This is a genomic window from Duganella violaceipulchra (genome assembly GCF_019166075.1).
GTDB lineage: Bacteria > Pseudomonadota > Gammaproteobacteria > Burkholderiales > Burkholderiaceae_D > Rugamonas > Rugamonas violaceipulchra.
Genome location: NZ_JAHTGR010000001.1, coordinates 287,278 through 344,948 on the forward strand (window position 1 = coordinate 287,278; position 57,671 = coordinate 344,948).

Annotated in this window: 48 protein-coding genes (2 of these 48 only partly in view); 30 read left to right on the forward strand and 18 right to left on the reverse strand. The window is 64.3% G+C overall.

Features of this window, described 5'->3' with window-relative positions; translation table 11 throughout:
- A protein-coding gene (locus KVP70_RS01145) for an efflux transporter outer membrane subunit (protein ID WP_217940187.1) crosses the window boundary here: on the forward strand, positions 1 to 1,354 show its 3' portion. 41 nt of this gene lie to the left of the window's left edge; only the last 1,354 of its 1,395 coding nucleotides appear in the window; the start codon falls outside the window, past its left edge; its stop codon occupies positions 1,352 to 1,354.
- A gap of 61 nt (positions 1,355 to 1,415) precedes the next feature.
- On the opposite strand, the gene KVP70_RS01150 is transcribed toward KVP70_RS01145, so the two are convergent.
- The gene (locus KVP70_RS01150; RefSeq protein ID WP_229224504.1) at positions 1,416 to 3,797 is read right to left on the reverse strand and encodes a S53 family peptidase; all 2,382 of its coding nucleotides are present in this window, start codon (positions 3,795 to 3,797) and stop codon (positions 1,416 to 1,418) included.
- A 338-nt stretch (positions 3,798 to 4,135) separates the two neighbouring features.
- On the opposite strand from KVP70_RS01150, the gene KVP70_RS01155 reads away from it, so the two are divergent.
- The 4 genes from KVP70_RS01155 to KVP70_RS01170 all read left to right on the forward strand — a co-directional run bounded on the left by KVP70_RS01155 (position 4,136) and on the right by KVP70_RS01170 (position 10,372).
- Positions 4,136 to 4,900 carry a hypothetical protein gene (locus tag KVP70_RS01155; protein ID WP_217940188.1) on the forward strand — a complete coding sequence of 255 codons (765 nt, stop codon included), beginning with the start codon at positions 4,136 to 4,138 and terminating at the stop codon, positions 4,898 to 4,900.
- Between the two features lies 1 nt (position 4,901).
- Entirely contained in the window at positions 4,902 to 6,413 is a 1,512-nt protein-coding gene (locus tag KVP70_RS01160; RefSeq protein ID WP_217940189.1) for a hypothetical protein, read from the forward strand.
- Positions 6,414 to 6,636: 223 nt separating this feature from the next.
- Entirely contained in the window at positions 6,637 to 7,974 is a 1,338-nt protein-coding gene (locus KVP70_RS01165; protein WP_217940190.1) for an MFS transporter, read from the forward strand.
- A 13-nt stretch (positions 7,975 to 7,987) separates the two neighbouring features.
- The gene (locus KVP70_RS01170) at positions 7,988 to 10,372 is read left to right on the forward strand and encodes a GH36-type glycosyl hydrolase domain-containing protein (RefSeq protein ID WP_217940191.1); all 2,385 of its coding nucleotides are present in this window, start codon (positions 7,988 to 7,990) and stop codon (positions 10,370 to 10,372) included.
- A gap of 30 nt (positions 10,373 to 10,402) precedes the next feature.
- On the opposite strand, the gene KVP70_RS01175 is transcribed toward KVP70_RS01170, so the two are convergent.
- From KVP70_RS01175 to KVP70_RS01190, 4 genes are all read right to left on the reverse strand, one after another.
- The gene (locus KVP70_RS01175; RefSeq protein WP_229224505.1) at positions 10,403 to 11,038 is read right to left on the reverse strand and encodes an alpha/beta hydrolase; all 636 of its coding nucleotides are present in this window, start codon (positions 11,036 to 11,038) and stop codon (positions 10,403 to 10,405) included.
- A complete protein-coding gene (locus KVP70_RS01180; RefSeq protein ID WP_217940192.1) occupies positions 11,028 to 14,057 on the reverse strand; it encodes a glycosyl hydrolase family 28-related protein in 3,030 nt (1,009 codons plus the stop codon). Before KVP70_RS01180 ends, KVP70_RS01175 begins: the two co-directional genes overlap by 11 nt.
- Before the next feature lie 34 nt (positions 14,058 to 14,091).
- On the reverse strand, positions 14,092 to 17,067 hold the full coding sequence (locus tag KVP70_RS01185; RefSeq protein ID WP_229224506.1) for a TonB-dependent receptor domain-containing protein: 2,976 nt from the start codon (positions 17,065 to 17,067) through the stop codon (positions 14,092 to 14,094).
- A gap of 116 nt (positions 17,068 to 17,183) precedes the next feature.
- On the reverse strand, positions 17,184 to 17,693 hold the full coding sequence (locus KVP70_RS01190) for a gluconokinase (RefSeq protein WP_229224507.1): 510 nt from the start codon (positions 17,691 to 17,693) through the stop codon (positions 17,184 to 17,186).
- Positions 17,694 to 18,004: 311 nt separating this feature from the next.
- On the opposite strand from KVP70_RS01190, the gene KVP70_RS01195 reads away from it, so the two are divergent.
- Positions 18,005 to 18,913 carry an alpha/beta hydrolase gene (locus KVP70_RS01195; RefSeq protein ID WP_229224508.1) on the forward strand — a complete coding sequence of 303 codons (909 nt, stop codon included), beginning with the start codon at positions 18,005 to 18,007 and terminating at the stop codon, positions 18,911 to 18,913.
- Between the two features lie 27 nt (positions 18,914 to 18,940).
- The gene (locus KVP70_RS01200; protein ID WP_229224509.1) at positions 18,941 to 21,301 is read left to right on the forward strand and encodes a glycoside hydrolase family 31 protein; all 2,361 of its coding nucleotides are present in this window, start codon (positions 18,941 to 18,943) and stop codon (positions 21,299 to 21,301) included.
- Positions 21,302 to 21,461: 160 nt separating this feature from the next.
- Here the strand turns inward: KVP70_RS01200 and KVP70_RS01205 are convergent, their stop codons facing one another.
- Complete coding sequence (locus KVP70_RS01205) at positions 21,462 to 23,042, reverse strand: GH39 family glycosyl hydrolase (RefSeq protein WP_217940194.1); 1,581 nt, start codon at positions 23,040 to 23,042, stop codon at positions 21,462 to 21,464.
- A gap of 436 nt (positions 23,043 to 23,478) precedes the next feature.
- Between KVP70_RS01205 and KVP70_RS01210 the strand changes: the two genes are divergently transcribed.
- The 4 genes from KVP70_RS01210 (at position 23,479) to KVP70_RS35355 (ending at position 27,408) form a co-directional block, all read left to right on the forward strand.
- Positions 23,479 to 24,699: an FAD-dependent oxidoreductase gene (locus KVP70_RS01210; protein WP_217940195.1), complete on the forward strand. Its 1,221-nt coding sequence runs from the start codon at positions 23,479 to 23,481 to the stop codon at positions 24,697 to 24,699.
- 31 nt (positions 24,700 to 24,730) lie between these two features.
- Complete coding sequence (locus tag KVP70_RS01215) at positions 24,731 to 26,452, forward strand: flavin monoamine oxidase family protein (RefSeq protein WP_217940196.1); 1,722 nt, start codon at positions 24,731 to 24,733, stop codon at positions 26,450 to 26,452.
- 313 nt (positions 26,453 to 26,765) lie between these two features.
- Positions 26,766 to 26,981 (forward strand): glycine zipper 2TM domain-containing protein, encoded by a 216-nt coding sequence (locus KVP70_RS01220; protein ID WP_217940197.1) that lies wholly within the window; start codon positions 26,766 to 26,768, stop codon positions 26,979 to 26,981.
- 58 nt (positions 26,982 to 27,039) lie between these two features.
- A complete protein-coding gene (locus tag KVP70_RS35355) occupies positions 27,040 to 27,408 on the forward strand; it encodes a YXWGXW repeat-containing protein (protein WP_217940198.1) in 369 nt (122 codons plus the stop codon).
- Positions 27,409 to 27,618: 210 nt separating this feature from the next.
- On the opposite strand, the gene KVP70_RS01230 is transcribed toward KVP70_RS35355, so the two are convergent.
- On the reverse strand, positions 27,619 to 27,924 hold the full coding sequence (locus tag KVP70_RS01230) for a HigA family addiction module antitoxin (RefSeq protein ID WP_217940199.1): 306 nt from the start codon (positions 27,922 to 27,924) through the stop codon (positions 27,619 to 27,621).
- Between the two features lie 10 nt (positions 27,925 to 27,934).
- Positions 27,935 to 28,204: a type II toxin-antitoxin system RelE/ParE family toxin gene (locus tag KVP70_RS01235; protein ID WP_217940200.1), complete on the reverse strand. Its 270-nt coding sequence runs from the start codon at positions 28,202 to 28,204 to the stop codon at positions 27,935 to 27,937.
- A 228-nt stretch (positions 28,205 to 28,432) separates the two neighbouring features.
- Here KVP70_RS01235 and KVP70_RS01240 point away from each other — a divergent pair, with 228 nt between their 5' ends.
- The 3 genes from KVP70_RS01240 (at position 28,433) to KVP70_RS01250 (ending at position 30,397) form a co-directional block, all read left to right on the forward strand.
- The gene (locus tag KVP70_RS01240) at positions 28,433 to 29,377 is read left to right on the forward strand and encodes a UPF0149 family protein (RefSeq protein WP_217940504.1); all 945 of its coding nucleotides are present in this window, start codon (positions 28,433 to 28,435) and stop codon (positions 29,375 to 29,377) included.
- A gap of 165 nt (positions 29,378 to 29,542) precedes the next feature.
- Positions 29,543 to 29,971: a DUF7713 domain-containing protein gene (locus KVP70_RS01245; RefSeq protein ID WP_217940201.1), complete on the forward strand. Its 429-nt coding sequence runs from the start codon at positions 29,543 to 29,545 to the stop codon at positions 29,969 to 29,971.
- A gap of 54 nt (positions 29,972 to 30,025) precedes the next feature.
- The gene (locus KVP70_RS01250; RefSeq protein ID WP_217940202.1) at positions 30,026 to 30,397 is read left to right on the forward strand and encodes an IS1096 element passenger TnpR family protein; all 372 of its coding nucleotides are present in this window, start codon (positions 30,026 to 30,028) and stop codon (positions 30,395 to 30,397) included.
- Between the two features lie 190 nt (positions 30,398 to 30,587).
- Here KVP70_RS01250 and guaA read toward each other — a convergent pair whose 3' ends face one another.
- Together guaA and guaB are read right to left on the reverse strand one after the other, a co-directional pair.
- Positions 30,588 to 32,198, reverse strand: a complete 1,611-nt coding sequence (guaA, locus tag KVP70_RS01255; protein ID WP_217940203.1) for a glutamine-hydrolyzing GMP synthase — start codon at positions 32,196 to 32,198, stop codon at positions 30,588 to 30,590.
- A 69-nt stretch (positions 32,199 to 32,267) separates the two neighbouring features.
- Positions 32,268 to 33,740 carry an IMP dehydrogenase gene (gene guaB / locus KVP70_RS01260; protein ID WP_217940204.1) on the reverse strand — a complete coding sequence of 491 codons (1,473 nt, stop codon included), beginning with the start codon at positions 33,738 to 33,740 and terminating at the stop codon, positions 32,268 to 32,270.
- A gap of 401 nt (positions 33,741 to 34,141) precedes the next feature.
- Here guaB and KVP70_RS01265 point away from each other — a divergent pair, with 401 nt between their 5' ends.
- From KVP70_RS01265 to KVP70_RS01285, 5 genes are all read left to right on the forward strand, one after another.
- Entirely contained in the window at positions 34,142 to 35,293 is a 1,152-nt protein-coding gene (locus tag KVP70_RS01265) for a choice-of-anchor J family PEP-CTERM protein (RefSeq protein ID WP_229224510.1), read from the forward strand.
- A complete protein-coding gene (locus KVP70_RS01270; protein ID WP_217940206.1) occupies positions 35,290 to 36,705 on the forward strand; it encodes a PA domain-containing protein in 1,416 nt (471 codons plus the stop codon). The genes KVP70_RS01265 and KVP70_RS01270 overlap by 4 nt, the downstream gene beginning before the upstream one ends.
- Before the next feature lie 140 nt (positions 36,706 to 36,845).
- A complete protein-coding gene (locus KVP70_RS01275) occupies positions 36,846 to 37,349 on the forward strand; it encodes a DUF4124 domain-containing protein (RefSeq protein ID WP_217940207.1) in 504 nt (167 codons plus the stop codon).
- 65 nt (positions 37,350 to 37,414) lie between these two features.
- The gene (gene gntR, locus KVP70_RS01280) at positions 37,415 to 38,443 is read left to right on the forward strand and encodes an HTH-type transcriptional regulator GntR (RefSeq protein WP_217940208.1); all 1,029 of its coding nucleotides are present in this window, start codon (positions 37,415 to 37,417) and stop codon (positions 38,441 to 38,443) included.
- An 86-nt stretch (positions 38,444 to 38,529) separates the two neighbouring features.
- Positions 38,530 to 39,774, forward strand: a complete 1,245-nt coding sequence (locus KVP70_RS01285; protein ID WP_217940209.1) for an esterase/lipase family protein — start codon at positions 38,530 to 38,532, stop codon at positions 39,772 to 39,774.
- Here the strand turns inward: KVP70_RS01285 and KVP70_RS01290 are convergent.
- Together KVP70_RS01290 and KVP70_RS01295 are read right to left on the reverse strand one after the other, a co-directional pair.
- Positions 39,763 to 40,047: an RnfH family protein gene (locus tag KVP70_RS01290; protein ID WP_217940210.1), complete on the reverse strand. Its 285-nt coding sequence runs from the start codon at positions 40,045 to 40,047 to the stop codon at positions 39,763 to 39,765. The two genes, KVP70_RS01285 and KVP70_RS01290, sit on opposite strands and share 12 nt — an antisense overlap.
- Positions 40,037 to 40,471: a type II toxin-antitoxin system RatA family toxin gene (locus KVP70_RS01295; RefSeq protein ID WP_217940211.1), complete on the reverse strand. Its 435-nt coding sequence runs from the start codon at positions 40,469 to 40,471 to the stop codon at positions 40,037 to 40,039. Before KVP70_RS01295 ends, KVP70_RS01290 begins: the two co-directional genes overlap by 11 nt.
- Positions 40,472 to 40,546: 75 nt before the next feature.
- On the opposite strand from KVP70_RS01295, the gene smpB reads away from it, so the two are divergent.
- The 3 genes from smpB to KVP70_RS01310 all read left to right on the forward strand — a co-directional run bounded on the left by smpB (position 40,547) and on the right by KVP70_RS01310 (position 42,439).
- Positions 40,547 to 40,996: an SsrA-binding protein SmpB gene (smpB, locus tag KVP70_RS01300; protein ID WP_020702788.1), complete on the forward strand. Its 450-nt coding sequence runs from the start codon at positions 40,547 to 40,549 to the stop codon at positions 40,994 to 40,996.
- A 187-nt stretch (positions 40,997 to 41,183) separates the two neighbouring features.
- The gene (locus KVP70_RS01305; RefSeq protein WP_229224511.1) at positions 41,184 to 41,879 is read left to right on the forward strand and encodes a YajG family lipoprotein; all 696 of its coding nucleotides are present in this window, start codon (positions 41,184 to 41,186) and stop codon (positions 41,877 to 41,879) included.
- Positions 41,879 to 42,439: a FlgO family outer membrane protein gene (locus tag KVP70_RS01310; RefSeq protein ID WP_116988674.1), complete on the forward strand. Its 561-nt coding sequence runs from the start codon at positions 41,879 to 41,881 to the stop codon at positions 42,437 to 42,439. Before KVP70_RS01305 ends, KVP70_RS01310 begins: the two co-directional genes overlap by 1 nt.
- A gap of 1 nt (position 42,440) precedes the next feature.
- Here KVP70_RS01310 and KVP70_RS01315 read toward each other — a convergent pair whose 3' ends face one another.
- On the reverse strand, positions 42,441 to 43,283 hold the full coding sequence (locus KVP70_RS01315; RefSeq protein WP_217940212.1) for an NAD-dependent protein deacetylase: 843 nt from the start codon (positions 43,281 to 43,283) through the stop codon (positions 42,441 to 42,443).
- A gap of 110 nt (positions 43,284 to 43,393) precedes the next feature.
- On the opposite strand from KVP70_RS01315, the gene KVP70_RS01320 reads away from it, so the two are divergent.
- The 6 genes from KVP70_RS01320 to KVP70_RS01345 all read left to right on the forward strand — a co-directional run bounded on the left by KVP70_RS01320 (position 43,394) and on the right by KVP70_RS01345 (position 48,585).
- Complete coding sequence (locus tag KVP70_RS01320) at positions 43,394 to 43,978, forward strand: RNA polymerase sigma factor (RefSeq protein WP_217940213.1); 585 nt, start codon at positions 43,394 to 43,396, stop codon at positions 43,976 to 43,978.
- Positions 43,975 to 44,667, forward strand: coding sequence for a zf-HC2 domain-containing protein (locus tag KVP70_RS01325; RefSeq protein WP_217940214.1), 693 nt, complete (start codon positions 43,975 to 43,977; stop codon positions 44,665 to 44,667). The genes KVP70_RS01320 and KVP70_RS01325 overlap by 4 nt, the downstream gene beginning before the upstream one ends.
- Positions 44,664 to 46,007 carry a S8 family peptidase gene (locus tag KVP70_RS01330; RefSeq protein ID WP_229224512.1) on the forward strand — a complete coding sequence of 448 codons (1,344 nt, stop codon included), beginning with the start codon at positions 44,664 to 44,666 and terminating at the stop codon, positions 46,005 to 46,007. The genes KVP70_RS01325 and KVP70_RS01330 overlap by 4 nt, the downstream gene beginning before the upstream one ends.
- The gene (locus tag KVP70_RS01335) at positions 46,004 to 46,705 is read left to right on the forward strand and encodes a TorF family putative porin (RefSeq protein WP_217940215.1); all 702 of its coding nucleotides are present in this window, start codon (positions 46,004 to 46,006) and stop codon (positions 46,703 to 46,705) included. Before KVP70_RS01330 ends, KVP70_RS01335 begins: the two co-directional genes overlap by 4 nt.
- An 83-nt stretch (positions 46,706 to 46,788) precedes the next feature.
- On the forward strand, positions 46,789 to 47,835 hold the full coding sequence (locus KVP70_RS01340) for a TIGR03118 family protein (RefSeq protein WP_229224513.1): 1,047 nt from the start codon (positions 46,789 to 46,791) through the stop codon (positions 47,833 to 47,835).
- A gap of 132 nt (positions 47,836 to 47,967) precedes the next feature.
- A complete protein-coding gene (locus KVP70_RS01345) occupies positions 47,968 to 48,585 on the forward strand; it encodes an FxDxF family PEP-CTERM protein (protein ID WP_217940216.1) in 618 nt (205 codons plus the stop codon).
- Positions 48,586 to 48,630: 45 nt separating this feature from the next.
- Here KVP70_RS01345 and KVP70_RS01350 read toward each other — a convergent pair whose 3' ends face one another.
- The 4 genes from KVP70_RS01350 to ppsA form a co-directional block, all read right to left on the reverse strand.
- The gene (locus KVP70_RS01350) at positions 48,631 to 49,047 is read right to left on the reverse strand and encodes a DUF4259 domain-containing protein (protein WP_217940217.1); all 417 of its coding nucleotides are present in this window, start codon (positions 49,045 to 49,047) and stop codon (positions 48,631 to 48,633) included.
- Positions 49,048 to 49,059: 12 nt separating this feature from the next.
- Positions 49,060 to 50,010 (reverse strand): SPFH domain-containing protein, encoded by a 951-nt coding sequence (locus tag KVP70_RS01355; protein WP_217940218.1) that lies wholly within the window; start codon positions 50,008 to 50,010, stop codon positions 49,060 to 49,062.
- Positions 50,011 to 50,032: 22 nt separating this feature from the next.
- Positions 50,033 to 50,455: an NfeD family protein gene (locus KVP70_RS01360; protein ID WP_217940219.1), complete on the reverse strand. Its 423-nt coding sequence runs from the start codon at positions 50,453 to 50,455 to the stop codon at positions 50,033 to 50,035.
- A gap of 168 nt (positions 50,456 to 50,623) precedes the next feature.
- Positions 50,624 to 53,053, reverse strand: coding sequence for a phosphoenolpyruvate synthase (gene ppsA, locus KVP70_RS01365; RefSeq protein ID WP_217940220.1), 2,430 nt, complete (start codon positions 53,051 to 53,053; stop codon positions 50,624 to 50,626).
- 154 nt (positions 53,054 to 53,207) lie between these two features.
- Here ppsA and ppsR point away from each other — a divergent pair, with 154 nt between their 5' ends.
- Positions 53,208 to 54,056: a posphoenolpyruvate synthetase regulatory kinase/phosphorylase PpsR gene (gene ppsR / locus KVP70_RS01370; RefSeq protein ID WP_217940221.1), complete on the forward strand. Its 849-nt coding sequence runs from the start codon at positions 53,208 to 53,210 to the stop codon at positions 54,054 to 54,056.
- Between the two features lies 1 nt (position 54,057).
- Positions 54,058 to 55,383, forward strand: coding sequence for an amidohydrolase family protein (locus tag KVP70_RS01375; protein WP_217940222.1), 1,326 nt, complete (start codon positions 54,058 to 54,060; stop codon positions 55,381 to 55,383).
- Positions 55,384 to 55,418: 35 nt separating this feature from the next.
- On the opposite strand, the gene KVP70_RS01380 is transcribed toward KVP70_RS01375, so the two are convergent.
- Positions 55,419 to 57,671, reverse strand: partial view of a catalase gene (locus KVP70_RS01380; protein ID WP_217940223.1) — the 3' portion only. 201 nt of this gene lie beyond the right edge of the window; only the last 2,253 of its 2,454 coding nucleotides appear in the window; its start codon lies beyond the right edge, outside the window; it ends in the stop codon at positions 55,419 to 55,421.

Consider the following 57,671-nt stretch of genomic DNA (forward strand, 5'->3'; position numbering starts at 1 on the left):
GGCCGGCGCGCTGCTGGCAGGCTGTGCGCACACGATCCCCGTGGCGGAGGCGCCGCCGGTGCTCGACTTGCCGGCCGGCTGGTCGCAGGGCGGGAAAACGGGCGCCCAGGAATGGCCCGACGCCCATTGGTGGCAAGGCTTTGGCAGCGCCGAACTGAGCCAGTTGGTGGGCGAGGGGCAAAAGGACAACCTGGAGCTGGCCGCCGCGCTGTCGCGTGTGCGCCAGGCGGAGGCCCAGGCGCGGATTGCCGGGGTCGCCCTGCTGCCTTCAGTCGATGTGTCGGCGGGCGCCGCACGGGATCTGCCGCTCGGAGACCATCACGGCGCCAACGTGTCGTCCAGCGGACTGTTGCAGGTGTCTTACGAAATCGACTTCTGGGGCAAGAACAAGGCCAGCGTCGCGGCGGCCGAGGCATCGCTACGGGCCAATTTCTATGACCGGCAAACCGTCGCCTTGACGGTGACGAGCGGAATCGTGTCGACCTACCTGCAAGTGCTGTCCCTCCACGACCGCCTCGGCGTCGCACGCGAAAACATGAGCAATGCCGAACATGTGCTGTCGCTGGTCGAGGCGCAGCGCAGCGTGGGCGCGGCCACGTCGGTCGACCTGGCACGCCAGCGTTCCGCTGTCGCCAGCCAACATGCCGCGATCCCCGATTTATTGCAGCAAGAGCGCGAGGCGCAATCGGCATTGGCCATCTTGCTCGGCCGCTCGGCGCAGACCTTCCGGATCGGCAATTACGGACTCGATACCATCCGCTTGCCCGAGGTGACGCCGGGCCTGCCGTCCGAGCTGCTGTCGCGGCGGCCCGATATTCGCCGTTCGGAAGCGCGGTTGGCCGCGGCCAGCGCCAATGTCGAAGTGGCGCGCGCGGCGCTGTTTCCCAGCATACGCTTGACCGGATCGACTGGCACCCAAAGCAGCGCCCTGCTTTCGCTGCTCAGCGGCCAGAATTTGTTCGCCAATGTCGGCGCCTCGCTGGTGGCGCCCATTTTCGATGGCGGACGTCTGCGGACCGAACGTGATCTGGCCATCGAACAAAAACAGGAGCTGGTCAAGGCGTATCGCTCGACCGTGCTCGCGGCGCTGGCGGAAGTCGACACCGTACTGGGCCAGATCAGGAGTCTCGATGAGCGGCGCCAGTTAAAGCAGGACGAACTGGAACAGACGCGTCTTGCCTACAATCTGTCGGAGATCCGCTACAAGGCAGGGGCGGAAGATTTGATGACCGTGCTCGATACCCAGCGCAGCCTGTCGGACGTGCAAAATGAGTTGGGCATACTAAAATTAAAGCGCCTGCAGGCCACCGTCTCCCTGTACAAGGCCCTGGGCGGCGGCTGGAACGCAGGCTGACGAAGAAAAAAAACCGCTGGTCCTTTCGGAGCAGCGGTTTTTTTGTTGTCTGTAATTTCAATCAGCGCGCCGTCACCGTCACCGGGATCGTCAGCTGGGCGCTGCCTCCGGCATTATCGGTCACCGCCACCTTCAATTGATAGCTGCCAGCCACCGGCGCGCTCCAGTACGGCATGACGCTCAGGCCGCTGGACTGGAACATCATGCCCAGCGGGACCCCGGAGATCGTGATCGACACCGAACTGGCGCCACTGTCCACAATGGTGATCAAGCCCATCATCGGCTTGCCCGCCACGCCCGTCATGGCCGCAGCCGTGATCACCGGACCGCCGGCGGTGATTTGCACCGTGTATTTAGCCTGGCCGCTCAAGCCAGTCTTGCTGTCCTTGGCGGTAACGGTCACGGCGTAGGTGCCGGCCACCGGCTTGGCCCAGCTGACCAGGCCCGCAGTGCTGATCGCCATGCCGGACGGCGCGCCGCTCAGCGCGTAGGTGACCGGATTGGCATTGCTGGCCGCCGCCGAGAACGACAGCGCCACGCCCACCTTGCCGCTGATGGTGCCCGAGGTCAGCACCGGCGCCGACAACGGCGCGATGACGACGGTGGTCACGCCCTGCCCGCTAAGGCCGGTCTTGCTGTCCTTGGCGGTCACGGTGACGGCGTAGGTCCCGGCCACCGGCGCCGCCCAGCTGACCACGCCGGCGCTGCTGATGCTCATGCCGGATGGCGCCCCGCTCAATGCGTAGCTGACCGTATTGGCCGCAACGGTGGAAACCGTGAACGTCAACGTGGTTCCAACCGTACCCTTGATGCTGGCCGAGCCCACCTGCGGCGCGGCGGCGATGGTCAGGCCCGACAGCGTCGACAACAGGCTGGACACGTTCGGCGTGCCCAGGCCGGTCAACTGATCGTAGCCGCTCTTGGCGGTGCACGCGGCGCAGCTGCCGTCGCTGCCGGCGGTGATATCGGCAAAGGTGGAAGCGTAGCTGCCCGGCACGGCGGCGATGCCGCCGTACAGCGCCGCGTGCGGCGCGCCCAAGGCCGCCTTGCCGTTCAGCGCGCGGGTGGCATTGGCCACCGCGATCAGGCCGGCCCACTGCGGCGTCGACAGGCTGGTGCCGCCCACGCTGCCCCAGCGCACCGTGCTGCTGCCAGGCGCGATCATCGCCACGTACTGGCCGGACGATGGATCGGCATTGAAGGCGACATCGGCCACCGTGCGGCGCGCGGGCGTGCCCATGCCGGGCACGGCGTTGGTCTGGTAGCTCGGCGTGGCCGTGTACTGGCTGACGCCGCCGCCGGTGCCGGACCAGGCCACTTCGGAACGCAGTCCGCTGCCACTGTAGCTGAGCGTGGTGCCGCCGACCGCCAGCACATGCGGCGCGACCGCCGGCCACGACACGCCCGCACCGGAGTCGCCGGTGGCGGCCAGATAGGTCATGCCGGCGGCGGCGAAGACGCTGTCGGAGGAGACGGTGCCGCTGCTTTCAGCGCCGCCAAAACTCATCGAGACGATCCCCGGCCCCATCGCGTTGGCCAGCCTGGCGCCGCCCAGCAGGTTGTTGTAGCTTGCATCGGCGGTTTCGATCAGCACGATGCGGGCCAGTGGCGCGGTGGCATGCGCCCATTGCACGTCAAGGGTGATCTCGCTGGCCCAGCCGGCGTCGTACGCGGGCTGGGTCGCGGTCATGGCGCCGCTGGCGGTGCTGTACACCACGGCCAGTTCGCAGCCGCCGGTGGAGGCGGCGGCCAGCGGCAGGCTGGCCGTGGCAGCGATGGTCTTGGTGGCGCAGGCCGGCAGGCTGAATTTGGTGTTGAACGCGGCCAGTTCGGCCGCCACGCTCGGGTCATGCTGGGCGTCGAGGATGTAGATGGTCTGGCCGGCGCCCAGCTGGGCCGCCTGGGCCGCCGTCAATGCGCCGCCGGCCGCCGGCAGCGCCGGCAAGCCATAGGCGGCGCGGATCTGGGCCGGCGTGTAGGTCGCCACCACGCCGCCGGAAGCTGCCGGCGCGGCGGCCGCTTCCGGGCTCAGGCTGCGCATGGCTTCCAGGTGGCGTCCATGCAGCGCCTGCATGGTCAGGCGGCGAGTCGAAAGATGCTGGAATTCGGTCGGGACAGCCTGCGCGTGCACCGGCGCGTTGGCGCTGTCGGCATGGTCGTCCGGCGCCGCCAGTTCAACCGGCGCCATGTGGAACGACGGCAGCGCCATGCGCTGGGCATCTGCGGCCGGCAGCGTGCCAGCATCCAGCACCAGCGTGGTCGAGCCGGTGGCGAGCGGCGCTGCGCCCTGTAGCAGACGTGGTTCAGTGGAGCTGTCGTTGCCGCCCGCGCCGCATGCGCTCAGCAAGGCGGCCGTACACAGCGCGAGCGCCGGCAGCGCCACCGCAGATGGGTTGAATTTTGTTATATGTTGATCTTTCATCATCTGCCTTGGCGTCGCCATTTTGTATCCACGTGGAAATTATCGCATATTATTTATGCATTGCAAGTTTGGGAACGTATCCACGGGAGGGCGAGCGACCGCTCCAGAAAGGCGTTGCATTCCTCGCCCGCTGCCGTATAGTATGAGCAACTCCGCTGGTCTGCCGCGAGCGGTCCGGACATTTTTACGGAAAGAAGCATGCGCGACAAATCCACTGCGATGAACTGCTGCGCCAGCCAGCGCGCGGCGCGCAACGCTCCCGTGTGCCAACCGCCCCGCCCCTACTCGGCACCACATGCGCCCGGCGCGCCGCAGTGCGTGTTCGGGAACCCGGCACGCGCCCATTCAGCGGCGGACCTATGTTGGTGATCGGGGCGCGCCAGCGCGCAGCCTTCGAGACCGCAGCCGTGCTGCGCTTCGAAGGCGAGATGCTGACCCATGCGGGCCTGTACTTCCCCAATCATATGGCGATCCTGGGCCGGCAGCGCGCTCGTCGCGTCATCGCCCTGGGGATCGAGCGGGCGGCCCTGTACGGCCTCATCGGGCGCAGCGATGTTTGCCGCTACATCAATCTGATGTGGATGTTCGGCAGCTATTTTGATGACGACCCACTCTTGCCCTGGGCTAGCGCGATCCTGGCTGAGCGCAGCCGCGACGATCCGTCCACCAATTTGGCGCGCCTGGCGCGCCGCGCCCTGGCAGAGTTCGCGCACATGGCTGGGCCCGAGCACGCCTATCTGAACCGCGCACTGCTGCGCCTGCGGCATGTCCTGGCGCAGCCCAAGCTGCTACAGGACCGGGACCATCTGCCGGCCCACTTGCAAGGCTTGCTGGCAGCACTGCATCCGGCCAAGAGCGCGCGCCTGACGCCGCCGGCGTATGCGGCCTTGCTGGCCGTGGCTGCGGACAAGAGCGCGCAGCATGGTCTGCAAGGGTCCGAGGCGACGCTGCTGATCGCCTTGAGCATGTTTTACGCCGGCAGCCGTTTCGACACCGACCCGCAGCACGGCTGGGCCGGCGCTGCGCTAACGTCAGTCGATCAGGACAGCGCGCCGCAGCGCCTGGAGCGCTTGATGAAGGCTGCGCGCGAGCAGCTTGCTCTGTGGCTGGCGCGCGAGGACTGACATGTGCTGCAGCGACGAAGCTAACCAGGCCGGAGCGGCGCTCGACAATCAGCCGGTGGTAGCGGTCGAGGTCGAGTGCCGGCAGCCCGACGAGCGGGCGCCGCAAGCGCGGGTCGCCCCCGTGCCGGCGCCCGTATCCGAGCAACTGGCGGTGCCGGCGGATTTTGCCACGCTGGTGGTGGTGGGATACTCCGAAGGCAGTGGCGAGGTGACGGCGGGCTTGAACGTATTGCCCTTCCTGCCGCAAGGAACCCACGTGGTGTACGGCCAACAAACCGATGCCTCCGCGGAGATCAAGCTGCGCGGTTGGGCCCAGATCCGCAAAATGTCCGGGCTGCCGGATGAGCCCGCGCCCCCCGACGATCCGCCATGGCATTGGATCCACAATGGGAAGCATTTCTGGCCGCGCCATTGGAAGATAAGGCCGGGAACGAAGCCCTTGCTGGTGCTGGCGCCGCACGGCTACAACGGGCGCGAGCTCGAATTGAGCGTAGCGGCGGCGCCCGGCTCAGTACTGGTGAGCTGGGCGCCGTTTGGCTATACCAACGGCGATTTTGGCTTCGCTGGCGATCACGGCGTCAAACTGGGGGTCGTGGGCGGTACCGGCTACCTGGGCCCCAACGCGATGAACGAAGTCACGGCTCCGCGCAGCTACACTGCGGATCTCTACTCGGTGGTGCCGGCGCCGCCAGTGTTCGACCCCTTGCAAGCGGCGACGCGGGGACAACGCTTCGCAGCGGCGGCGGTCGCGCTTAGTCAGGAGCCCAATAACCGGCTCGCCTGCGTCTACGGCCATGGCACCAATGCCGCCGGCCCGGCCACGGTGCTGCGCAATTTGCTCAAGGCAGCCCGGGCCGGCACGGATGAGGGCCGCTGGGCCATCATCTTCGTCATCCATCATCAGCCCGACGACACGCCCGACCGGCGGCTGCTCTCGCGGCCAGGCGATATCGCCACGGCGATCGGGCAGTTACCCGACACTCAGTGGGTGCATACGGTCTTTGAAGAGGACCAGGGCTTTCGCATGGCAAGCTGCGCCGCACTGCGCATCAAGATTTACCACACCGTCGGACTGGAAAAGACCTGTATGGACGGGCTGTTTGTCCAGGCCGACCTAGCGATCGTGGAAGGAGCCAATTCGGTGGTGCAACTGATGTGCGCGGGGCGACCGTTTCTGCGCGCCTCCTCCGGCGTCGAGTTCCTGGGCCAGGCAACTGATTATATCGAGCGGCGCGAACGGGCAGTGCACGGCGCGGCACTCGATACTCTGCGGCGGGGATCGGCGTATCTGAGCCGGGAAAACGCGGATACGCTAGTCGGACAGCGCGCCGTGCGCGCGCTACTGTTCACCTATGCGGACCGGGCACCGCTCGACGCGCTGGCCACTCATCTGGCAGTCCGGTATTTCACGCCCGAGATGAACCCGCTGACCCTGACCGGGAACTATCTCGAGGGGATGCACCCGGCGCTAGGCGTGGGCGAGCCGGAACCGACATTTGACGAGCCCGTGTAGCAGGACCAATGACGAATGCGATTGCAGTGAGCGAAGAGGTGAAGGCGCTGGTTCGCAATGGCGGATGTATCTTCCCCGATGCCAACTGAGTTGCGTTGCCGCAGTACCAGGAATTAAATCCCATCCTGCTGCTGCGGCGCAACATCAAATCTTGTTTACAAATCCCGCCAAAAGTCTACACTGTGGCCAATATTGTTAGCGCTAACATTAGCCGAAAGCGACCGTGAACAAACAACTGACCTGGCGTGAAAAGATCAGCTACGGCATTGCCGATATGGGCTTCAATTTCTATTGGACCAATATCGCCACCTTCCTGCTGATTTTCTACACCGACGTCTTCGGCATCTCGGCCGCCGCCGCCGCGTCGATGGTATTCACAATTAAAATCATCAACGCTTTCACCGACCCGCTGATTGGCGCCGTAGCCGACCGCACCAACACCCGCTTCGGCAAGTTCCGCCCCTACCTGATATGGCTTCCGCTGCCGCTGGCCGGCGCCGCCTTCCTGACCTACACCACGCCCGACCTGTCCGAGGGCGGCAAGATCGTCTGGGCCTACGGTACTTATCTGCTGATGATGGTCTGCTACACCTGCATTAACATTCCGTACAATGCCCTGTCCGGCGTACTGTCGGCCGATCCGCAGGAGCGCTCAACCGTCAACGGCCTGCGCTTCATCTTCGCCTTTGCCGGCGGCACGTTGGTGACGGCGGCCACGCCGGCGCTGGTACGCTGGCTGGGCCATGGCGACGACAAACTGGGCTGGCAGTTGACGATGCTGGTGTGGGGCGCGCTGGCGTCCGTGCTGTTCGTGACGACCTTCCTCAACACGCGCGAACGCGTGGCGCCCGCGCCCACGCAGCAGTCCAACGTCTGGCAGGACATCCGCGACCTGTCGCGCAACCGGCCGTGGGTGGCGCTGTTCTTCCTGGCGCTGATCATCATGATCACCATCACGCTGCGCACCACCAGCGCCGCCTACTACTTCAAGTACGTGGTCGGCCGGCCGGAGCTGATGCAGGGCTTCGTCCCCGCCTACATGATCTCGGCGGCCGTCGGCGCCTCGCTGACGCCGTTCCTGACGCGCTTCATCGACAAGCGCAAGCTGATGATGATTTTGATGAGCACCACCGCCCTGCTGTCGCTGGCCTTCTTCTTCGTTCAGAAAGACCAGGTCACGCTGATGTTCGCGCTGCAGATCGCAACCGGCCTGGTGCTGGGGCCGAAATCGCCGCTGGCGTTCTCGATGTATGCCGACACCGCCGACTACAACGAATGGCGCACCGGCCGCCGCGCCACCGCGATGACCTTCGCCGCCGCCACCTTCTCGCAAAAGCTGGGCACCGCCATGGCGGTGGCCGTCATCGGCGGCTTGTTCACCCGGCTGGGCTACGTGGCCAACGTGGCACAGACGGCCGGCTCGCAGGCCGGCATCGTGTGGCTGATGTCCTTTATTCCGGCGGCGTTCGCGGTGTGCGCGGTGGCCGTCATGTTCTTCTATAACCTCGACAACACCAAGCTGGCTCAGATCCAGGCGGATCTGGATGCGCGCAAATCTTAAACGGAGAGTTTCAATGTTAGGCCCTACCCACGACGGCGACCGCTACGAACTGACCAGCCCGACGGCGATGCCGCGCGCGGCCGGCTTCCTGTGGAACCAGAAGATGATGATACAAGTGACCTGCCGCGGCTACGCCACCGCGCAGTTCATGCAGCCGGAGCCGGCCAAGTACGCCTACGCGCCCAACCTGGAGGCCAAGACCTTCATGCAGCCGGAGCAGAACTACTACGCCCATCATCCCGGCCGCTTCTTCTACATCAAGGACGAGGAAACCGGTGAACTGTTCTCGGCGCCCTACGAGCCGGTGCGCGCGCCGGTGGACCGCTACAATTTCTCGGTCGGCAAAAGCGACCTGTCGTGGACCATCGAGCACCTGGGCGTGCGGGTCGAGCTCAATCTGAGCCTGCCGGTCAGCGACGTGGTGGAACTGTGGTCGCTGCGGGTGGCCAACCTGTCGGGCCGGCCGCGCAAGCTGAGCGTCTACCCCTACTTCCCGATCGGCTACATGTCGTGGATGAACCAGTCCGGCGAATACCGTGCGGACCTGGGCGGCGTGGTGGCCAGCTGCGTCACGCCGTATCAAAAGGTGGCCGACTACTTCAAGCAGAAGGACTTCAAGGACAAGACCTACTTCCTGTGCGAGGAAGCGCCGGTGGCGTGGGAAGTCCGGCAGATGGCGTTCGAGGGCGAAGGCGGCTTGCACCATCCAAGCGCGCTGCAGGATGAACAGCTCGGCAACAGCGACGCCCGCTACGAGACGCCGACCGCAGTGGTGCAGTACCGCCTGGCGTTGGCCGAAACCGAGACGCACGACTACCGCTTCATCTTCGGCCCGGCATTCGACGACGCCGAGATCCGCGCCGTGCGTGAAAAATATCTCGGTGCCGACGCCTTCGCCGCCGCCCGCGCCGACTATGCCCGCTACATCGCCGGCGGACGCGGATGCCTGCGGATCGAAACACCGGACAAGGAACTGGACAACTTCGTCAACCACTGGCTGCCGCGCCAGGTGTTCTACCACGGCGACGTCAATCGCCTGAGCACCGATCCGCAAACCCGCAACTACCTGCAGGACAACATGGGCATGAGCTTCATCAAGCCCAGCGTGATGCGCAGCGCCTTCCTTCACGCGCTGTCGCAGCAGGAAGCCAGCGGCGCCATGCCGGACGGGATACTGCTGGCCGAGGGGGCGGAGCTCAAATACATCAACCAGGTGCCGCACACCGACCATTGCGTGTGGCTGCCGGTCGCGCTGAAGGTCTACCTCGACGAAACCAACGACTACGGCATTCTTGACGTGGTCGTGGCCGGCCGCGAGGATGGCATCGCCCTTACCGTCGCCGAACGCGTGAGCAGCGCCATGGACTGGCTGCTGCAGACGCGCGACCATCGCGGCTTGAGCTACATCGCCCAGGGCGACTGGTGCGATCCGATGAACATGGTCGGCTACAAGGGACGCGGCGTGTCCGGCTGGCTGACCGTGGCCACCGCCTACGCGCTGAACCTATGGGCGGAAATGTGCGAGCAGCGCGGCGACGCCACGCCGCTGGCGGCGGACGCCAACCGTTTCCGCGCCGGCGCCAAGGCAGTCAACCTCGCCGCCAACGAGCACCTGTGGGACGGCGACTGGTACGCGCGCGGCATCACCGACGACGATGTCCGCTTCGGCATCAGCCGGGACGTGGAGGGCCGCATCTGGCTCAATCCGCAGGCGTGGGCGATCCTCGGCGGCACGGCCAGCGAGGAACAGCGCGCATCGATGCTGGCGCAGGTGGAGGAGCAGTTGGCTACACCGTACGGCGTGGCCATGTTCGCGCCGCCGTACAGCGCCATGCGCGACGACGTGGGGCGCGTCACGCAGAAGCATCCCGGTTCAGCGGAGAACGGCGCGGTCTACAACCACGCCGCCGTGTTCTACATCTACAGCCTGTACACCATCGGCGAGAGCGACCGCGCCTACCAGCTGCTGCGCCAGATGATACCCGGCCCAAGCGAGGCCGATTACCTGCAGCGCGGCCAGCTGCCGGTGTTCATCCCGAATTACTATCGCGGCGCCTACCACCAGTACCCGCGTACCGCCGGCCGTTCCAGCCAGTTGTTCAATACCGGCACCGTGTCGTGGGCCTACCGCTGCTTCATCGAAGGCCTGTGCGGCTTGCGCGGCGACGGCGATGCCTTGCTGGTGCGCCCGCAGTTGCCGAAGGAATGGGAAGGCATCAAGGTCACGCGTGAATTTCGCAGCGCGACGTTCACGGTGTCCATACAACGCGCCGACGTCGAAGAAATTCAGGTCTGGTCGGAAGGCAAGCGTTTGCCTGATGGCCGCGTGACCGGTATCGCTGCGGGCGGAATATATGCGCTGGTGGTATTGATTCCGCGCAGCGGGTCCGCGACGTAGGCGGAATCCGCAGGCGCGTCGAACGGCAAGCTATCGCGCCGGCGACGGCACGCCCTGCGGCGCCTGGCCGGCGTGGGGAATCAGCCAACCGCCGTCGGCCAGCCAGTCGGCCAGGCGGTCCGGCCAGTGCACGTCGGACAGGCGCTCCGAACGCTGGCCCATGTTGAAGGCGTGGTCGGTCTCCGCATACATGTGCAGCTCGGCCGAGAAGCCCATGATGCCGAGCCGGTTCGGATCGATCTTGTACTGCGCCGCATGCGCCCTCACCCAGCGCACCGCGCGCCGCAGGTCGGCAGCCGCATCGTTCTCGATGCTGTAGGTCGAACCCTGGTCGCGCGCGAGCCGATACTTCAACACGAAGGCAGTGACGCCGGAACGGTTCAGCGACTTGGCCGCCACCAGTCCTTCGTTATTCCACACCAGCATGCGATGGCCGCCGCCCGGCACCACGATCACGGCGGCGCCGTTGGCATGGCGCGAATCGGCCTCGACCACGGTCAGCGACGGATCGTGGATGTTGCTGATGTAGGTGTTCTGCACCGTTTCAGCTTCGTTGTGTCGCTGCTCCGAACCCGGCGCGCCGTTGGGCCACAATTGAACCGTCTGCTGCGCCCCCGCCTGCGCGCACAGCAACAGCAGCGCCAGGCCGAATTTGTTATTGCACATTGAAGCCTCCCGCAGCGTAAAGGGTATGGTGAGTCAGGATGAACAGCGTGCCATCGCCGTCGCCGCCGAAGATCAACTGCAGCGGACGTTCCGGCACATCGATGCGGCCGATTTCCTTGCCGTCCGGCGCGTAGACGAACACCTGGCCATTGGCGACATACACGTTGCCGGCCTTGTCCACGACGACGCTCTCGCCACCCCGGTTGACGACCTGTTTCAAGTCGCCGATGCCGCCGCCCTGCCCGATCACGCCGCTGTAGGTGCGGTTCTCGGAGCCGTTGGTGAACACCACGCGGCCGTTGGCGCCGGCCGCCACCAGGCCGTGCGTGTCGAGCGTGTCGGAGAAGCGGTGGCCGAGGTGATTGGCCGGACCTTGCTGGAATACGCGGTAGGCCGGCATCACCAGGCTGCCGTCCGGCGACACGTACTCGCGCTGTTTCGGCAGCGCGACATCGCGGGCGAACATTTCAGCCAGCGTGGTGAACTCGTAGGTGTCCGGGTTCAGCTGGTCGCGGAACTCGCCGTTCAGCCAGAAATTGACCGGCACGACGGTTCGGGCGCCAGCGTGGGCGGCGACCGGCGTTGGCTTGATCAGTGTCAGCGGGCCGGCCGGCTGATCTGGGTGGAACGAGTAGACCGTGCCTTCCGCGCCGTGCGAGGACAGCACCATCAGCGCTCCGCTTTGGTCGACGGCCAGGTTGACGGCGTCCAGCGGCGCGTCGCGCACCACCAGCAGGCCCTCTGCCCTGGACCAGCTGTAGATGCGCTGGAAACGGCTATCGACAAAATAGAGTTTGCCTTGGGCGTCAACCGCCGCGCCGGCGATCGAATAGAAATCGCCTTCGAGCTTGTCGATCTTGACGCCGGCGCCAGCATCGGCAGCGGGACCGGCGGCGCCGACATCGAGCGCAGCGAACTCGCGCTCGCGTACCTCCAGCTTGCGGGTAACGTCCTGCAGCGCGTTCTCATACGGGTACTTGGTGGCGCGCAGATAGGTGTCGCAGCCGTTGTCGTCGCAGGTGGCGTAACCGCTCTCGCCGTTGACGTGCACGTTGCGGAAGCGGATGCCGCTGGAATTGCTCAACTTGACCGCCGATGGCGCGGGCTTGATGGAACGCGTGACGCGGTAGGCATGGTAATTGGCGAACAGTAGATTCTTCGAATTGCGGATCTCCAGCGACACCGAGTCCATGCCATCGCGCACTTCCTCTTCGGTTTGCGGCGCCAGGAATTCCCAGTTCTCCACGCCATCGAGCACGATCTCGGCGCGGATGTGGTGTTCGGCCGACAGTTCGTAGACCTTGCCCGGCGTCCTGGTGTTCGATACGTAGAAGCCCGCCTGCGCGAAGGTGCTTGGTGTCCAGCAGGCGACGAAGGTGCCGCCGCCGCCGTCGGTCACCCAAATGCTCGGGTACTGGCGGTCCCAGTGCGCGGTGGGGTCGAAGTCGGTGCGCTTCTGGTAGGGATCGCGCCGCGTGCCGTCGTACAGCCGCGTGCCGTGGCCGCCCTGAATGCGGATGTCGTCGACCAGCGAATCGGCGCCCGCCTTCCACAGCAGCGCCGTCGCGCGCGGGTTGACTTCGCCGGTGGCCAGGCCGAAGCCGGTGGCCATGGCGTCGCCGCCCCTGGCGCTTTCCAGCAGCGCTTTCGGGCCGTCGATGCCGGTGTACAGCGGCGAGCCGTTCGGCAGCACCAGCTGCGTCAGGCCTGGATGCAGTCCGATGAGCACCGTGTCCGGCTTCATGCGGATGGTGTCGTTGACGATGTAGAAGCCCAGCGGCAGGTACACCACGCGCTTGCTGTCGATGGCTTTCTGGATCGCGGCCGTATCGTCGGCCTGGCCGTCGCCGTGCGCGCCGAAGCCGCGCACGTTGGCCCATTCGGTACTTGGCGGCAGCGCGCGCATGACCTGGCGCGGCGCGGCCGGCAAGGCTTTCAGCGCTTCCATCCTGATGCTGGTGGCGAACTGGCCGGTGCTGCCCAGGCCGGGCAACGCCAGGCCGTAGCTGAATTCCCTGACCGCGTAGGCGGCGCCGGCGCCGGCGATGGTTTTACCGCTGTCGCGGAAGCGTGCGAACACCGGCGTGTTGCGGGCCACTGCGTGGTCAAAGCCGACCTGCGTGTAGACGTTGCCCTCGTTGCTGATGACCACCGCCGCCTTCGACACATTCTCGAAGCGCACGTCCTTGCCCCACAGCCAGTCGCCGTAGCCGCGGTCGATCTCGATGCCCACCGGCGTGTTGCGGATGGTGGTGTTGATCAGCGTGAGTCCCGCTTCGTGCTCGCGGATGGCGGCATCGCGCTGGCCGTCGAAGCTCGAATCCATCAGCGTGTATGGCCACGCCGGCGAAGTCTTCTCGGACAGGATGCCGTAGCGTCCGCCGTAGAACTTCAGGTCGAAACTCTCGTTGCCGACCTGGTAGATGCCGGCCAGGCCGGAACCGATATGAAAGTCGATGTGGCTCAGGTAGGAGTGCTGCGCCGTGCGCAGCCGCACCGCCGCCGCGGCGGGATTGCCGTCGCCGATCTCGAAATCGACGTTGCTGAGCGCCGAATAGAACGTCGACGAATTCGCGTCGCGCACCTGGTCGCTGAACGGCACGGCGCTGGCCACCGGCACCGGCACCTTGCCCACCGTGTACTGGTCACCGCCAGTGAACACGATCATGTTACCGACGCCCCGCTGGAAGCCCGGCGTGCGCGCGCCGAGCACCAACACCGGCCGCGTCCGGCCGACGCCATACAGGCGCACTGCTGGCGGCACCAGGATGGAACGGGAAACGCGATAGCGGCCCGATGGCAGGAACACCACGCCGCCCTCACCTTTGTTGGCGGCGCTGGTGACGGCCTGCTGGATGGCGTCGGTGTCGTCGGCCACGCCGTCGCCCCTGCCCCGCACTTTCACGGCGCGCGGGTCGTCCGGCATGCTCTGGTAGGCGGAAGTCGACGCGGCTTGCGCAGCATGTGCGACGTGCTGCGCGCACAGAACCGCAGCCGCTGCCACGAGGGCGAGACTCATAGTTGGACTAGTCATGCGCATCGCCCAGGTTGGCTTAGAAGCTGTAACGCACGCCAGCGCGGTACACCCGGCCCAACACGTCGTACAGCGTCGGGTTGATGGCGAAGCTCAGGTTGGCCTGAGGCGCCGCCACCGGATCGACGTTGCCGATGTTGTCGATCTTGAAGTAGGCGGTGGTCTTCGCGTTGACCTTGTAGCTACCACCGAGGTCGACGTAGAACGCACCCTTCATCTGGTTGTTGAAGATGGTCGGGTGTATCGTGGTCGAGACCGGGCAATTGGTCTGGCACTCGATGAACTCGTTGCTGTAGACGCCTTTGCTGATCCAGCGTTCGGTCAGCATCAGGCCGAACTTGTCGGTGTCCCACGCTTGCGATGCCAGGCCCTTCCACTTCGGCGTGCCGCCCAGATTATTGCCGGCGCCTTCAGACGGGATCGTCCCCACCACGCCAGGATCGGTCAGGAAGCTGATGGTGCGGGTGGCCAGCGCGCGGAAGGTCAGGCGGCCCGGCAGGCCGAAGTCCTTCAGGTTCATGCGGTAGGCCGCCTCGACGTCGTAGCCCTTGTTGCGCAGCGAGGCCAGGTTGAACGCCTGCACCGTCACGTAGTTGTTGGTGGTGTTGGCGCTGTTGAGCACCATCGCCGAGCAGATTTCCTGGTTGCCGGCCACGCACAGATCGACTTCCTGCTGCGCCGACAGGGTCGAGATCACGCCGTCGACCTTGATGTCGAAGTAGTCGACCGAGGCGCTGAAGCCAGGCAGCCATTTCGGCTGGTTCAGCACCGCGCCGAACACGGTGTTGCGGGCGATCTCGGGACGCAGTTTGGTGTTGCCGACCGTGCGCTGCTGGACCGTAATGGTGTTGCCCTGGTAGCTGACCACGTTGTTCACCACCACGGCGGCCGCGTACAGTTCGCTCAAGTTCGGTGCGCGCACATCTTTCGAGGTCACCGCGCGGAAGCTCAGGCCGTCGACCGGGGTCTTCCAGCTGCCGCCGATCTTCCAGCTTTCCACGCTGCCGGAGGTGCTGTACCTGGTGCGGCGGTCGGCCACGTTCAGGTTGGCCTCGCCGAAGGTGGCGGACTTGAGCATCGGAACGTTGAGCTCGACGTAGGCTTCCTTGACGTCGTAGGTGCCCGAGGCGTTGTGGTAGTTGCCGGCGTACCAGTTGTTGCCCACCGCCGTGTTCAGCAGCGGATCGGCCGGATAGTCCGGCGTGTTCGGGCTGCCTGCGGAGACGCCGTTGCCGTAAGGGTCGCCGGTCACGCTATAGTGTTCGCGGCGGTACTCGGCGCCGGTCGCCACGGCGATAGGACCGGCCCACGATGCAAACGGTTCGCCGTGCAAGTTGAAGCTGGCGACCTGCTGCGTTTGCTTGGTGTGCTGTTGCGGACCCATGCCCGGTTCGATGTAGGCCATCGCCGCCGGATCGGCCGGCACGTCGCCGATGATGTTCAGCGGCACGCAGCCGGAAGCCGCCGCCACCGGGTTGCGGCAGACGATGTTGCCGTTCGGGCCGCGCACCGCGTCGATGGCGGCGTTGTAGCGCGCATTGAGCGAGATGTCATGGACGATGATGTCGGTCTTGTTCTGGCCATATTCGGCGTAGGCGTCATACGACCATTCCTTGCCGGCCAGCTGGAAGCGGCCTTCGGCGCCAAGCACCACGCGCTCCATCTGGCGGGTCGGATGGACATTGATGTTGTGCGGGAATTCGGCGTTGGCCGTGCCGTACTGGAAGCTGGTGATCTTGTTGGCCGCGCAGGCGGCCACGATGGACGCCGGCAGGAACGGGTTGTCGCACTGAATCGTCAGGTTGGCGTTCTTGGCCGCGCCCGGGTTCGGCGAGAACACCGATTCGACCTTGCCGAAGTTGGTGGTCAGGTAGATCTCGTGGTCGGGATTGATGTCGAAGCCGACGCGGGTGTACGCCACCTGGCGTTTCAGGTCCATCGCCAGGTTGGTGCCGGCGCCGACGCTGCCGCTCAGGTCGCCGCCAACGCAGAACGGGTTGACGCAGCCGGTCACCGCGCCGGTGCCGGTCGGCTTGCCGCCGCCACCGTAGTTGAACTGGTAGGGTGCGCCGCCGGGGCCGAAGGCCGTGCCTTGCAGCGGGCCGTTGGTGATCAAGCCGTACTTGGCGTACTGGTATTGCTGGGCGTGGTCGATGACGGTGTATTGCGGCTTGCCGTCGTTGGTCTGCGCCAGCGGACGGATCTGGTAGGCGGTGTTCTTGTACCAGCTGCGGCCGTTGGGGCCGACTTCGCCGAAACCGGGCGAGTCGATGCCCTTCTCGCGGCCGAACTCGCCGCTGACTTCGACATGCAGGCGGTCGTCCATGAAGCCCTTGCCCCAGGCCGCCTGCACGGTGCCGTTGCGGTCGTCGTGGTAGGTGGTCTGGCCGCCTTCGACGTTGGCCTTGAAGCCTTCGAATTTCTTGTCGGTGACGAAGTTGACCACGCCGCCGATCGCGTCCGAACCGTAGGACGCCGACGCGCCGCCGGTGACCACGTCGACGCGCTTGACCAGCAGTTGCGGGAACTGGCTGACGTCGGTCACGCCGGTGACATTGGCGCCCACCACGCGCTGGCCGTCCAGCAGGGTCAGCGTGCGGATCGGGCCCAGGCCGCGCAGGCTCAGCGAGCTCAAGCCCTGGATGCCGCTGGAGGTGCTGTTGGTGCTGGTGGTGCGGCCGGTGCTGCCCTGCAGCGCCGGCAGTTCGGCGATGGTGTTGAAGATGTTCGGCTGGGCGTTCTTGGCCAGGTCGTCCGCGTTGAGCACGGTGGTCGGCGTTGGCTGGGTAAAGCCGCGCGAGGCGATGCGCGAGCCGGACACGGTCACCACCGTCTGCGCCGGCACGGCCTCGGCCTTCGCGTCGGCGTTGGGCGGGGTCTGGTCGCCGGGGGTGGCAGGCGTTCCCGCAGCGGCTTGCTGGGCGTAGGCTGGCATGGCGATCCAGCAGCAGGCGCTGGCCACGGCCAGGCTCATGATTTTGTTACGTGTACGCATTGTAGTCTCCTGCACTATTTTTATGATGTGATGGTCAACGCGCGGAATTTCTGACGGCTCCGCTACGCACTGCATGCAACGCTGCCCGACCCGTCAAGCCAGGCGGTATTCGGTCACTATCTAGTACTGATTTTGCTGGCGAGGATATGCCCCACCAGCGTCTCCGGCGCCTCCGCGATATCCAGCGTGACGCCGGCCTCGTCCTCCTGCAGCGGTTCCAGGTCATGCAATTGGCTGTCCAGCAGCGACGGCGGCATGTAGTGGCCGACCCGCGCCTGCAAGCGGCCGGCGATCAGTTCGCGCGCACCGTTCAGGTGGGCGAAGCGCAGCGCCGGATCGGCAAGGCGCAGCTGGTCGCGGTATTTGCGCTTCAGCGCCGAGCAGCCCAGCACCAGGCCTTGGTTCAGCAGGCGCGCACCGTGAACCTGCCCGGCCAGGGTCTGCAGCCAGTCGTGACGGTCGGCGTCGTCCAGGGCGATGCCGGCCGACATCTTGGCCACGTTCGCCGGCGGGTGGAACTGGTCGCCCTCGACGTAGGACACGGCCAGCGCGCCGGCCAGCGCCTGGCCCACCGTGCTCTTGCCGCAGCCACTGACGCCCATCACTACCCAACGGGTACTTTCCATCCAGATCTCCAAGTAAGGTAGCGCTAACATTTCAGTGATAATCAATTGCGCCAACCACAGCGCAATAGGCATCATATTTGAGTGGCACTGCTTAACGCCTACAAGATAGCGTTATCATTTGCAATGACTTTAGACTAATGCAGGAATTTGTAAAGAAATTTTCATGCTGCGACGCGCCAAAAACCACGCTGGGATTGCGGCAAATCATACACAGGATCGGTCATTTTCATAATTGCGGTCCCCAGGTGGCTCTGCAATCATGGAGCGCCGCAAAAATGCCGGCACAAAAAATACAAAAGGAGAACAACCCCATGCGATCGTGGAGACTGGCCCTGCTGTTCCTGGCCTCGACCGGCGCCCTCGCCCAAGACAAGGTCGTCACCCTCTGGCCCGACGGCGCGCCCGACGCGCGGCCGCAACCGAGACCGCCGGCCGGACCGGAACGGCTCGACGGCGAACAGATCCGCAACGTCAGCCAGCCCACGCTGACGGTGTATCCCGCCTCCCTGGACCGCGCAGCCCGGACCGCGGTCATCATCTGTCCCGGCGGCGGTTACGAATTCCTGTCCTTCACGCGCGAAGGCCATCAGTACGCGCAGTGGCTGTCCAGCCTGGGCGTCACCGCCTTCGTGCTGAAATATCGGCTGTCCGGCTACGGCCATCCCGCGCCCCTGCAGGACGTGTTGCGGGCGATCCGCCTGGTGCGTTCGCAGGCCGCGCAGTACGGCGTGGCGCCCGACCGCATCGGCGTCATGGGCAGCTCGGCCGGCGGCCACCTGGCGGCCAGCGCCGCCACCCTGTTCGACCAGCCGGCCGGCCGCGGCGGCGATGCGCTTGACGCCGTCAGCGCGCGTCCGGACTTCGCCATGCTGATGTATCCCGTCATCACCATGGAAGCGCCGGTCGCCCACCTCGGCTCGCGCAACGCCCTGCTCGGCGCGGCCCCGTCCGCGCAACTGGTGCAGCTGATGTCGGTCGAGCAGCAAGTCACCGCGCGCACCCCGCCCACGTTGCTGATCCATTCCCAGGACGACGGCCTGGTGCCGGTCGAGAACAGCATCCGCTACTACCAGGCCCTGACCCGCGCCCACGTGCCGGCCGAGATGATGTTGTTCGAGCACGGCGGGCATGGCATGGCGATGCGCGCCGGCCAGGGCACCGCGTCGAACTGGCCGCAGCGTGCCGAGGAATGGCTGCGCGACCGCAAGCTGATTCCCTAGCAATCCATCCCGAATACAGGAGAACACATGATCAAGCATCACCCCGCGCCCATGCGGCGCAAGGCCCTGGCCGTCTCGATTTCCCTGCTCGCGCTCGGCGCCGCCGCCAGCGCCCAAGGGGCGCCGATCGCCACGCTCGACCGCAACGGCGCCTGGGTTTCGGTCGAGGCCTATGGCCCGAACGTGGTCCGCGTCACGATCGCCGCCGACAAGGCCGAGGCGCTGAAAGGCGCCGGCTACGGCATCCTGGCCGGCGGCGCCGACAACGCCGCCTTCCGCCACAGCGGCGACAAGGACGGCGACAGCTTCAGCTCGCCGGCGCTGAGCCTGCACGTCGCACCGGCGCCGGCGCCGCGCGTGCCGACCATGGGCGAGAAGTATTTCGCGCCGCAACTGGCGCCGGTAGCGCTGCAGGTCAAGAACGCCAAAGGCGAGCTGGTGCTCGACATGACCGGCTGGGAGATGGCGCCGCAAACCGTCAACACCGAGAAGACCTACCAGACCGGCGCCTCGTTCAGCGCGCCGGCCGACGAACATTACTACGGCATGGGCCAGAACCAGGAATCGACCGGCCCGCTCGACCTGCGCGGCCGCGTCATCGACTGCAAGCACTGGTACGACGCACCGGCCGGCGAAACGGTGTGCGTGCCGTTCATGGTGTCCTCCAAGGGCTACGGCATCGTCTGGGACAACCCGTCGGCGACCCGCTTCATCGCCGGCGTCAACGGCCGCACCGGCTTCCAGTCCAACGTCGGCGAGCGCGTCAGCTTCTTCGTCATCACCGGCAACACGCCGGAAGAACTGTATTCCGGCTATGCGCGCGTGACCGGCAGGACACCGATCCCGCCCAAGGCCGCGTTCGGCCTGATACAGTCCAAGGCGCGCTACGACAGCCAGCAGGAAGTGCTACGCGTCGCCAACACCTATCGCCAGAAAAAGTACCCGCTCGACATCATGGTGGTCGACTGGTTCTACTGGACCCGCATGGGCCAGCTGGACATCGATCCGGCCCAGTTCCCCGATCCGGACGCCATGAACCGGGAGCTGCACGGCCTCGGCATGCAGTCCATCATTTCGATCTGGCCGCGCTTCGAGACGGCGGGCCGTTATTACAACGAGCTCGACGCGAAAGGCTACTTCCTCAAGGACAAGGACGGCAAGACCGTCGACGGCCTGCCATCGCGCTCCGACCGCACCGGCGCGCTGATCGACGCCACCAACCCTGCGGCGCGCAAATGGTACTGGGAGCACGCGCGCGACAACGTGCTGTCGCACGGCTTCGACTATCCGTGGCTGGACGAGACCGAGCCGGATCTGGTGCCGGACGGTTATTTCTATGCGATCGGCTCGGGCGACCGCTACCACAACGTCTTCCCGCTACTGCACGTCGAAGGCGTGGCCGACGGCATGCGCGCCTGGAAGCCCAACAAGCGCGCGCTGATCCTGTCGCGCGCCGCCTACCTGGGCGCGCAACGCAGCGGCGCGCTGTTCTGGTCGTCCGACATCCAGCCCTCGTGGGAAGCGCTGGCGCGGCAGATACCGACCGGCCTGAACATGACAGCCTCCGGCATCGCCTACTGGGGCAACGACGTCGGCGGCTGGCAGTGGCTGCCGCAGAGCACCAAGGCCAGCAAGGCGCCCCTGCTCGACCCGGCCGGCGCCACCGACACCGTCGGCCAGAACCACGACTATCCGGAACTGTTCACGCGCTGGTTCCAGTACGGCACCTTCCTGCCGACCTTGCGCGTGCACGGCGACCGCAAGCACACCGAACTGTGGGAGTTCGGCGCCCAGGCCGAAGCCATCCTGGCGCGCTACGACCGGCTGCGCTACCAGCTCATGCCCTACATCTACAGCCAGGCCAAGGCCACCTACGACAGCGGCGCGCCCTTCATGCGTCCGCTGTGGATGGATTTCCCGCACGATCCGCAGGTCGCCAACATCGGCACCCAGTACATGTTCGGCCCGGCGTTCCTGGTCGCACCGGTCACCGAGCAGGGCCAGACCCAAAAGGATGTCTACCTGCCGGCCGGCAGCGACTGGTACAACTTCTGGACCAATGAAAAACTGGCGGGCGGACGCTGGATCAAGGTGGCCGCGCCGATCGAGCAGATGCCGGTGTTCGTCCGGGCCGGCGCCATCGTGCCGCTGGGCGCGGACATCCAGTCGACCGCGACCCGCCAGGCCATCGCCGAGATCAAGGTTTATCCAGGCAAGGATGGCGATTTTGCGCTGTACGACGACGACGGCGTGTCCTACGACTACGAAAAGGGCGAGGGCACGCTGGCCCGTCTGCACTGGAACGACGGCGCCGGCCGCCTGACCGTCAGCGGCGACGCCGAACTGTCGCGCCAGGCGCCCGGCCTGGTCAAGGTGGTGGGGAAATAAGTAAGCCGCTACCGGCTAGCGCAGCAGCGTTAACCGGTGGACGGTGGTCTGGCGATAGATCTGCCCGCCGGAAACACAGGCGTGCAGCGATCGGCGCCGATTGGCAAAATGCTGATCTGCCTTGAACAGCGAACCACTTGCCCGAAACGGCAGGCTATGATCAGTCCTGCCGCGTCAGTGTCACCAGGGCGACGTCGTTGCTGCGCATCGGCAGCTTGACATCGACCGCGCCGCTCTTGCCGACCTGGATCACGCGGTCGCTCTCGGGCAGGTCGCGGGTGAGTCCCTGTAATTGCTCAACCTGGGCCGGGGTCAGCGTCTTCGGCGCGCCCATCTCGATGTAGGCCGAGTAGGCATCGTTGGCGCGGAAGCCGCTGCGGTGCACCTGCAGCCGATACTTGCCGGCCTTGACGTGGCTGATGCGCACCGCCAGCGGCGCCGACGGCGACGACGGCACCACGCGGCTGTAGAACGGCCGGTTGCTGACCTTCTGGTCGGGCTGCTGGAAATCCCACACCACCGCCGTGACCTTGCGGCCGTCCGAGGACGCCATCACCTGCGCATCGGCGACCGGGATCTCGTTGCCGCTCAGCGCGTGCAGGTACTGGTAGGCGAAATACGCGGGCTTGCGGATGCCCTGCGGATTGAGCAGGCCGAAGCCGCCTTCGAACGGCTTGCTCGGCGGACCCGGCTCTTCGAACAGGTCGCTGTAGGTCCAGTAGCTCATGCCCTGCACCAGGCCCTTGGCGGCCTTGAGCTTGCTGAGTATGTACGTCGAGCTGATGTAGGAATCATGCACCAGGTCGCGCGGCGTGTAGCTGGTGCTCCACTCGGTGAAGTACAGCGGCAGCTTGGGGAACTTCGACGCCGAGATCTGCTCGCGCACGCGCCGCACGTCGCCGACGATGGCGTCCGGCGACGGCGACAGCTTGGTGTCGCCCTCGCCTTTTTCGTCGAGGAAGCCGCCGTCCACGCCGTAGGTGTGGGTAGTGACGAAATCGACGGCGGCGCCGCTATGGGCCACATGGTCGAGGAATTCCGGCACCCAGGCGGCGCCGGCGGTGGACGGCCCGCCCACGCGCAGCGCCGGATCGATGGACTTGATGGTGTTGGCGGTCAGGTCGTACAGCTCGAAATACGCCTTCTGATCGGCGTGTTCCCAGAAGCCGTCCAAGTTGGGTTCATTCCACACCTCGAAGAACCAGCTGCGCACTTCCTCCTGGCCGTAGCGCTGCTCGATGTGGCGCACGAAGGCCGCGACCAGGTCCTTCCATTTGGCCGGATCGGGATGCGAAGTGTTGCCTTGCCAGTAGAAGACCTGGTTGTTCGAGGTCGCCATCGCCTTGGGCGTGAAGCCCAGCTCGACGAAAGGCTTGATGTGACGCGCCAGCATCTGGTCGTACAGCTGGTCCAGCTTGGTCCAGTCGTAGACGAGCTTGCCGTCCTCGATGCGCACCGTGCCCAGCACGTCGTGGAAGATGGCGTGGAAGCGCAGGTAGCGGAAACCGAGTTCGTCGACCGTGGTCTGCAGCTGCGCCATGCTGTCGTCGCGCAGCAGTGTACCAGGGTAGTCGGAACCGACCGACAGGTCATAGAAACGGTCGAGCGGCTTGAGCGCCTGCGCCACGTCGACCACGATGCGGCGCGGCGCCGGGTGGCCGGCATCGGCCGCCGATGCGGCCGACAGTGGCAGGCAGATCGTGGCGAGTGCCGCCAGGCAGGTGGGGCGGAAGTGCTGCATTGATACGGTCTCCTAGTCTGATTATTGCCGGGATGCTAGCACTTACGCCGCGCATCCGACATGGGAGACGGGACCGTTGCTACATTTCGTTAGGCCGGTTGGTGATTTGCATAACGCCGCTCGCCGCAGACCCCGCTGCTGGCTGTCGCCACCTTTTCGCCTATCACATCTTTCTTCAAGCTAGTCGTTCATTACAACTATTTTGCATGTCGCCTGGCGCTATTAAAATCAATGATTAAATGCATTCCACTCTAAAAAATAACAAGCGAATTAATAGCCACAACCGGCGTCAAGTTAATTAAAAATATATATAAATATCCGTCGGAATAAGCCAACACAGGCATTATATTTTTAAAAATAAATGTAATACTACACAGCCGTTTCCCTCCAAGAGTTATTACCATCCTCCACTTGTTACTATTGGAAAGGTAGTATTATGCCTGTCGATAACGTCAATAAGTCCTCGCCCGGTTTTCAGCAAACATATGAAGTGATCGTCATAGGCGGTGGTCCGATGGGGCTCGCCACTGCGTATTACAACAGCAAACGTTCGGCCTCCACGCTGGTGTTGGAACAGTTCACGTTCATCAACCAGCAAGGCAGCTCAGCCGGTGTTTCGCGCCAGTTCCGCATCCCCTATCCGGATGAATACATGGTGAAGATGGCCGAAGATGCGCTGCCCTACTGGGCCGAACTGCAAACCCACAGCAGGGAACAACTGCTGACGACGGTCGGCACCCTGTGGTTTGGCGACCCGGCAGTCCAGTCGACGGAAGGCAACATCGCCGCCGCGGAACTGGCCATGCAGGCGCAGGACGTGGCTTACACCTCCTTGACCGTGGCGGAAATCGAAGAGCGATATCACTTTAAAGACTTGCCAGACAATTACCGGGGCCTGTTCCAGGCCGACGGCGCCAGCATCGACTTGCGCGCCACCCAGCGCACCCTGTACGACTGCAATCTCGCCAGTCCGCACGTGACGATGCTCGAGCAGTCGCCGGTCATCGGCATTCAGCAATCCGATCAATTATTCATGGTGACGACTCCTGGCGGAACTTACGTCGGCAAGAAGCTGGTGGTGGTGCCCGGGCCTTATATCAACGACGTCATTAACCTGCTCAATTTCCGGGTCGAGGCGACGTATTGGAATATGGCCTCGGCCTATTTCAAGAAAACCGAGCCCGCCATTCAATACCCGACCTGGTTTGTTTTCCAGCAACCGGCAGGCAAGAGCGGCAATCAGTTCTACGGTTTTCCCGAAGTCGATTGGGACCACCCCGACTATATCCGGGTTGCGCCGGACTTCGTGATGACGCCCCTGTCCGATCCCAATCTGGCCAGCTTTGTCCCCAACCCCGAGGAATTGGCGTACACGTCCGAGTGGGTGCGCAAGCATATGACCGGACTCGACCCGACCCCGCATTACAAGTCCACCTGCCTGGTGGCGCTGAGCACGATTGCCGGCAAGGAAATGCTGATCGACTTTGCCCCAAGGTATGTGCCCAACCACCAAAACATCGTCATGTATGCAACCGGCTGGGCCGCCAAGTTCGTGCCGCTGCTGGGCAGCATCCTGTCGGAAATGGCGCTCGACGGCAAGAGCACGTACGACATCTCGCACTTCCAGACCGGCCAACTCTACTTCAGAGCCATGTAAATAATTTAGCTACTTATATCGGGAGTCCCAAATGGTTGACAAGAATACGGCATTGAACACCGGCATGCAGGATGGATTGAAACTCGACGTGGCCATCGTGGGCGCCGGCATTTCCGGCATCTACACCGCCTACCGCCTGACCAAGGCAGGCGCCAGCACCGGCAGTCAGGTACAGGTCTTCGACATGAACACCCGCATTGCCGGACGGCTCGAATCGGTACGCCTGCCCGGCATGCCGACGGTACAGGGCGAACTGGGCGGCATGCGTTACCTGACCTCGCAAATGATCGTCACCACGCTGATCGAAGAGGTCTTCGCCGATCAGATGAAAGCGGTTGAATTCCCGATGGGCGATCCAGCCGACCTGTATATCTACTTGCGCAAAGACCGCTGCATGCAAAACGCCTGGGAGGCAGCGCAGGACAAGCACGAGAAGCTCGCTACCCGCTACTACCTGGACGACGAAGACATCGGTTTCAGCGCCGATCAGCTATTCAGCAAAGTGATTTACAACGTACTGATGGCAGATCCATGGTTCAGGGAGCGTTACGCCAACTACGTCAGCCAGGACAGCGAGTACAAATACACCATCAAACTGACGCTGCGGCAGTGGGACCAGATCAAACCCAACCTGACCTACCGCTTCGAAGGCTCGCCGTACGACAAACGCCTCGTCAATGACATAGGCTTCTGGAATCTGCTCAAGGACCAGGTGTCGCAGGAGGGCTACACCTTCCTGTCGACCGCCGGCGGCTACTACTCCAACACCATCAACTGGAACGCGGCGGAAGCCTTCCCCTACATGATCGGCGACTTCTCGGCCGGCGCGACCTACAAGACCATCGCCGAGGGTTTTGACAGCACGGTCTATGCGATGGCGAACGACTATATGCGTCACGAAGGCGCATGCATCTGGTCCGAAAACAAGCTGCTGACCTTTCACCGGCAACACCCGCACAGCGCCACCCATCGCTATGAACTCGTGTTCCTCAACCTGAGTTCGAACCAGCAATGGCGGGTCTATGCCAATCGCCTGGTGCTGGCGATGCCGCGACGCTCGCTGGAGCTTCTGGACCAGGACAACTTCTTCTTCAACATCAACGAGAACGCCGAACTGAACAACAACATCCGCTCGGTCATCAAGGAACCCGCGTTCAAGATCCTGATGGGATTTGAAACGCCGTGGTGGAAGGAGCTGGGCATTACCGCCGGCCATTCCATCACCGACTTGCCGATGCGCCAGTGCTACTACTTCGGCACCGCGAAAGCGACCGACCATTCGATGCTGCTCGGCAGCTACGGGGACATGGAGACGGAGACGTTCTGGAAGGCGCTGTCCGACGATCCGGTGAAGTTCCGGCCACGCGCGACCAAGCTGGCCTCGCAATTTGAAGTCGAGACACTGAACGACGTCGCGGCGAGCGAAATGATGGTCAAGGAGGTGGTCAAGGAGCTGCGCGAGCTGCACGGCGTGGGCATCCCCATGCCCTACGTCACCTGGTTCAAGGACTGGGGCGACGACCCGTTTGGCGCCGGCTATCATGCCTGGAAAGCCGGCTACAAGGTGCAGGATGTGATGCCCTACATGCGCAAGCCCTCGCCGGCAGAGGACATACACATCTGCGGCGAAGCCTATTCGGACCAGCAAGGTTGGGTTGAAGGCGCATTCTGCGAGGCGGAGAAGATGCTGCAGTCCTATTTCGGCCTGCCCCGCCCGAGCTGGCTGCCAGCCGACTATTATCTCGGCTGGTAGACCGCCAGGGCCTTATTTCCCGACCCTTGCCGATGGCGAAAGCCAGCGGCAGCAAGGTCAGGATCGCTGCCAGCGTGATCATCGCAATCGGTTGCATGCGGTTGATGGACGCGCCCGCGCGACGTGGCCGAGGCACGCTATAGAATGGCGTCCGGTGCGGTTCGTCGAGCAAGGCGGCTGATTCAAGCACGCGCTCCATTCTCATGCAAGCTGCCGGCCCGGCCTCCAGGCAATAGGAGGCCGGGTTAAACCCGCAATTATCGGGCTGCTGCCCAACTCGCATGGTGCGGCCGCATCCAATCCGACAGCGGACATGACGACCAACGCTGGCGCCCCGCTGGCACAGCAGGTGGCACCTGCCCCCATCGTGCGCGAGGTGGTTCGATACAAGACCATCGTGTGCGGCCTTGTGGTGAGTCATGTTGGCGGCGGTAATGGCCGCACCCTGGCAGCTATCGCGGGCGCCGTCGGCGGCGGCTACGTGGGCAATGAAATCGCCAAGCACAATCAGCCCCTTAGTCAACAGTAATTTCGACCCGGCTTCAGAACGAATCTGGGTACCATCATCAACAAGTGGGCATCTGAAAATGACTAAAAAATTATTTTATGCGGCGGCATTTGCCGTCGCGTTGAGCGGCTGTACAACCGTCGTCAGAGAGCGTGTCGTGGTCCATGAGCAGTCCACCGATGTGCGCCTAGCCCCGGCGCCTATCCAGGAAGTGATTCCACCGCCACCAGCGTCGGGATATGCCTGGGTTCAAGGTCACTGGGCTTGGCGTGACCATGGCTGGCGATGGCAGCCAGGACATTGGCATCAAGGCTACGCCCGCCCGATGCCTGCCGTAATAATTGAGCAGATTACGGTCGCGCCCAGCCCCGCACTCTATTGGATTCCTGGCCATTGGAGTTGGCACCATAATGAATGGGAATGGTCACGCGGCCACTGGGAGCGATAAAGCCTGACATCCCCAAAATTAAAAAGGCCGTTGATGATCGCAATCGTATCATCAACGGCCTTCATTTTTTCAATTTCAGTCTATGACTGAAACCGAGCTCGTCACTCCCACTCGGATATCAAAGAGGGTTGTAAGCTACTGATTTATTTGCATTTTTCTGATGATCGAAAATTCGATACCATCAAAAATACCATCATCGACATTGCGGCATCATACTTCCAGCGCCAGCGGCCTAACCGCCTTGGCAATGGCTTTTCCCGCCTTTATCTCGGCATTACGCAAATCATAGGCGCTTTGAAGGTTCAGCCAGCCTTGCGCTTCGCTTCCATAATAGCGCTCCAGCCGCAACGCGGTATCAGCTGTGACGCCGCGTTCGCCTTTGATGATTTCGCTAAGCCGTGAGTAAGGGACATGCAGCGCCAAGGCCACTGAACGAACGCTGACGCCCATAGGCTTGATATAGTCCTCCAGCAACACCTCGCCAGGGTGAACCGGACGCATACCGTTCTTAAACATGATCTTTTCCTCAGTGTGGGTCTTCGATCAGCACATCAAATGGACCATTCGGTCCCCATTTGAAGGTCAGACGCCATTGCTCGTTGATACGCACATGCCAAGCCCCGCGATACTCTTTCAGGTCGTTGCCTGGAGGAGCCTTCATAAAGTTCAGCGACGGTGCCGCGTCGAGCTGCGCCAATTTTCGCTCAGCTGCGCTTTTAATGTTGGCAAACCTGCGGTTCTTACCCGTTGTGAACAGGGTCTCCGTGTCAGCGCACGCAAAGGACTGGATTGACATATGCCGATGTTATCTGTTAACCGGTTAACAGTCAACACCATGTCGGCGTATCGCGCACAGTGCCGTGACCACCACTGCGCTGAAATTCAGCCGTGCGTCACTTCCGGCGCCAGCGACAAAGGCGGTTCGCGTAAAATCGTGCTTTTCACTGGATTTGAACATGGCGCCGTCCATCGAAGACCAGTTGCCAAATAATCAAAGCAACCGCAACATCACACTTACCTTGCCATGCCCCACACAGAACCGGAGCTGATCGACTCCCCCCTGTCTCAAACAATCGTACGCGACGGCAAACCAATCAGACTGGATATCTGCAATGATGCAGACGGTGGATGGCTACTGGAAGCGGTTGACCAGCACGGCAACTCAACGGTTTGGAAAGAATCCTTTCCAACCGAGCAGGACGCACTGGATGAGGGGTTGCGTACGATTAACGATGAGGGAATCGATGTGCTGATCGGACCGCCAGATCCCGACGGCAAAATGCCACCGGCCTTTGCAGCACGTATTGAAAATGAGTTCAGCCTGCTGGAGGACTTCCTCAACGACGCCTGCACTACCGGGCCCGTCATGGATATGCAAACCATGGAAGGCTTCATGACAGCGGCGATCATTGGGCCGCGACTGATGCTGCCCTCGGAATGGCTGCCGTGGATATGGGATAGAGTCGATGGCGGCGCGGACGCCCCATTTGACAACCAGGAACAGGCGGAAAAGGTGTTGGACCAGTTGATGCGAAAGTACAATCGCCTCATCGATGCTTTTGAGTCCGGCGCGTTCGCACCTGCCTTGGGTAATGACGAACAAGAAGGCGCGCAACGCTGGTGCCATGGTTTCCTTGACGCTGCAAAGCTCAATGGCCCTGCATGGAGCTTGCTGATGATGGCCCATCCGGCCTGGTTCGCGCCATTGGCGCGCCTGGGCACTGTCGACGGCGCTGACATCACGGAGCAGCAAGGCGATGCCCGGAAACAAATTGACGCGATTACTCCTTCGCTGGTGAATATCCGCAGTTACTGGCGCTTGCACGCCGCTGACATCGACCAGCACGTTGGAATAACGCTGGTGCGCGCCGCCCCCAAAGTTGGACGCAATGATCCGTGCCCATGTGGCAGCGGAAAAAAGCACAAGCGTTGCTGCGGCGCCGGCGCCGCGTCAGTCACACCAGCCTGAAACGGAGACGGCATTGGATAGTATTGCTTGCGAAGATTGCCGCGCCATAACGCCAATGTATGACACCATCCACTATGGATCAAATGACGGTCGCACTCGCCATCTCTGCACAGCCTGCTACAACGCGGCAGTGGCGGTTCATGCCGCCCCCCCCATTTTGAGCACTTGCGCCTTGAACCAATCGCCCTCGGCGACTGCGAAGGCGCCGTGCATCATTTCCATTTCCGGGTACGCTTTCTGGGAGATCTGGTGTCCGTCGAGGCTTTCGAACTGGATGACGGTGTGCCGGCAGGATACCAATTTCAACAGTTAGGAGACCCCCGCGACGAATTACTAGCGATTGTGGGGCGCCTGATTCAGAAGATGCGCCGCACGCTCGCGGTCAAACACATTACCAACGGCAGCTTTGGACTCTCCATCATCGACCAGTGCGTGAGAGGCCATATTGAATGGGATGACCAGACGGCTGGGCAACAGCCGATGGCCATTATCGATGGACGCCCGGTGAGATGGGAAGAACTGGGTAAGATGCTGATGACCTTCGAAGGTTGGCAATTCAAGCTGGAAATATTTGATCGCAGCGATGAGCTATAATCAGCGATGCAAAATATATTCACGCTACACATACAATGCATCCGTGGTAGGTATTTGAACGAACCGTTCGGGTTCCAAATGCAGGCGCCAGCCGATTGGACGCTGGCCGACTTGGCGGACCACATACTTTTCACGATGGACTTCGACGGCGACCATCTCTCTCAGTTCAGCGTGGCGGCAACCCCATCTGGCCGCCGAACGCCGCTCGGCCCCGATGACGAATCCGATGGGATGGACCTGCCCTTGAACAGCCTATTCCCACTGCCGAAACACAAGAAATTATTCTATTTATACGATTTCGGTGCGTCTTGGTGGTTCCAGATAAGCAAACAAGGCAAACCCACCACCGCCATGCCAGGTGTGACCTACCCCCGCATGCTGGCCGAACAAGGCAGGAAGCCGTTGGAGTACGGTGAAGACGAGTAGTAGCAGTGACGGCCGCGCAGGTATTGTGAGCACCAACTGTAAACGGTGTGCGGCGACGCCATGCTTACGCCAGCAATCTGCGCACAACCAATCCGTCAGGTGCTTATGAGCAACAAGGCCGTTGATGATCGAGATCGAATCATCAACGGCCTTTTTTCTCTTTTTGTATCAACGACTTAAAGCGAGCTCATCACTCCCACTCGATGGTCGCAGGCGGCTTGCCCGAGATATCGTAGACCACGCGGTTGATGCCACGCACTTCGTTAATGATGCGGTTGGACACCTTGCCCAGCAGCGCATGCGGCAGGTGCGCCCAATGCGCCGTCATGAAGTCCTGCGTCTGCACGGCGCGCAGTGCCACCACATATTCGTAGGTGCGGCCATCGCCCATCACGCCCACCGATTTCACCGGCAGGAACACGGCGAACGCCTGCGACGTCGCTTCGTACCAGTTGGTCGGCACGCTGTCTTGGTCGAAGCCTGGCACCACCACCGGCTCGTACGGCGTGTTGCGCAGCTCTTCGATGAAGATGGCGTCGGCGCGGCGCAGCAGGTCGGCAAAGTCCTTCTTCACTTCGCCGAGGATGCGCACGCCCAGGCCAGGGCCTGGGAACGGGTGACGGTAGACCATGTCATGCGGCAGGCCCAGCGCCACGCCCAGCTTGCGCACCTCATCCTTGAACAGTTCGCGCAGCGGCTCCAGCAGCGACAGCTTCATGTGCTCCGGCAGGCCGCCCACGTTGTGGTGGCTCTTGATGGTCTGGCCCTTCTTGCCCTTGCCGGCCGATTCGATCACGTCCGGATAAATGGTGCCCTGCGCCAGCCACTTGGCGTTGACCAGCTTGCCCGATTCGGCATTGAACACTTCGACGAATTCGCGGCCAATGATCTTGCGCTTCTGCTCGGGATCGGCGACGCCGGCCAGGTGGCCCATGAACTGGTCTTCGGCATCGACGCGGATCACTTTGACGCCCAGGTTCTTGGCGAACATGTCCATCACCATCTTGCCCTCGTCCTGGCGCAGCAGGCCGTGGTCGACGAACACGCAGGTCAGCTGGTCGCCGATGGCGCGGTGGATCAGCGCCGCGGCCACCGACGAATCGACGCCGCCAGACAGGCCCAGGATCACGTCATCGGTGCCCACTTGGGCGCGGATTTTCTCGACCGCTTCCGAGATGTAGTCCGGCATGTTCCAGTCCGATTTGCAGCCGCAGATCTCGTGCACGAAACGGCCCAGCATGGCCTTGCCCTGCACCGTGTGGGTCACTTCCGGGTGCCACTGCACGCCGTAGTAGCGCTTCTCTTCATTGGCCATGGCGGCGATCGGGCAGCTCGGCGTGTTGCCCATCAGGACGAAGCCTGGCGGCATCTCCAGCACCTTGTCGCCGTGGCTCATCCACACTTTCAGCATGCCGTGGCCTTCGTCGGTGACGAAGTCGGCGATGCCGTCGAGCAGCTTGGTGTGGCTGCGGGCGCGCACTTCGGCGTAGCCGAATTCACGCACCAGGCCATTCTCGACCTTGCCGCCCAGCTGGGCCGCCATGGTTTGCATGCCGTAGCAGATCCCCAGCACCGGCACGCCCAGCTCGAACACGGCGTCCGGCGCGCGCGGGGCGTCGCCTTCCAGGGTCGAGCTGTGGCTGCCCGACAGGATCACGCCGGCGGCGCCGTAGTTGCGCACGAACTCGTCGCTGACGTCATACGGGTACACTTCCGAGAACACGCCGGAGTCGCGCACGCGGCGCGCGATCAGCTGGGTGACTTGGGAGCCGAAATCGAGAATGAGGATTTTTGAGTGCATGAGTAATGTACTGGAGAGGTAAAGAATAGAAAAACGCCGGCTGAACTCAGCCGGCGTTGCAAGGACTGTTTAGTCGCCGGAACGGTAGTTCGGCGCTTCCTTGGTGATTTGCACGTCGTGCACATGCGATTCGCGCATGCCGGCCGAGGTGATCTCGACGAACTCGGCTTTGTTGCGCAGTTCGTCGATGGTGGCGCAGCCGCAGTAGCCCATCGATTGGCGCACGCCGCCGACCAGCTGGAAGATGATCGCCAGCACGCTGCCCTTGTAGGCGACGCGGCCTTCGATACCTTCAGGCACGAACTTGTCGGCCTTCATGGTGGCGTCCTGGAAGTAGCGATCGGCCGAACCGTCGGACATGGCGCCCAGCGAGCCCATGCCGCGATACGATTTGTACGAACGGCCCTGATACAGGATCACTTCGCCTGGCGCCTCTTCGGTGCCGGCAAACATGGAGCCCATCATCACGGTCGACGCGCCGGCCGCCAGGGCCTTGGAGATGTCGCCCGAGAAGCGGATGCCGCCGTCGGCGATACATGGCACGCCGGTGCCTTCCAGTGCTTCGGCGACGTTGGAGATCGCGGTGATCTGCGGGACGCCGACGCCGGCCACGATGCGGGTGGTGCAGATCGAGCCTGGGCCGATGCCGACCTTGACCGCGTCGGCGCCATGTTCGACCAGCGCCTTGGCGGCGGCGGCGGTGGCGATGTTGCCGCCGATGACGTCCACCTGCGGGAACTTGGTCTTGATCCAACGCACGCGGTCGAGGATGCCTTGCGAGTGGCCGTGGGCGGTGTCGACCACCAGCACGTCGACGCCGGCGGCGACCAGCAGTTCGATCCGCTCTTCATCCTTGGCGCCCACGCCGACTGCGGCGCCGACCAGCAGCTTGCCCTGCGAGTCTTTCGACGCCAGCGGGTGCTCGGTGGATTTCTGGATGTCCTTGACGGTGATCAGGCCGCGCAGTTCGAAGGCGTCGTTGACGACCAGCACGCGCTCGAGGCGGTGCTTGTTCATCAGGCGCTTGGCTTCGTCGCGGTCGGCGCCTTCCGCGCCCTCTTTGACGAACACCAGTTTTGCACGCGGGGTCATCTTGGCGCGCGCTTCGGCGTCGAGTTCCTTTTCGAAACGCAGGTCGCGGTTGGTGATGATGCCGACCACTTCCTTGCCTTCGACGACAGGGAAGCCGGAAATGCCATATTGCTCAGTCAACGCGATGACGTCGCGGATCTTCATGGTCGGCGGGATGGTGATCGGATCACGCAGCACGCCGGCCTCGAAGCGCTTGACGCGCGCCACTTCGCGAGCCTGATCTTTCGGATTCAGGTTCTTGTGGATGATACCTATGCCGCCCTCTTGAGCCATGGCAATCGCCAGGCGGGCTTCGGTGACCGTATCCATCGCTGCGGACAGCAAAGGGATGTTCAGACTGATATTGCGGGTCAGACGAGTTTTGAGGGACGTATCGGCAGGCAGAACATTCGAATACGCGGGGACGAGAAGCACGTCATCAAACGTGAGTGCTTTTTGGAGTAGACGCATAGCATTTCCTATAGGCGCAAAAGCAGATTATACAGAAAAAGCAGTGTTCTGTCTGAAACTTCTTCGCGCCGCCGGCAGTCGCCCTACAGACATGAACGGAGTTTATTTTCCTTTCAACATACCGTTTGGTACATGTTGCAAAAAAGCCTCTATTCCCACGCAAAGTTCATCGCCCCCCGAAACTACTGCTGTGCTAGCCAGCATGAGGCTTGGCGGCGCTTTCAGCCCCAAATTAGTAGATATCTTATAAATAATATATATAGATAACCAAGAAAAATTACTGTAATTTATTAAACGTAGTCATTTGGGCCAGAGGCACACAACCGTTGCCGTCTGACATGTTCAACGCGCTCGCTTGCCGTAGCGAATTGTATGCAAGCAAACAATACCATTGGGGCATCATGAACTTGAATAAATACCTGATCGGACTCGTAGCCACCGTCGCTACCAGCTCCGCCTTCGCCAGTCCTTTGCTAAACGAAGGATTCAACGACATCAACACCCTGGCCTCCAGCGGCTGGGTGATGACCAACAACAGCACCGGCACTGTCAATGGCAGCGCCGACATCGCTGGCGGCCTGACCAACTGGTTCCAAGGCACGGACAAGTTCAATGCAGCTGCAGGACCTGCAACCTCCTACATTTCAGCGAACTATCTCAACGCGACCTATGGCGGCGCCGTCAGCAACTGGTTGATCACGCCCGAAGTGGCGCTGTCGAACGGCGAAAAACTGAACTTCTCCTTGCGCCTGCTCGGCGAAGGCGGCAGCGATAACGTCGAGGTCTACTACAGCGCTCACGGCGCCAGCACCAACGTTGGTTCCGGCGACTTCGTTTTGCTGCATCCGGCATTTACCTCGAACTCCGGTAGCGCATGGACCAACTATTCGCTGACCCTGTCCGGCCTGTCCAGCGCCACCACCGGCCGCTACGCGTTCCGCTACGTCGTGGACAACACCGCGTTTAACGGCGACACCATCGGCATCGACCAGGTCAAGATCAGCGCCGTGCCGGAACCAACTTCCGCACTGATGCTGCTGCTGGGCCTGGGCGTGGTGGCATTCAGCCGCAAGAAGCAGCTGCGCCTGCTGGCACTGGCCGGCCTGTCGGCCAGCACCCTGGTGGCGCAAGCTGCCGAACCGCAAACCGGCGCCAATGGCCTGATGAGCTTTCCCAACTCGCGCGTGGTCGTCGCACCGGAGCTGAGCGTGAACGCCGCGCCGGCCGGCGCCGGCATGGTCGCCTATAAAGACGCAGCCAGCGGCCAGCTGGTCGGCCCATCGGCCGAACAAGCCGCCGAACTGGCCGCCGCAGCCGTGCCAGCCACCAGCGCCAAGGCCTCCGGCCGCCTGGCACTGGGCGGCCGCATCGCGCCGCTGACCACCAAGCAAGGCGGCGTCGGCCGCAAGCTGGACGACTCCAGCGCCAGCTTTGCCGTCATCCACAAGGATGCCGATGGCAAGCTGGTCGAATCCTGCGTCCCCGGCGAAGAAGTCGCCCACCACCTGGCGCACGGCCCTAGCCTGCCTGCCGTGAAAGGAGAACAACAATGAAACGCTTTACCCTGAACGCCCTGGCCGCCGCTGCCGCCTGCCTGTTCGCCTCCTCCAGCTTTGCCGCCGCGACCATCGTGATCGTCAACGGCGACCCGGCCAACATCGGCTTCAATGACCCGACCGTGGTCGCTCCTGTCGGCGGCAACACCGGCACCACGCTGGGCGTGCAGCGCCTGAACGCGTTCCAGGCCGCCGCCAACAAATGGGGCGCCACCCTGACCAGCACCACCCCGATCCGCGTGCTGGCCACCTGGGAAGCACTGACCTGCACCTCGACGTCGGCCGTGCTGGGCAGCGCCGGCGCCACCGAGGTGTTCCGCGACTTCGCCGGCGCACCGCAAGCCGGCGCCTGGTTCGGCAAGGCCCAGACCGGCAAGCTGACCGGCGCCGATCCTGATGCCGGCAGCGCCGACATCCGCGCCCGCTTCAACATCAACCTGGGTAGCCCTACTTGCCTGGCCGGCTCGCCGTTCTACCTGGGCCTGGACGCCAACCATGGCACCGCGGTCGACCTGGTGACCGTGCTGACCCATGAATTCGGCCACGGCCTGGGCTTCCAGACCTACACCAACGGTTCGACCGGCGCGCAGCTGGACAACACCCCGAGCATCTGGGACTTCTTCCTGAAGGACACCACCACCAACAAGCTGTGGAAAGACATGACGGCCGCCGAGCGCGCCGCCTCGTCGCTGAAATCCGGCAAGCTGGTCTGGAATGGCCCGATCGCCAACAGCTACGTCAACACCGTGCTGCAACAAGGCGCGCCAGCGCTGACCTTGCTGAGCCCTGCCAGCATCGCCGGCTCGCTGCAGGTCGGCTCCGCCAGCTTCGGCCCCGCCCTCAGCAGCCCCGGCATGACCGGCGAGATCATGCCGGTGGTCGACACCGCGCCTAACCTCGGCCTGGCTTGCGGTCCGCTGTCGCCGCTCAACGCCGCCGCCGTCAACGGCAAGATCGCCCTGGTCGACCGCGGCACTTGCGCCTTCACCATCAAGGCCAAGGCGGTGCAGAACGCCGGCGCGATCGGCATGATCGTCGCCGACAACGCTCCGGGTTCGCCTCCGCCAGGCTTGGGCGGCGCCGATCCAACCGTCACCATTCCAGCGGTACGCATTTCACAGGAAGACGGCATTGCGCTGAAAGTGGCCCTGGCCAAGCGCACCCGCCTGCACTCCAACGTGTTTGCCAACCTGGGCGTGAACCTGGCCTTGCGCGCCGGCGCCGATCTGGCGGGACGTTTGCTGATGTTCGCACCCAACCCGTACCAGGGCGGTTCGTCGGTATCGCACTACGACGTCAGCGCCTTCCCCAACCTGCTGATGGAACCGGCAATCAACAACGACCTGACCCACGAGGTCACGCCGCCGAACGACCTGTCCTTCCCGCTGCTGCGTGACATAGGCTGGTAAGCCGACCCGGACTCTGGCTGGCCCTTGCGGCAGCCAGCGCCGACAGCCCGTCGCCCTTCGCGGACGACGGGCTTTTTCTTTATGGTTGACAGTTGCCGCAAATCATGGCGAAATCGGTGCTTGCTTTACAGGAGCGTCACATGACTGACCGTACTTTGCATTGCCTGGCCGGCGCCCTGCTGCTGGCCGTTTCCTCGCTGGCGATGGCCCAGTACATCTGGATCGACGACAAGGGCGTCAAGCAGCTGTCGGACCGCCCGCCGCCGCCCTCGGTGCCGGAGCAGCGCATCCTGAAGGCGCCCGGCAAGACGCCGTTCAACCCCAATGCCGAGGCCGAAGCGCCGGCGGCCGAAGCGGCGCCGGAAAGCGCCGTCAAGCGGCCACCCACGCTGGCCGAGCGCAACGCCGACTTCAACAAGCGCAAGGCCGATGCCGCCGCCGCCGACAAAAAAGCCGCCGACGAGGCCAGGCAAAAGGCCGACATCGCCGCCAACTGCGACGCCGCCCGCAAGAACCAGCAGGCGCTGGCCGACGGCGTGCGCATGAGCAATTACGACAGCAACGGCGAACGCGGCATCATGGGCGACGCCGAACGCGCCGAAATGGCGAAAAAGAATCAAAAAGTGTTGGCTGGCTGCAAATAGCCCCTGTCGGGAGCTGGCCAAGCTGCCGTATGATATCGCTATCAACAAGCGCCATTGGCTAACCTATGATCAAGACAGCAGCGAACAAGAGCCGCGCCAGCGGCCGCATCACTTTGGCCATGGTGGCCGAACGCGCCGGCGTGGCGACCATGACCGCCTCGCGCGCCATCACCCAGCCGGACATGGTGTCGCAGGCGTTGCGCGACCGGGTCGACCAGGCCGTCGTCGAGCTGGGCTACGTGCCCAACCGCGCCGCCCGCGCGCTGGCTTCGTCGCAATCGAAGGTGATCGCGGTGCTGGTGCCGTCGCTGTCGAACGCGGTGTTCACCGAAGTGCTGGCCGGCATCCAGGATGCGCTGGACGCCGACGACTACCAGATCCTGATCGGCAACACCCGCTATTCCGACAAGGAAGAGGAAAAGCTGATCGGCACCTATCTGCAGTCCAACCCCGACGGCATGCTGCTCTCCGGCCTGAGCCACAGCGCGCGGGTGCAGCAGATCCTGACCAACTCGCGCGTGCCGGTGGTGTCGATGATGGACATGTCCACCGACACCACGCAGCTGACGGTGGGCTTCTCGCAGGTGCAGGCCGGCCACGCGATGACGCACTACCTGATCGAGAAAGGCCACCAGCGCATCGGCTTCATCGGCGCCCAGCTCGACGAGCGCACCTTGCGCCGCGCCGAAGGCTACCGCCAGGCGATGCGCGAGGCCAGCCTGGCCGACAGCAAGCTGGAGGTGATGGTCGGCGAGCCGTCCACCATCGCGCTGGGCGCCGAGCTGCTGGGCCGCATGCTGGCGCAAGCACCGGATTGCGACGCCATCTTCTGCTGCAATGACGACCTGGCGCACGGCGCCATCTACCAAGCCCAGCGGCGCGGCATCGCCGTGCCGTCGCAGCTGGCCATTTGCGGTTTCAACGATTTGCCGGCCTCGGCCTGGATGAATCCCTCGCTGACCACGGTCGCCACGCCGCGTTACCGCATCGGCTACGAGGCGGCCAGGCTGCTGCGCGCCGTCATCAAGGGCGAACAGCCGGCCAGCCGCCAGATCGACCTGGGCTTCACGCTGATGGCGCGCGAAAGCGCCTGACACGGCGCCGCGCCTGCGCAATCCGGCGCGCCGATTGGCCACCGCGTCGTACACTGGCGCCATGACCATCCTATCGTGAGCGAAGTATGCAATTCGTAAAGCATGACGAGCTGCAACGCGCGCTGGCCGACGCCGCGCCCGACATCGTCGCGCCGCCTCTAACGCTGGCCGCCGCGCCGGCTTTGCCGGCCGCCCAGCTTGCCGACGCCCATCTGAACATCGTGCGCCACAAGGACAGCGGCTGCATTCAGTTTGTGTTCCCGCGCCAGGGCGCGCAGTTGCTGGCGTCGCCACTATCGGCGGCCGCCGGCCGCATGGACTGGCTCCTGCAGGCGGCCTTGCGCGTCAAGGAGCGCATGACCCAGCAGATGATCGAGACCGTCGAGGCCCACAACAAGTCCGAAGGCTTGCTCAGCCTGCGCCACGGCTGGCGCCAGCCGGCGACGGCGGCCGAACTGGCGGCCTCGCGCGGGCGCAAGGTGCTGCTGTTCGTGCACGGCATCTTCAGCTCCATCGAGGGCGCCTTCAGCGACCTGGCCGCCGACGACACCATGCGGCGCCTGCTGGCGCAGTACGACGGCCAGGTGTTCGGCTACGACCACTGGACCATCGCCAAGACGCCGCAACAGAATGCGCTGGACTTGCTGGCGCAGCTGCCGGCCGATGCCGGCTGGGATGTCGACATCGTCTGCCACAGCCGCGGCGGCCTGGTGGTGCGCTCGCTGCTGTCGTCCGCGCCGCACGCGCAGGACGCTGCGCTGGCCGCCATCGGCAAGCAGCGCGTGGGCCGTATCGCCAGCGTGGGCAAGGTCTACTTTGTGGCGGCGGCCAACCAGGGCTCGCCGCTGGCGTCGCAGGATGATGTCGAACACTTCCTCAACACGGCGGCGATGCTGGCCTCGTTCAGCGGCGCCATGGCGCTGGACCTGGTGATCGGGCTGGCGCGGATGGTGGTGTCGCTGGGCTTCGAACGGCCCAGCGTGGAAGCGCTGGCCAGCGGCTCGGCGCTGATCGCGCAATTGAACCAGGGCGACACCTTGCTGTCCAGCGCCAGCACCTACTACGCCCGCGCGGATTTCGATTTCGGCAGCTCGGTGCTGGAGCGTACCGGCGCCCTGCTCAACCGCATGCTGCTCGACAGCGACAACGACGTGGTGGTCCCGTACAGCAGCGTTCTGCTGCCCGCCGCGCAACTCGCCGACGTGCGCATGCTGAGCTTTGGCACGCCGCAGCAAAAGCAATCGGAGGTCTGGCATACCGAGTTCTTCAAGCAGGCCAGCATGCGCGCATTCCTGTCGCCTGCCGCCGCCAGCCCCCGCTCAGGCTTGTGACTTGCGCCGGCGGCGGGCGTTCTTGGGGTCGGCGATCAACGGCCGGTAGATTTCCACCCGGTCGTGCTCGCGCAGCACGGTGTCGAGCGTCTTCTTCTTGGCGTAGATGCCAACCTGCATCGTCGCCTGGTCGATTTCGGGCGCCTCCCGCAGCACGCCGCTGACGGTGATGGCCTGCTCGATGGTGGCGCCGATCGGCACCGTCAGCGCGCGCAGGAATTGCACCGCGTCGCTGGCGTAGCACACTTCGATGTTGAGGGTGTCAGCCGCCATACACCGTCTCCGCCCGCTTGCAGAAGGAATCGACCATGCTGTTGGCGATCATGCCGAACACCGGCCCCACCAGCTGCGCCAGCAAGGCGCTGGAGAACTCGTAGTGCAGGTCCAGCTCGATCTTGCAGGCATCCTCGCGCAGCGCCTTGAAGGTCCACACGCCGTCCAGGCACTTGAAAGGCCCGTCCACCAGCTTCATCTTGATCTCGGTCGAGGGCGTATTTTGGTTGGAGGTGGTGAAGCTCTGCCTGACCCCGTGATAGTTGATGCCGACGCTGGCCGTCACCGTATTGCCATCGCGTTCGCGGATCTCCACCCCACCGCACCACGGCAGAAATTTGGGATAGTCCTCGATCGCGGCGACCAGATCGAACATCTGCTGCGCGCTGTATCCGAGGAAAACTGATTTGTGCACTACTGCCATAGTCTAACCATTTGCTATGATGTTGAATTATTCGCGTTTCTGTGCGCGAAGCAGTAGTTTAACCGATACCATCCCATGACCATAGCCGATAACAAAAAAGCCTTTTTTGACTACTTCATCGAAGACCGCTACGAGGCCGGCATCGTCCTCGAAGGCTGGGAGGTCAAGGCCATCCGCGACGCCCGGGTGCAGATCAAGGAAGCCTACGTCACCATCAAGGGCGACGAGCTGTTCCTGTTTGGCGCCCACATCAGCGCGCTGCCGACCGCCTCCACCCACATCCACCCGGAAGCGATCCGCACCCGCAAGCTGCTGCTGCACCGTGCCGAGATGGACAAGCTGATCGGCAAGGTCGAGCGCGCCGGCTACACCCTGGTGCCGCTGAACCTGCATTACAAGGGCGGCCGCGTCAAATGTGAAATCGGCCTGGCCAAGGGTAAAAAGATGCACGACAAACGTGCCACCGAGAAAGACCGCGACGGCAAGCGCGAAGTGGCCGCCGCCATGAAGACCAATCGCCGCTGAAAATGTCCGCGGCACTGTTGCGCGCCCTGTACAAAACCCGGTCCCGCACCGGGTTTTTTATTGCCCGACGAGTTTCTAATTAGAAACACCCATGCTAAACTGGCAGAAGAATGATTTTACATTCGTGGCTGGCGCTTGCCGATTGCGCGCGGGCCGCGAACCAGACTAGACTCTTGACGACGAGGCAATGATGGCGCTGAAAACTGCAATGGCCCTGGCCGCCGGTATTTTGCTCGCAGGCTGTGCGTCGCGCTACACGCCGACCCCGGTGGCGACCAACTTCCCCACCACCAAGCAGGCCAAGCTGCAGGCGGCCTACCACTGGGGCGTCATTTCCGACAATATCGAGAAAAGCATCGTGGCCGAGCTCAAGAAGAGCCCGCCCCGTCCGGTGTTCCTGAACGAAGCGCGCGAGCCGACCCCGTTCCAGCGCGCGCTGACCACCCAGCTGACCACCTCGTTGGTCAACGACGGTTACGCGGTGACGCGCAGCCCGGCCGGCTCGCTGAAGATCGACATGGACGTGCAGGCCGTGACCTTCACCGCCAACCGCCCGCAATACCGCTACCACGGCGAACGCGCCGCGCTGGCCTCCGGCGTCTGGGTGCTGAGCGAGATCGAAGCGCCGCTGCTGGCGGGCGTGGCGGTGGGCGCCGGCGCCTGGGATTCCTATGACTGGTTCAACGCCCAGTTCGCTCCCGGCGCGACGCCCAGGACCGAAATCATCGTCACCGTCTCGGTGTCCGACCAGTTCCGCTACGTGGCGCGCAGCACCTCGGCCTATTACGTGGCCGACAGCGACCGCATCCTGTACGGCATCGTCGATCCCGAGCCGGACGAACCCAAATTGACCCGACTGTTCAAAGTCCGCGGAGACATGTAATGCCGACCCACGTTTTGACCCTGGCCCGTGCCTCCGTGCTGGCGCTGCCGCTGTTGCTGGGCGCCTGCTCCTCCACGCCCGTCAAGGACGAAGGCAATTATTCGACCATCTCCTCCAACCAGTTCATCGACGCCAACTACAAGGCCGCCGATTCGCTGATGCACCAGCTGAACGGCAAGCTGATGGCCGACAAGCCGCTGATCATGGCCACCATCGTCAACATCGATGCGCTGGAGCAGACCACGACCCTGGGCCGGCTGGTGTCGGAACAGCTGTCGACGCGCCTGGCGCAGGGCGGCCTGAGCATGCTGGAGATGAAGCTGCGCAACAGCGTCTACCTGAAGCGCAACCAGGGCGAGCTGATGCTCACCCGCGAGATCGGCGAGGTGGCCACCGCCCACAACGCGCAGGCGATCGTGGTCGGCTCCTATGCGGAGACGTCCGATATGGTGTTCATCAACATCAAGGTGATCCAGCCGAACACCAACTTCGTGCTGGCCGGCCAGGACTATGTGCTGGCCAAGGAAGCCATCGTCCGCTCGATGTTGCAGCGGAACTAGGCTACAACAGGCGCGGCAGTACCTCGCTGGCCGTCGCCGCCACTTTCAGGCCGATCAGCTCGTCCGCCCGGGTCTTGCCCAGGTTGATGGCGGCGATCGGCTTGCCGGTCGCCGCCGCCAGCTTGCAGAAGCGGTAGCCGGAAAACACCATCAGCGACGAACCCACCACCAGCAAGGCGTCGGCCTGCTCCATCATGGCTAGCGCGGCCGCCGTGCGCGGCGCCGGGATGTTATCGCCGAAGAAGATCACGTCCGGCTGCAGCGTGCCGCCGCAGGCGTCGCAGCTGGGCATGTGGAAATCCTGTAAATCGTTTAGCTCGATTTCGGCGTCGCCGTCGGGACGGGCTTCCGGCACCACGCTGTCCGCGCCGGCCGCCGCGCTGGCGGCCTGCCCCGGATTGGCCTCGACCAGCCAGCGCTGGATGTCGGCGCGCCGGTGCAGCGCGCGGCAGTCCAGGCAGACCACGCCGTGGATATTCCCGTGCAGCTCGATCAGCCTGCTGGTGCCGGCGCGCTGGTGCAGGCCGTCGACGTTCTGGGTGATCAAGGCACCGATGCGGCCGGCCGCTTCCAGCTGGGCCAGCGCCTGGTGGCCGGCGTTGGGCGCGGCCTGGGCCAGGGTCGGCCAGCCGGCCATGCTGCGCGCCCAGTAGCGGCGCCGCACCGCCTCGGACTTGCGGAAATCCGGCCCCTGGATGGGCGTGCGGCCGCGGCGCACGCCGTCCTTGTCGCGATAATCGGGGATGCCGGAGGCGGTGCTCAGGCCGGCGCCGGTCAGCACCAGCACGCGCCGGTGCCGCCGCAGGAAGCCGGACAGATGGTCAACTTGTTGGTTCAGGTTCATGCCGCCATGTTAGCCGAGAATCGCGGTGGTAGCATGGGACCATTAAATTTCCCAACTTGTAGAACCGTTTTCGCTCGGCAAGGTATTAACGGGAAAATGGAGGATGGCGGATGCAACAGGAACGGGGCCGGACCAGCGGCCCGTACACGGAATCGGAAGAGGTGCGCCTGCTGGCCAGGATAGCGGGCGGGGACCGTGTCGCCTTCGAAGCGCTGTATCGGGCGTATTTTCCGCGCCTGTCGCGCTTCATCGGCCGCATGGCGCGCAACGCGGCGCTGATCGAGGAAGTGGTCAACGATACCATGTTGGTGGTCTGGCAAAAGGCCGCCAGCTTCGACGGCAGCTGCAAGGTCTCCACCTGGGTCTTCGCGATCGCCTACCGCAAGACCTTGAAGGGCTTGAAGGCCAGCGACGAACCGGTGGAGTCGGACGCCTCGCTGTACGAGGACGACAGCGGCAACCAGCCGGAGCAGACCATGAAGCGCCAACAACTGCGGCAGACGGTGGCCGAGGCGCTGGACCAGCTTCCGGCTGCCCAGCGCGCCGTGATGGTGCTAACCTACTACCACGACATGGCCTACAACGATATCGCCGACGTGGTGGAGTGTCCGCTGAACACGGTAAAGACCCGCATGTTTCATGCGCGGCACAGATTGAAGGATTTGTTGTGGAACGAAAGAGAGAGCAACCGATGAACGGGCGCATCTTCAGAATGGACATTCCGGCCCACCAGGCGGTGCAGGAGTTGCTGCCCTGGCATGCGAGCGGGCAGCTGGCGCCGGAGGAAGCGCAGCGGGTGCGGGAGCATTTGCAGACCTGTGTGGAATGCCGGCGCGAACTGGAATGGGAACGCGAACTGCGCGCCGAGGCGGCCGCCTCCGACGCCATGCCGGAAGGCGTGGACATGGAGCGCGCCCTGGCGCGGCTGATGCCCGCGCTCGGGCCGCAGGAACACGGCGGCACGCCGGCGACCCTGCCGTCGCCTGTGGCCGGCACTAGCGCCGGGCGTGTATCGTGGTGGCGCACGGCGGCGGCCAACCAGCCGTCGTGGCTGCGCTGGACCATGGCCGCGCAATGGGTGGCGATCATCGGCCTGGGCGCGCTCCTGCTGCGTCCGGACAACGCAGCGGCGCCCTACCGCGTGCTCGGCTCGGCCGTCAGCAGCGGCGGCAACCTGGTGGTGATCTTCCAGCCCGACACCACCGAACGCGAGCTGCGCCGCATCCTGCAAGCCCAGGGCGCCCGCGTCATCGACGGCCCGACCGTCACCGACGCCTACTTGCTCAACGTGCCGGCCGCCGGCCGCGAACGCGCGCTGCAAAGCTTGCGCGCCGATCCGGCCGTCAGGCTGGCCGAAGCACTGGACGGGAGTGGCGCGCCTTGAACACCTACTGGCTCCGGCTTGGCGTGCTGCTGGCCTGCCTGACGGGGCTGGCCGGGAGTCCGCTTGCCGCCGCGTTGGAGCAGGCGGCGCCGCCGGCCGGCGATGAAACGCTGCGGCCCGTGCTGGCGCCCGCTAGCCACGTCCCCGGCGAGCACCAGTTGCTGGTGATGCTGCGCCTGCCGGCCACCCACTTCCGCCCGGACGCCAGCTACGGCGGCCGCTACATCGACGACAGCAGCCGCGCCGCGCGCCGCCGCCGCGCCGAGGAGCTGGCGCGCCAGCACGGCCTGACACTGGTGGACGACTGGCCGATGCCGGTGCTGGGCCTCGATTGCTACGTGATGCGCTATCCGGACCAGGACAGTGCCGAGCGCATCATCGCCAGCCTGGCGCGCGATCCGCAGGTGGAATGGGCGCAGCCGGTAGCGAGTTTCGAGGGCATGGCCAGCGATGGCCCGCCGCCGCCAGCCGCCGACGCGCTGTACCCGGTCCAGCCCGCCGCCCGCTACTGGCACGTGGCCGAGCTGCACCGCCAGACCACCGGCCGCGACATCCGCGTGGCCGTGGTCGACAGCGGCATCGACGCCAGCCACCCCGACCTGCAGGGCCAGCTGGCGGTCAACGCCAACTTCGTCGACAACGGCGCCACCCCGGCCGAGAACCATGGCACCGCCGTGGCCGGCATCATCGCCGCGCGCGCCGGCCACGGCGGCATCCTCGGCGTGGCGCCGCAGGCCCGTCTGCTGGGCTTGCGCGCCTGCTGGCAGCAGGCCGACCTGGCCACGCGCTGCAACAGCTTCACGCTCAGCAAGGCGCTCAACTACGCCATCCTGAACGGCGCCCAGATCATCAACCTCAGCCTGGCCGGGCCGCCGGACCGGCTGCTGGACCGGCTGCTGGACGTGGCCATGGAACGCGGCATCGGCGTGGTCGGCGCGGTCGACGCCAAGGCCAGCGGGGCGGCCTTCCCGGCCAGCCATCGCGGCGTGCTGGCGGTCGCTTCACAGGCCGAGGCCGGCAAGCAGTACACGCCGGGCGCCAGCAACGGCGATCCGCCGCTGCTGGCGCCCGGCAACGACGTACCGACCACGGCGCCCGGCGGGCGCTGGTCGTTTGTCAGCGGCAGCTCTTACGCGGCGGCCCACGTCAGCGGCATGCTGGCGCTGATGGCGCAGCTGCAACCGAACGCCACGACGGCACAGTTACGGCGCCTGCTGCAACCGGGCGAAGCGCTGAACACTGTTAATATCGACGCATGCGCCACCATCTCCCGCCTGCTCCGTCATTGCAGTTGCTCGTGCTCCGCCGCCGGTCTCACGCAACGTGGCGTCGGCCCGTGACGCTGCGCGCCACCCTCGCCCTCCTTGCGATACTGCCCGTCCTGCCCATACGGCCGGCCCTGGCGCAAACCGATATCAGCGGCAGCGTCGCGCTGCAATCGGATTACCGTTACCGCGGCCAGTCGCTGGGCGACGACCGGCCGTCGCCGCAGCTCACGCTCAACCTGGACCACGCCAGCGGCTGGTACGCGGGCTTGTTCGCCAGCGGCTTTTCGATCGGCGATGTGCACGGCGCCAAGCTGCAGGCCTATGGCGGCTATGCGCTGCGGCTGCGCTCGGGCTGGAGCGTGGAAGCCGGCTGCAGCCGCTCGACCTACACCCAGCTGCACGACAACGACTTCAACGAATGCTACGCGGGCGCGTCGGGCGAGCGCGTCACCGCGCGGCTGTACTACGCGCCGCGCTACCTGGGCCGCATGGCGCGCGCCTGGTACGGCGAGGCCAATCTGTTCTACCCTGTCCATCCCCGCTTCAACCTGATCGCCCATGCCGGCCTGCTGCGCACGCAGCGCGGCGCGGATTGGGCCGGCATGCCGGCCAGTTCGCGCTACGACCTCCGGCTCGGCGCCAGCATCCCGTTCGGCAACTGGACGGTGCAGCTGGCACGCGAGCAAACCCAGGACGACACACTGCGCTACAACAACTACCCGGTGCGCTCGCCGCGCGCCTGGGTGCTGGGCGCCAGCTACGCTTTCTGACGATTTATTCGCGCGGCGCGGGAACCGTGCGGCGGCGCGCGGGAATCCACGGGACATCAACCCTGATCCCGAAAGGAGTCGCCATGCGTACCCGCAACTACACCACCCTGAGCGTCCTGTTCCTGTCGCTGTCCGCCTGCGGAGGCGGTGGCTACGATACGCCGATGGCGCCGCCGGCCGTCGCCAGCCATTTCAAAGTCGGCAACCTGGTCGGCGACACCGCCGGCAGCGCCGCCCAGGCCGACGCCAAACTGGTCAACGCCTGGGGCATCGCCTTCAATCCGACCGGCTTTGTCTGGGTCGCCAACAACGGCAGTTCCACCTCTACGCTGTACGACGGCAACGGCGTGGCGCAAACGCTGGTGGTGGCCACGCCGCCGGCGCCGACCGGCATCGTCTACAACGGCAGCGGCGATTTCCACGCCAGTCCCTTCCTGTTCGCCACCGAGAGCGGCAAGATCGCCGCCTGGTCGCCAGCGGTGGACCGCAACAACGCCCTCACCGTGGTGGACGGCGCCGGCGTGCAGGCGGTCTACAAAGGCCTGGCCATCGCCACCTGGAACAACGCCAACTACCTGTACGCCGCCGATTTCCACAACAACCGCATTGACGTGTTCGACGCCGGCTTCAACAAGGTGACACTGAGCGGGGCCTTCCGCGACAGCACGCTGCCGGCCAACTACGCGCCGTTCGGCATCCAGGCGGTAGGCGACCGCATCTACGTCGCCTACGCCCAGCGCGAGAGCGGCGGCGATGACGAGGTGGCCGGCGCCGGCCTGGGGGCGATCGACGTGTTCGACACCGCCGGCAACCTGGTCAAGCAACTGGTCAAGGGCGGCGCGCTGAACGCGCCGTGGGGCATGGCGCTGGCGCCGTCCAACTTCGGCAGTTTCAGCGGCAAGCTGTTGGTGGGGAATTTCGGCGACGGCAAGATCAACGCCTACGATACGGCCAGCGGCGCCATGAGCGGCACGCTGTCCAAGGCCGACGGCAGCGCCATCGTGATCAACGGTTTATGGGGCATCGCCTTCGGACCGGGCGTCAACAACCAGCCCACCAACACGCTGTTCTTCGCCGCCGGGCCGGGCGACGAGACGCATGGGCTGTACGGACGCATCGATATGTTGTGATGCGGCAATAACGTGGTTTTCCGCCGCCGCCCGAAAAAATCGCTGGCCTCGATACGATTACCGAATTACAATAGTCGTGTTTTATAAGAAATAAAAATTACCAACAAACAACACCACGGGGAAATAACAACGATGCAAACCACGAAACTGATCAAATCCGTCGCACTCGCTGCCCTGCTGGCTAGCGGCAGCGCCTTTGCCGCACCGGTCGAATTGCTGCTGAACGGCAGCTTTGAAGCCAACGTCCAGGCGGCAGGCACTTGGGCCAACTACGACAACCTGACCGGTTGGACCGGTGGTACGCACGGTATCGAGCTGCGCAACCACGTGTTTGGCTCGGCCGCCAACGGCGTCAACTTCGTCGAGCTCGACACCTACAAGAACAGCAGCATGACCCAGACCGTGCAGACCGTGCTCGGCCAGCACTACACGCTGAGCTTCCAGTTCCAGGACCGCATCAACGTGCCGACCTCGTCGCAAGGCCTGTCAGTGGACTGGGGCGGCGCCGAGATCGCCCACGTCAACGATTCGCTGAACGGCGCTTGGGAAACCCGCACCTATACGCTGATCGGCGACGGTTCGGCGATGAAGCTGAAGTTCATCGCCACCGGCCGCAGTGACAGCCTGGGCACCTCGCTAGACAACGTGTCGCTGACCAGCGCCGTGCCTGAGCCGGAAACCTATGCGATGATGCTGGCCGGCCTGGGCCTGGTAGGCTTCGCCGCCCGCCGTCGCAAAGCAGCCAAGTAATTCCGGCCGCAATCAAAAAAACGCCCCTCGGGGCGTTTTGTCGTTTCAGGGGGCGATGCGGCCGCGCAGCTCTTCCACCGCCGCGCGCCAGTCGGCGTAATGCTCGCTGTCGGCCCATAGTTCGCGCAGCTCGGATTGCTCGGACAGGATGCGTTCGATAGCGCGGCCCGCCTTCTCGGCCAGGTCGGTGCGCACGCGGGCCTTGGCCTTGCGCGCATCCACCCATTCATCGACCGCCGCGCTGTCCTCGCTGCGCTCGCCGCCCTTGCCCTGCAGGCGCGCCAGCACTTCGATCGCCACCAGCGCTTCGGCCGCGAACGGCGCGTCCAGCGTCTCGCCGGCGTTGTCCAGCGCCGTGTCCAGCGTGTTTTCCACCGCCTCCAGGTTGCTGATCTGGCCCAGGTCTTCCGCCCAGTCCTGCGCATAATCGTTGCCGAATGCGTCTACCGCCCATGTTGCCATCGTTGCTCCTCCTTACGCCTTGGCCGGCTTGACCAGCGGACCATCCTTCTGCGATTTGACCACCTGCATGGCGGTGGCGATCAGGCCGCTCATCTCGCCCAGGTTGGCCGGGATGATGATCGAGTTGTTGGTCTTGGCCAGTTGCGAAAAGGCGCCGACGTACTGCTCGGCCACCTTCAGGTTGACGGCATCCTCGCCGCCCGGTTCGCGGATCGCCGCGCCCACCTGGCGCAGCGCCGACGCATTCGCCTCGGCCAGCGCGACGATCGCCGCGGCCTGCCCCTGGGCGCGGTTGATCGCGGCCAGCTTGTCGCCTTCCGAACGGGCGATCTGCGCTTCGCGTTCGCCATTGGCGATGTTGATCTGCTCCTGCTTGCGGCCTTCCGAGGCCGAGATCAGCGCGCGCTTTTCGCGCTCGGCGGTGATCTGCGCCTGCATCGCGTGCAGGATCTCTTTCGGCGGCGTCAAGTCCTTGATCTCGTAGCGCAGCACCTTCACGCCCCAGTTGGCGGCCGATTCGTCGATGGCGTTGACGATGGCGGTGTTGATGTGGTCACGCTCTTCAAACGTCTTGTCCAGTTCCATGCGGCCGATCACCGAGCGCAAGGTGGTCTGCGCCAGTTGCGTGATGGCGGTGATGTAGTTGGACGAGCCGTACGAGGCGCGCATGGCGTCGGTGATCTGGAAGTACAGGATGCCGTCCACCTGCAGCTGCGTGTTGTCGCGCGTGATGCAGACCTGCGGCGGCACGTCGAGCGGGATCTCCTTCAGGATATGCTTGTAGGCGATGCGGTCGACGAAGGGAATCACGATGTTCAGCCCGGGGCCCAGCGTGGCGTGGTACTTGCCGAGCCGCTCGACCACCCAGGCATGCTGCTGCGGGACGACGTTGATGGTCTTGAAGACGAACACCAAGGCCAGGATGAAGATGATGAAGCTGACATTGCCGAAACTGATATCCATAAAGCTCTCCGGTGGGTAAATCTTAAGCCGCCACGATCAGGCGGCTGCCGCGTACTTCGCGTATCGTGAATTGGCCGGGCGCCGGCGTCATGCCGGGCGCCAGTTCCACATCCCACAGCGCGCCGCGATACATCACGCGGGCCGCGCCGTCCTGCCAGGCAGGCACATGCACGGTCTGGCCGATGTCCATGTTGACGTTGGGGTCGTGCTCGGCCTTGGCGCGGTTAATCAGCTTGCCGAAGCGGCTGCGCCGCAGCAGCACGGTGGCGGCGATGCCCACCACGGCCGCGAACAGCGTCTGCAGCGCCATGCCGAAGCCCAGCAGCGCCGCCAACGCGCCGGACACCAGGCCGATGGCGATCATCAGCAGGTAGAACGTTCCGCTGAACAGTTCCAGTATCACGGTGGCGCCGGCGGCGACCAACCAAAAGCTCCAGTCAGCCATGATGCACTCCTCTCAGGTTTAAAAATGCAAAAACCCCCGCTTCCCGGTGCGGGCTGCGAGGGTTTTTGCTGCAAGGTCCGTTGGTATTGATAGTGTTATTTGCAACTCAATTCGATAACACCAGTCTAAACCAATTTACGCCTGCGTCAACGTATTTCAACTTAACGATTACTTTTGCATCGCCGCCAGCTTCTGCCAGGTGTCGATCACCGAATCCGGGTTCAGCGACATCGACTCGATGCCCTGCTCCATCAGCCAGACCGCGAAGTCCGGATGGTCGGAAGGACCCTGGCCGCAGATGCCGATGTACTTGCCCTTGGCGCGGCAAGCCTTGATCGCCATCGACAGCAGCGCCTTGACCGCCGGATCGCGCTCGTCGAAGTCGGCCGCCAGCAGCGCCATGCCGGAATCGCGGTCCAGGCCCAGCGTCAGCTGGGTCAGGTCGTTGGAACCGATGGAGAAGCCGTCGAAGTGTTCGAGGAACTGGTCGGCCAGCAGCGCGTTCGATGGCACTTCGCACATCATGATCAGGCGCAGGTCGTTTTCGCCACGCACCAGGCCGTTCTTGGCCAGCAGGTTGACGACTTTCTCGGCCTGGCCCAGGGTGCGCACGAACGGCACCATGATCTCGACGTTGGTCAAGCCCATGTCGTTGCGCACGCGCTTCATGGCCTGGCATTCCATTTCGAATGCGCCGGCAAAGTCGGCCGCCAGATAGCGCGCCGCGCCGCGGAAGCCCAGCATCGGGTTTTCCTCGTCCGGCTCGTAGCGCGAACCGCCGATCAGCTTCTTGTACTCGTTGGACTTGAAGTCCGACAGGCGCACGATCACCGGTTTCGGCCAGAAGGCGGCGGCGATGGTGGCGATACCCTCGGCCAGCTTGTCGACGTAGAAAGCTTTCGGCGAGGCGTGGCCGCGCGCGACCGACTCCACCGCTTTTTTCAGGTCGGCGTCGATGTTCGGGTATTCCAGGATCGCCTTCGGATGCACGCCGATGTTGTTGTTGATGATGAACTCAAGACGCGCCAAACCAACGCCGCCGTTCGGCACCGACTGGAAGTCGAAAGCCAGCTGCGGATTGCCGACGTTGAGCATGATCTTGGTCGGCAGCTTGGGCAGCTCGCCGCGCGACACTTCCGAAATTTCCGTTTCCAGCAGGCCGTCGTAGATCTTGCCCTCGTCGCCTTCGGCGCAGGACACGGTGACGAAGGTGCCGTCCTTGAGGATCTCGGTGGCGTCGCCGCAACCGACCACCGCAGGCACGCCCAGTTCACGGGCGATGATCGCCGCGTGGCAGGTACGGCCGCCGCGGTTGGTGACGATGGCCGAAGCGCGCTTCATGACCGGTTCCCAGTTCGGGTCGGTCATGTCGGCGACCAGCACGTCGCCCGGCTGCACGCGTTCCATGTCGGCCGGGTCGTGGATCACGCGCACCGGACCGGCGCCGATCTTCTGGCCGATGGCGCGGCCGGAGGCCAGCACCGTGCCGGAGGACTTCAGCTTGAAGCGCTGCTGCACGTCGGTCGCCTTCTGCTGCGACTTGACGGTTTCAGGACGCGCCTGCAGGATGTACAGTTTGCCGTCGCGGCCATCCTTGCCCCACTCGATGTCCATCGGACGGCCATAGTGGTTTTCGATGATGACGGCGTACTTGGCCAGTTCCACCACTTCGGTGTCGTTCAGCGAGTAGCGGTTGCGCAGCTCGACCGGCACGTCCACGGTCTTGACCGAACGGCCAGCCTTGGCTTCGTTGGTGAACTCCATCTTCAGCAGCTTGGAGCCGATGTTGCGGCGGATGACAGGCGATTTGCCTTTTTCCAGCATCGGCTTGTGGACGTAGAATTCGTCCGGATTGACCGCGCCCTGCACCACCGTCTCGCCCAGGCCGTAGCTGGAGGTGACGAAGACCACGTCCTTGAAGCCGGACTCGGTGTCGATGGTGAACATCACGCCGGCCGCGCCCAGGTCGGAACGGACCATGCGCTGCACGCCGGCCGACAAGGCGACTTCGGCGTGGGTGAAGCCTTTGTGGACGCGGTACGAAATCGCGCGGTCGTTGTACAGCGAGGCGAAGACGTGCTTCATCGCGTCGAGCACGTTTTCGATGCCGACCACGTTGAGGAAGGTCTCCTGCTGACCGGCGAAGGAAGCGTCCGGCAAGTCTTCGGCGGTGGCCGAGGAGCGCACGGCGAACGACATCTCGGTGGCGGAATCGGCCACCAGCTGCTTGTAGAAGGTCTCGATTTCCTGTTGCAGGCGGGGCTGGAACGGGGTTTCGACGATCCACTGGCGAATCTCGGCGCCCGCTTGCGCCAGCGCGCGCACGTCGTCGATATTCAGGTCGGCCAGGCGGTCGGCGATGCGGTCGGCCAGCGGTTTGCCGCCGGCTACGCTGTGCGACAGGAAGTCGCGGAAGGCCTGGGCCGTGGTGGCGAAGCCGCCCGGAACCCGGACGCCGGCGCCAGCCAGTTGGCTGATCATTTCGCCTAATGAGGCGTTTTTGCCGCCGACGGATTCAACATCCGTCATGCGCAAGTTTTCGAACGATGCGACATAAACCGCTCCGTTGCTTTGCTCCTTCAATGCTGCGTTGGACATAGTGACACCCTTTTGATGATAGAAATCTTCCAGCGAGGCGCAGACTTTGTTTCTTGTTATTCTGGTCGTCGTGCAGCACAATCTTACCTATGGCGCCCATTCTACAGCCTGCGGCCCAAATTGACGATTCACAATAATGACAGGCTTACTCTACATGACACAAGAACAACGACCTCCCCTGCCCGCGGCAGCCCGCACGGTCTTCTTCGTTTCCGACGGCACCGGCATCACGGCTGAAACCTTTGGTCACTCGGTTTTGACCCAATTCGAGCTGCGTTTCCGCCAGATCCGGCTGCCGTTCATCGACACGCTGGACAAGGCGCACGACGCGGTACGAAAAATCAATGAAGCGTTTGAAACCGACGGTCAACGTCCGATTATCTTTTCGACCTTGGTCAAGGCCGAGCTGTCGGACGTGATCCGCCTGTGCAAGGGCATGTACATGGACATGTTCCAAACATTTGTTGCGCCATTGGAACAGGAACTGGGCGCCAAGTCGACCCACACCATCGGCCGCTCGCACAACATTGTCGACAGCGAGGAATACAAGAACCGCATCGAGGCGATCAACTTCTCGCTGGCGCACGATGACGGCCAGTCGCACAAGAACCTGTCGTCGGCGGACGTGATCCTGGTGGGCGTGTCGCGCTCGGGCAAGACGCCCACCAGCCTGTACCTGGCGATGCAGTACGGCATCAAGGCGGCCAATTATCCGCTGATCCCGGACGATTTCGAGCGCGGCAAGCTGCCGTCGTCGCTGTACGAGTTCAAGTCCAAGATCTTCGGCCTGACCATCACGCCGGAGCGTTTGTCGGAGATCCGCAACGAACGGCGCGCCGGCAGCAAGTACGCGGCGCTGGAAAACTGCCGCTACGAGGTCAACGAGGCGGAGATGATGATGAAGCGCGAAGGCATACGCTGGCTGTCCTCGACCACCAAGTCGATCGAGGAAATCTCCACCACCATTCTGCAAGAGATCAAGCCCAACCGGCGCGAGTACTGAGATGCGCCTGATTGCGCTGCTGTTCGCCGCCTTGGCGCCGGTCGCGGCGTGGGCGCAATCGACCGCCTTCGTGCACGTCAACGTGCTGCCGATGGACGGCGAGCGCGTGCTGCGCGACCGGACGGTGCTGGTCAAGGATGGCCGCATCGAAGCGGTTGCCGCGGCGCTGCCTGCGCCGGCCGGCTACCGCGTCGTCGATGGCCACGGTGCGGCATGGCTGTCGCCCGGCCTGGCCGACATGCACACCCACTCCGAGACCCGCAATGACATGGCGCTGTACCTGGCCAACGGTGTTACCACGCTGCTCAACATGGGCGGTGCCCGCGCCAACCTGGTCGACAGCATCGTGCCGGCCGTGGCGCGCGGTGCGCTGCCGGGGCCGCATGTCTACGCCAGCCTGATGGTGGACGGCACGCCGGACTACAACGGCTTGCAGGTCAAGACCCCGGCGCAGGCGCGCGCGGTGGTCGACCTGGCGGCCGCCAACGGCTACGATTTCATCAAGGTGTATGTGGGGCTGGCGCCGGATGTGTTCAGCGCACTGGCAGAAGCGGGTCGCGCCCAAGGCCTGCCGCTGGTCGGCCATGGCGTGACGACGGTGCGGCTGGAGCGCCAGCTGGCACAGGGCCAGGTGCTGGTCGCGCATCTGGAGGAATTCTTTTACACCTATTTCACTGCGCCCGGCGTGCAGGAAACCGATGCGCCGCCTGATGAGGCGCGCATCCCCGAAGCGGTGGCGCTGGCCAAACGCCATGGCGCGGCGGTGATCGCCGACCTGGTGACCTACCGGGCGATCGCCAGCCAGCTCGGACATCCCGAGGCGCTGCGGGCCATACTCGCCGCGCCGCAGACGGCCTACGTGGCTCCGGCCGACGTGCAGACGTGGCGCCGCAGCGGCTACGGCGGCAAGTCGGCGCGGCTGGAGGCCAAGCTGGCCTTCCTGCGTCGGCTGGCCAAGGCGCTGGCCGACGGTGGCGTCGAACTGCTGTCGGGCACCGACGCGCCGACCATACCCGGCGTGGCGCCGGGCTATTCGCTGCACGACAATCTGGCGGAACTGGAAGGCGGGCACCTGAGCCGCTACCAGGCGCTGGCAACGGCCACCAGCGCGCCCGGCGCCTTCATCGCCCGCACCAAGGGCGGCGTACCGTTCGGGCAGGTGGTCGCAGGCTATCGCGCCGATCTGGTGCTGACCGAGCACAATCCACTGGACGGGCTATCGACCCTGCGCACGCCGCTGGGTGTGATGGCGGAAGGCCGCTGGCGCGACCGCCCGTCCCTGGCATCGTTGCTGGACGGCGTGCGCAGCAGCTATCAGCCGGACTGACGATACTGCGCCGAAGGCCCTGCGCGGGAATGACGTCAAACGCGCGGCGGATCGGTCTCGCGGGCGTAGACGCGTCGACGCGCCAGCGCCGTCTCGAACAGCGCCAGCACCGATTCGCCGACGCCGCGCTCCGCCACGATGACGCCGGGGTCCGGCTCGCCGTCCGGCAGATCCTGCGGAATGCCGGCCGCGTACAGCAATTGCGCGCCGTTGCCGATCGCCAGCAGCGGCTTGTCGTGCCGGTATTGCAAGCGCAGGAACTCCTGCGCCGCGACGTCGCGGTTGAGCTGCGTACCGCCCGGCGTGTCGCTGTGCGGCGTGTCGGCCGCCGCCAGGCCGGCGTAGGCGTCGTCGCGGTCCGGCACGATGGCGCCATCCCACAGCACCGACGGCCCCGTCTCAAAGCTGATCTCCACATCCAGGTCCGTACCCGGCAGCTTGCCTATGCGCTCGCCGATCAGGCGCGGCACGGCGCCGCCGTCCAGCAGCGCCGCGTACAGCCGCCTCGCCTGCTCCGCATCCACGCCGGGCGCCACCAGCAGCGCCACCTTCAAGGTCTTGATGCCCGTCGTGCCGGGGCGGCTGAACAGCGACAGCGACGGCGACGGCGGGTAGTCATGCATCGGCAAATCGGTGGCCAGCGGCAGCGCCGGCGGCACCGCCATGCCCAGGCCGTCCGCCACGCCGGCCGCCAGCTGTTGATCAACATTGACCAGCCCCGCCACCATGCGGCGCCGGATCGCCGGCGTCTGCACCCGCGTCAGCTCGAAGCGGAAGGCGGCGATGATGTGGTTCTGCTCGACCGCCGTCTGGCTCTTCCAGAACAGCCGCGCCTGCGAATAGTGGTCGGCGAACAGCTCCGGCTTGCCGCGCACCTTGCTGGCCGCCACCGGCTCGGGGAAGCTGACGTAACCCTTGGCGCCGGCCTGGAACGGACAGCCGCCCGCCAGCGAATTGGGCTCGTAGCTGACCCGCCCGCGGTTGATCGACTGCCGGTGCATGCCGTCGCGCTGGTTGTTGTGGATCTGCGCGACCGGGCTGTTGATCGGAATCTCGTGGAAGTTCGCGCCGCCCAGGCGCGAGATCTGCGTGTCGATGTACGAATGGATGCGTCCCTGCAGCAGCGGATCGTCGCTGAAGTCGATGCCCGGCACCACATGCGCGGCGCAGAAGGCCACCTGTTCGGTCTCGGCGAAGAAGTTGTCGGGATTGCGGTCCAGTACCAGCCTGCCGATGGGCTGCACCGGCGCCATTTCCTCCGGCACGATCTTGGTCGGGTCGAGGATATCGAAGGGGAACTGCGCCGCCTGCTCGGCGGTGAAAGTCTGCACGCCCAGCTCCCACTCGGGGAACTGGCCGGCCTCGATGGCCTCCCACAGGTCGCGGCGGTGGTAGTCCGGGTCGGCGCCGGTCAGGCGCGCCGCCTCATCCCACACCAGCGAGTGCGTGCCGGCCGTCGGCGTCCAGTGGAATTTGCAGAACAGTGAGGCGCCCTGCGCGTTCACCAGCCGGAAAGTGTGCACGCCGAAGCCCTGCATCATGCGGTAGCTGCGCGGGATCGCGCGGTCGGAGGTGTGCCACATCAGCATGTGCGTGATCTCAGGGCTGAGCGAGGCGAAGTCCCAGAAGGTGTCGTGCGCGCTGGCCGCCTGCGGCATGCCGTTGTGCGGCTCGGGCTTGACCGAGTGGATCAGGTCCGGGAACTTCATCGCGTCCTGGATGAAGAACACCGGCATATTATTGCCGACCAGGTCCCAGTTGCCTTCGTCGGTGTAGAACTTGACGGCGAAGCCGCGCACGTCGCGCACCGTGTCGGCCGAGCCGCGCTCCCCCGCCACCGTCGAGAAGCGCACGAACACCGGCGTGCGCTTGCCGGCCGCGCCGAACAGCGAGGCGCGCGTGATGGCCCTGTGGTCGGCGTAGCTTTCAAAGTAGCCATGCGCCGCCGAGCCGCGCGCGTGCACCACGCGCTCCGGGATGCGCTCGTGGTCGAAGTGGGTGATCTTCTCGCGCAGGATGAAGTCCTCCATCGCGGTCGGGCCGCGCAGGCCTATCTTCAGGCTGTCCTGGTTGTCGGCCACTTTCACGCCCTGGTTGGTGGTGAGTTCACGGCCGCTGTCGTCGACCCGCACGCGGTCCAGCGGACCGTCCAGCGGATTGGCGCCGAGGTCGGGCTGGCCGTCGCCGTCCTTGGGCGAAGCCACCGTCTCGGTGCTGGTGCTGGCGGTGGCGAAGGCGCTCGACGGCGTGCGCGTTTCGCCCGCGTGCGGGGTGAATGCTGCATCGCC

Bases quoted from the DNA above. Each gene is read 5' to 3' on its own strand.
- KVP70_RS01150 (WP_229224504.1), bottom strand. From the start codon at position 3,797: ATGGCGACGCCAAGGCAGATGATGAAAGATCAACATATAACAAAATTC.
- KVP70_RS01155 (WP_217940188.1), top strand. From the start codon at position 4,136: ATGTTGGTGATCGGGGCGCGCCAGCGCGCAGCCTTCGAGACCGCAGCC.
- KVP70_RS01160 (WP_217940189.1), top strand. From the start codon at position 4,902: ATGTGCTGCAGCGACGAAGCTAACCAGGCCGGAGCGGCGCTCGACAAT.
- KVP70_RS01170 (WP_217940191.1), top strand. From the start codon at position 7,988: ATGTTAGGCCCTACCCACGACGGCGACCGCTACGAACTGACCAGCCCG.
- KVP70_RS01175 (WP_229224505.1), bottom strand. From the start codon at position 11,038: ATGTGCAATAACAAATTCGGCCTGGCGCTGCTGTTGCTGTGCGCGCAG.
- KVP70_RS01180 (WP_217940192.1), bottom strand. From the start codon at position 14,057: ATGAGTCTCGCCCTCGTGGCAGCGGCTGCGGTTCTGTGCGCGCAGCAC.
- KVP70_RS01185 (WP_229224506.1), bottom strand. From the start codon at position 17,067: ATGCGTACACGTAACAAAATCATGAGCCTGGCCGTGGCCAGCGCCTGC.
- KVP70_RS01190 (WP_229224507.1), bottom strand. From the start codon at position 17,693: ATGGAAAGTACCCGTTGGGTAGTGATGGGCGTCAGTGGCTGCGGCAAG.
- KVP70_RS01195 (WP_229224508.1), top strand. From the start codon at position 18,005: ATGCGATCGTGGAGACTGGCCCTGCTGTTCCTGGCCTCGACCGGCGCC.
- KVP70_RS01200 (WP_229224509.1), top strand. From the start codon at position 18,941: ATGATCAAGCATCACCCCGCGCCCATGCGGCGCAAGGCCCTGGCCGTC.
- KVP70_RS01205 (WP_217940194.1), bottom strand. From the start codon at position 23,042: ATGCAGCACTTCCGCCCCACCTGCCTGGCGGCACTCGCCACGATCTGC.
- KVP70_RS01210 (WP_217940195.1), top strand. From the start codon at position 23,479: ATGCCTGTCGATAACGTCAATAAGTCCTCGCCCGGTTTTCAGCAAACA.
- KVP70_RS01215 (WP_217940196.1), top strand. From the start codon at position 24,731: ATGGTTGACAAGAATACGGCATTGAACACCGGCATGCAGGATGGATTG.
- KVP70_RS01220 (WP_217940197.1), top strand. From the start codon at position 26,766: ATGACGACCAACGCTGGCGCCCCGCTGGCACAGCAGGTGGCACCTGCC.
- KVP70_RS35355 (WP_217940198.1), top strand. From the start codon at position 27,040: ATGACTAAAAAATTATTTTATGCGGCGGCATTTGCCGTCGCGTTGAGC.
- KVP70_RS01230 (WP_217940199.1), bottom strand. From the start codon at position 27,924: ATGTTTAAGAACGGTATGCGTCCGGTTCACCCTGGCGAGGTGTTGCTG.
- KVP70_RS01235 (WP_217940200.1), bottom strand. From the start codon at position 28,204: ATGTCAATCCAGTCCTTTGCGTGCGCTGACACGGAGACCCTGTTCACA.
- KVP70_RS01240 (WP_217940504.1), top strand. From the start codon at position 28,433: ATGCCCCACACAGAACCGGAGCTGATCGACTCCCCCCTGTCTCAAACA.
- guaA (WP_217940203.1), bottom strand. From the start codon at position 32,198: ATGCACTCAAAAATCCTCATTCTCGATTTCGGCTCCCAAGTCACCCAG.
- guaB (WP_217940204.1), bottom strand. From the start codon at position 33,740: ATGCGTCTACTCCAAAAAGCACTCACGTTTGATGACGTGCTTCTCGTC.
- KVP70_RS01265 (WP_229224510.1), top strand. From the start codon at position 34,142: ATGAACTTGAATAAATACCTGATCGGACTCGTAGCCACCGTCGCTACC.
- KVP70_RS01270 (WP_217940206.1), top strand. From the start codon at position 35,290: ATGAAACGCTTTACCCTGAACGCCCTGGCCGCCGCTGCCGCCTGCCTG.
- KVP70_RS01275 (WP_217940207.1), top strand. From the start codon at position 36,846: ATGACTGACCGTACTTTGCATTGCCTGGCCGGCGCCCTGCTGCTGGCC.
- gntR (WP_217940208.1), top strand. From the start codon at position 37,415: ATGATCAAGACAGCAGCGAACAAGAGCCGCGCCAGCGGCCGCATCACT.
- KVP70_RS01285 (WP_217940209.1), top strand. From the start codon at position 38,530: ATGCAATTCGTAAAGCATGACGAGCTGCAACGCGCGCTGGCCGACGCC.
- KVP70_RS01290 (WP_217940210.1), bottom strand. From the start codon at position 40,047: ATGGCGGCTGACACCCTCAACATCGAAGTGTGCTACGCCAGCGACGCG.
- KVP70_RS01295 (WP_217940211.1), bottom strand. From the start codon at position 40,471: ATGGCAGTAGTGCACAAATCAGTTTTCCTCGGATACAGCGCGCAGCAG.
- smpB (WP_020702788.1), top strand. From the start codon at position 40,547: ATGACCATAGCCGATAACAAAAAAGCCTTTTTTGACTACTTCATCGAA.
- KVP70_RS01305 (WP_229224511.1), top strand. From the start codon at position 41,184: ATGATGGCGCTGAAAACTGCAATGGCCCTGGCCGCCGGTATTTTGCTC.
- KVP70_RS01310 (WP_116988674.1), top strand. From the start codon at position 41,879: ATGCCGACCCACGTTTTGACCCTGGCCCGTGCCTCCGTGCTGGCGCTG.
- KVP70_RS01315 (WP_217940212.1), bottom strand. From the start codon at position 43,283: ATGAACCTGAACCAACAAGTTGACCATCTGTCCGGCTTCCTGCGGCGG.
- KVP70_RS01320 (WP_217940213.1), top strand. From the start codon at position 43,394: ATGCAACAGGAACGGGGCCGGACCAGCGGCCCGTACACGGAATCGGAA.
- KVP70_RS01325 (WP_217940214.1), top strand. From the start codon at position 43,975: ATGAACGGGCGCATCTTCAGAATGGACATTCCGGCCCACCAGGCGGTG.
- KVP70_RS01340 (WP_229224513.1), top strand. From the start codon at position 46,789: ATGCGTACCCGCAACTACACCACCCTGAGCGTCCTGTTCCTGTCGCTG.
- KVP70_RS01345 (WP_217940216.1), top strand. From the start codon at position 47,968: ATGCAAACCACGAAACTGATCAAATCCGTCGCACTCGCTGCCCTGCTG.
- KVP70_RS01350 (WP_217940217.1), bottom strand. From the start codon at position 49,047: ATGGCAACATGGGCGGTAGACGCATTCGGCAACGATTATGCGCAGGAC.
- KVP70_RS01355 (WP_217940218.1), bottom strand. From the start codon at position 50,010: ATGGATATCAGTTTCGGCAATGTCAGCTTCATCATCTTCATCCTGGCC.
- KVP70_RS01360 (WP_217940219.1), bottom strand. From the start codon at position 50,455: ATGGCTGACTGGAGCTTTTGGTTGGTCGCCGCCGGCGCCACCGTGATA.
- ppsA (WP_217940220.1), bottom strand. From the start codon at position 53,053: ATGTCCAACGCAGCATTGAAGGAGCAAAGCAACGGAGCGGTTTATGTC.
- ppsR (WP_217940221.1), top strand. From the start codon at position 53,208: ATGACACAAGAACAACGACCTCCCCTGCCCGCGGCAGCCCGCACGGTC.
- KVP70_RS01375 (WP_217940222.1), top strand. From the start codon at position 54,058: ATGCGCCTGATTGCGCTGCTGTTCGCCGCCTTGGCGCCGGTCGCGGCG.